Source organism: Streptomyces sp. NPDC001204 (genome assembly GCF_053598035.1).
This window is the reverse complement of the sequence record NZ_JBSFJL010000005.1, coordinates 172,498-228,679: the sequence shown is the minus strand read 5'-3', so window position 1 is coordinate 228,679 and position 56,182 is coordinate 172,498. Positions and strand designations below refer to the sequence as shown.

Below are 56,182 nucleotides of genomic sequence, written 5' to 3'. Positions count from 1 at the left end.
CCGGGTGGTCCGGCGGGCGGACGGCGTACTGGAGTACCGGGCGCGGGTGGACCGGCAGATCAAGCTGCGCGGGCACCGCATCGAGCCGGACGAGGTGGAGGCGCGGCTGCGGGCGGACGACGCGGTCGGCGAGGCCGTCGTCGAACTGGAGGGCGACAGTCTGATCGGATACGTGACACCGGCCCGGCCGGGCCGGGCGCTGCCGCTGGACCGCATCCGCGGCGGGCTCACGGCATGGCTGCCCGCGGCCGCGGTGCCCGCGCGGCTGGTGGAGATGGGGCGGTTCCCGGTGACCGCGGGGGGCAAGGTCGACCGCCGCCGGCTGCGCCTGCTGGCGGGCGCGGACGGGGCCATCGCCCCGGCGCCCGGCCACCGCCCCGGGCCGGGTCCGCAGCAGTCGGCGGCGCGGGTGTGGCAGGTGGTGCTGGGTGTGCACCCGGCGCCCGGGGACAGCTTCTTCGACATCGGCGGCGACTCCCTGCTGGCGGCCGAGGCCGTCACGCGCACCCTGGCCGCCTTCGGCCTCGACGCCCGGCACGGCCGCACCCTGATCCACAGTCTGCTGCGCTCCCCCACCCTGGAGGACTTCACGGCCGCCGTCACCGCCCTCACCTCCGTCGAGGGCCGGCGGGCCCGGGCGGCCCCCGACGCCGGCGCCGTGGACTTCCGCGCCGAGGCGCGGCTGGGCTTCACCCTGCCGCCGCCGCGCGGCCCGGAACCGGACTGGCGGCACCCCCGGGAGGTGCTGCTCACCGGCGCCTCCGGCTTCGTCGGCGCCTTCCTGCTGGACCGGCTGCTGCATCGTACCGACGCCCGGGTGCACTGCCCGGTGCGCGGCCGCGACGCCGCGCACGCCCGGCAGAAGGTGATGCGGAACCTGGCCCGGTTCGGCCTCGCCGCCACGGAGGCCGCCGACCGCGTCGAGTGCTTCCCGGCGGACCTCGCCGAGCCCGGTCTCGGTCTGGAACCGGGCCGCGCCGAGGAACTGGCCGGCGCCCTCGACCTGGTGATCCACGCCGCCGCACAGGTCAACTTCCTCTATCCGTACGAGGCGTTGCGCCGCGCCAACGTGGAGGGCACCCGGCAGCTCGTACGTCTGGCGGCCGAACGCGCCGTGCCCGTGCACTTCTTCTCCACCATCGCGGTGCTGGCCGGCTTCGGCACCGCCGGCGTGCGGCACGTGGACGAGGACCTGCCGCTCGACCACGCCGACCGGCTCACCATGGGCTACGCCGAGAGCAAGTGGGTGGCCGAGGAGGTGCTGCGCGACGCCGCGGGCCAGGGCCTTCCGGTGGCGGTCCACCGGCCGTACGAGATCACCGGTGACCGGCGCACCGGCGCGTGCAACACCGACACCGCGATCTGCTCGCTGTTCAAGACGATCACCGAGACCGGGCTGGCCCCCGACATCCCGCTGCCGCTGGACTTCGTCCCGGTGGACTTCCTCACCGAGGCGGTGGTGCACATCGCCACCGCACACCGCGCCGGCCACCGGACCTACCACTTGACCAACCCCCACCCGGCGAGCCTGCGCGACATGCTCGACCGGATGGACGCGGGGGGCCACCGGATCCGGCGGCTCCCCTACGAGGAATGGGTGGACGACCTCGTCCGCCATGTCGCGCGGCACCCCACGAGCCCCACCGCCCCGTTCGTCTCCCTGTGCGTGGACCGCTGCAGGCAGGCGGACATGTCCGTCAAGGAGATGTACTTCGAGGGCACCTTCCCGGCCGTGGGGCGGGCCAACGTCGAGCGTGACCTGGCCGGCACGGGGCTGCGCTGCCCGCCCGTCGACGCGGCACTGCTGGACCGCTACCTGGAGTACTTCTACGCCACCGGCTACATCGAGCGCCCGTAGCCGCACCCCTGCGGTCGAGCGCCCGTGGCCGACGCCACCCCAGCACAGGAGCGAGCATGACCCCTCCCCCACCCGGCGCGCAGGCACCCGGCCCCGAGACGGACGTCCTGGACTTCCCCCTCCCGCCGCCGGGCACCATGGGGCCGCCCGAGACGTGCGCGCGGCTGCGCGAGAGCCGCCCCGTGGCCAGGGTCGGGCTGCTGATGGACGCGACCGCCTGGTACGTCACCCGGTACGAGGACGTCCGGGCGCTGCTCGCCGACCCCCGGCTGATCAGGCCGACCATCAACGACTGGCCGCCCCGTCCCGGCCCGGCCGCCGACGAGGGACCCCGTCTGGTCACCATGGCGGAACTGGACGGCCCCCGGCACCTGGCGCTGCGCAGGTCCGTGGCCTCGGCGTTCAGCTCCGGAGCCGTCCGGGAGCGGCTGCCGCGCATCCGCGAACTCGCCGACCGGCTGCTGGAGGGGTTCGCGGAGGGCGGCCCTCCCGGCGACCTGGTGGCCGGGTTCACCGAGCCGTTCCCGCTGCTCGTGCTGTGCGACCTGGTGGGCATCCCCTCCGGGGACCGGGACTGGTTCCTGCCGGTCCTGGACTCGGCCCTCGACGGGATGGTGACCGCCGAGGAGGGGCGCAGGGTCACCGACCTGCTGCGCGCGTACGTGGCCGAGCTGATCGCGCGGAAGCGGAGCCGGCCCGGCGACGACGTCCTGACCCTGCTGGTCCGCCAGTGCGAGGACGGGACGCTGACCGACGAGGAGGTGACGGCCTTCGGGCTGTCCATGCTCACGGTCGGCTTCGGCATCAGCGGCTTCTTCCTGGCCGGCTCGGTGCACACGCTGCTGCACCGGCCGGACCAGTGGGCCCGCCTGCGCGACCACCGCGACCTCATGCCGGACGCGGTGGAGGAACTCCTGCGGTACATGCCGGTGATGAACGGCACCGTGCTGCTGCTGGCCACCGAGGACATCGAGGTGGGCGGGCAGACCATCCGCGGGGGCGACGCCGTCATCCCGGTGCTGGCCTCCGCCAACCGCGACGGGAGCGTGTTCGCCGACGCCGCCCGGCTCGACCTGTGCCGCGCGGACAACCCCCACCTCACCTTCGGCCGGGGAACCCACAACTGCGTCGGCGCGCACCTGGCTCGCGCCGAACTGACCGTCGGGCTGGAGGCGTTGCTCGACCGCTTCCCGCGACTGCGTCCCGCCGAGGGGCAGGAACCCCTCTGGGACGACCAGTCCGTCACCAAGTCACCGCTGACCCTCCCGGTCGGCTGGTGACCCGACCCGCACGCACCAGGGGAGGTCCACCCGTGAACACCACGCCGGAACCCGCCGTCGACGTGCCCGTCATCGATCTGCCCCTCCCCCCGCCGGGCACCATGGGCCCGCCCGAGGAGTACGGCCGGCTGCGCCGGGAGTGCCCCCTGGCCAGGGTCAGGCTGCCGATCGGCGCCACCGCCTGGTACGCCACCCGCTACGACGACGTCAAGGAACTGATCGCCGACGCCCGGCTGATCAGGCCGAGCATCACCGACTGGCCGCCCCGCCCCGGCCATGTCCCCGGTGACGAACCGGGCCTGGTCACGATGATGGAACTGGAGGGCCCCCGGCACGCCGCCCTGCGCCGGGCCCTGAGCGAGCCGTTCAGCGTCCGGTCCGTGCGGAGCCGGCTGCCGCGCATCCGGCGGTCGGCCGACCGGCTGCTGGATCCGTTCGTCGGCAGCGACCAGCCCGGGGACCTGGTCGTCCGGTTCCTCGAGCCCTTCCCCGTCATGGTGATGTGCGATCTCGTCGGCATCCCCTACGAGGACAGCGACTACTTCCTGCCCAGGGCGGACGCCGCGCTCGGGGCCATCCTCACGCTGGAGGAGGGCCGTGAGGCCACCTCCCAACTGCGCGAGTACATCAACTCGTTGCTCGACCGGAAGCGGCGCGGCCCCGGCGACGACATGCTCACCCGGCTGGTCGACGAGTGCGGGCGCGGCGCTCTGGACCACGAGAGCGCGGTGAACTTCGGGCTGTCCATGCTGGTCGCCGGGTACCGCACGAGCACCATGTTCCTGGCCGACGCCGTGCTGACCCTGCTGACCCTGCCCGGCGCGTACGCACGCCTGCGCGACCACCGCGACCTCATGCCGGGCGCGGTGGAGGAACTCCTGCGCTATGTCCCGGTGATGAACGGCGTGGTCGTCCTCCAGGCCGTCGAGGACATCGAGTTGCACGGCCGGACCATCCGGGCCGGCGACGCCGTGCTGCCCGTGCTCGCCGCGGCCAACCGCGACGAGCACGTGTTCACCGACGCCGACCGGCTCGACCTGTGCCGCGCGGACAACCCCCACCTCACCTTCGGCCGCGGGGCGCACAACTGCATCGGCTCCCACCTGGCACGCGCTCAGATGACCGTGTGCCTGGAAGCGCTGTTCGACCGCCTCCCGAACCTGCGCCTGGCCGAGGGCCACCAGCCCATCTGGGAGGACGAGTCACCGAGCAAGTCACCGCTCACCCTTCCGGTCCACTGGTGAGCGCCGCCAACCGGCGAGCGGTTCCTCGCCGAGGTCACCCGCGGCCGGTCCGGCTCAGGCCACCGGCTTGCCGTAGACGGCCATCTCGTAGATGGAGTACCCCCAGGTCGTACGGCGCTTGACGCCCTGCATCCGGATGTAGGACACCGGCTCGTCGCCCGTCAGCCGGATGACGTCGGTTCCGCACTCGGCCGGGGCCATGGTCGCGGCGGTGGTCCAGTCGACACCGTCCGCGGAGGTCTCCAGCCGGTACCGCTCGGCGCACGCGGATTCCCAGGCGACGGTCACGGCGGCGACCTTCGCGGGTGCGGCGAGCTTGATCTGCGCCCAGGCGTCGTCCTGGTAGCCGGAGGCCCAACGGGTGCCCATGTCACCGTCGTTGATGTACCGGGCGGCCAGCCGGTCGAGGTCCTGCTCCACGCTGGACGCGGTCGCGGTGCCCGCCGGTGCCAGGTTCTCCGTGCCGCCCGCCACGTCCCACAGGCCGAGGCGCACATCGGCCTGGACGAGGAAGGCGTCCAGGACGCCGTCACCGATCTTCGGCTGGACGCTGCCCCAGGTGTTGCGGGCCGGGTCCACCCGTACGGCCGCCGCCTTGCGCTGGAGGTCGCGGGAGGTGGTGAGCAGTTGCTGCGCACGGTCAGCGTCGCCCGCCTGCCGGGCCGCGAGCGCGTCGGCCATGGCGACGGCCGCCCGCCCCCACTGCTCCGTCGCCTTCAGCCAGGGCTCCGCGTCGGCCACGAAGCCCGCCTGCACCGTTCCCCCGCGGATGACGGCGGGCGCGTCGGCGATGGCGGCGGCGTACTCGCGCAACTCGGCCAGTGCCTCGGTGCGCCGGCCCGCGTCCCACTCCTGCCAGAACCGCTTGACGCGGGCGTCGAGCGCCGGGGCCTGCGGCTGCCACGGCTTCGCGCCGAACGTGGGGGCGAGGTGGTTCAGGTCGGCGAAGACAGCCAGTGCCCCGGTGGCCGCGCGGTCGCCCCCGGCGAGGTAGGACAGGGCGCGAGTCCAGTTCGACGCCGCGTCGTAGGCCCGGTCGTTCCAGGTGAAGTCGGCCGTTCCGAACACGGCGACCTTGCTGGCGTAGGGCTGGTTCATGGGGTTGGCGACGATGCCGCTGAGATGGTCGCCGAGCCCCGTCTCCCGCTTGTCGTAGGGCGCGAGCAGGAGCCGCCCCTGGGTGTTGCCGAAGTCGTTGACGGGATAGTTGTCCCAGACGAAGACCTTCCGGCCGAACAGCTTCGACACGGCGTCCGCCTGGCTGTTGGTGATGGAGGGCGGGACGACGTCGGTCCCGGTCCACATCACGACGACCTTCGGGTCCAGCGTGGCCCGCATGGTCTGCTTGTACGCGGTGTCGGTCAGGTCGCCGTACTCGGTGGGCACCATCTGGAGGGCCTGGGTGCCCTCGTGGGTGTCCACGAAGGTGCGCTGGACGTCGTTGAGGAGGTCCACCTGCGCCCTTGCGGCGGCCGCCTGGCCCGGCGCGCCGAACTTCTCCCGGTCGCCGTCGCAGTTCCAACGGGTGTAACTGATGTCGTCCAGCGGGATGGAGAAGGCCCGCCCGCCCAGGTCGTACACCGCCTGGAGCTTCGCCTTGAGCGCCGCGCGGTCCGCCGGGTCGGAGTAGCAGATGGACCCGCCCGGGGACACGGCGAAGGTGAACCGGACGTGGTTGGCGCTCGCGCGCCGCACCAGGGTCCCCAGCTCGGCGAGTTTGCCGGCCGGATACGCCTCGCGCCACTTGTCCCTGTGGTACGGGTCGTCCTTGGGTGCGTAGACGTAGGTGTTGGCCTTGACGTCGCCGTAGAAGTCCATCTGGTCCAGCCGTTCGGTGGCGGACCACGGCTGACCGTAGAAGCCTTCGATGGTGCCCCGCAGCGGCATCGACGGGTAGTCACTGACCTCCGCGCCCGCGACACGCCAGCCGTCCTCACCTCGGACGAACAGCTGCCGCAGGGTCTGCACGGCGTAGAACTGCCCGGCCGCGTCCGCGCCGCCGAGCGCGACCTGGCGCTGCGGCCCGCCCGTGCCGACCCGCAGCGCGTAGCCCTCGGCGTGCTGGGGCACGCGGGTGTCGCCGAGCGCCTTGGCGATGTCGGGTCTGGTGGCGGGACCGAGGCGTACGGTGAGCAGTCCCGCGGGGACGGCCCGGTCCGGGGTGACGACGTCGACGCGGTCGGCACCGTGGGCCCGCAGCTCGCGCACGAGACGGTCCCGGGCGGCGGTGTCCGTGCCGTCGTCGGCGACGACGACCACCCGCCCGGTGACGTTGGCGTCGGCCCCGGCGCGGGAGAGGGACTGCGGGACGGGTGAGACGGCGGGCAGCCCCTGCCCCGGCGCGGGAGCGGGTTCGGCGTGGGCCTGCGGGACCAGTACGAGGGCTCCGGCCGTCAGTCCGGCGGCCAGGAGACAAGAAGTGAGCAGCGAACGGCGTTTCTTCATGGATGCGTCCAATTCCTTGGAGCGGAGCCACCGTTGGCGACGGCCTTCGCCGACGCCGCCGGTCCTGCCGGCGGCGCCTGGGGACGGCCTTGCCGCACGGGTGGCCTGGACGGCGTTCCCGGTGGTGCTCAACAGCGCCGCGAGGCAGGCGGGTTGACCGCCCGGCCGCACCGGCGCACGGCAGATCGAGCCTCCTCACTCCTCTCCGGGGCAGCACTCACCGGGACCACAGTGGACGAAGACTTGCGGGCGTCACGCTCGCACAGGAACGACATGTTGTCTAGACCACTTGCCGCCCCGGGGGCCACTCCCGGCACCGCTGCGCCGCACGTCCGCTCACTCGGCGTGGACCGTCTCCCCCGCGACCAGCGTGAGTACGGCGCGGGTGCCGGACACGGCCGTGTCCGGGGCGAAGAGGTCCCGGTCGAGGACGGCGAGGTCGGCGGCCATGTCCTCGCGCAGCAGGCCGACTTCGTCGTCGTTGCCGTTCACCCAGGCCGAGCCGGCCGTGTAGGCGCGCAGGATGTCGGTCAGTTCCAGCCGTTCGTGCGGCACGAACGGGCGGTCGGCGCCCGGCCATCCGGTGTGCGCCGAGCCGGGCGGTTCGGTGCGGTGCACGGCCACGTGCATGGCCTGCCACGGGTCGGCCGTGGTGACCGGCCAGTCGCTGCCCCCGGCGAGCCGGGCGCCGCTGTCCAGGAGCCGGCGGAAGGGGTACTGCCGGCCCGCTCGCCCCTCGCCCAGCAACGGATTGGTCAGCTCGTCGGTCTGCTGGTGATGGGTCGCCCACAGCGACTGGACGTTGGCCGTCACCCCCAGAGCGGCGAAGCGGCCGATGTCCGCGTCGTCGACCAGCTGCACATGGGCGATGTGGTGGCGCCGCTCGCGCGCTCCGTTGGCCGCGGCCGCGGCCTCGACCGCGTCCAGGCACTCGCGCACCGCCCGGTCGCCGATCGCGTGGAAGTGCACCTGGAAGCCGGCGGCGTCCAGGCGGGTCACCGCCTCGGCGAGCAGCGCGGCGGGCACGTTGGAGTGGCCGAGGTTGCCGGTGGCGCACCCGCAGGAGTCCAGGTACGGCTCCAGCAGGGCGCCGGTGCCGTTCTCCAGCACGCCGTCCTGCATCACCTTCACGGCGCCGGCCCGGAAGCGGCGGCCGGGCTCGCCGCGCCGCGCCACCAGGTCGTCGAGCTGCTCCGGACCGCGGTCGCGGTCCCACCACAGGGCGCCGGTGACCCGGGCCTTCAGCAGTCCCTCCGCGTCGGCCCGCCGGTAGGCGGCGAGCGTGTCGCCGGCCCCGCCGTACGCGCCGACGATGGCGTCCTGCCAGCCGGTGACGCCGTACCGGAAGAGGTGGGCCTGCGCGTGGCTCAGCGCCGCGAGCTGGTCCTCGACGGTGTCCGGCGGGAGCAGCCGGGCCACCAGGTCCATGGCGCTCTCGTGCAGCACCCCGGTGGGCCGGCCGGCCGCGTCGCGCTCGATCCGCCCGGCCGGCGGGTCGGGGGTGGCCGCGTCGATCCCGGCGCGCTCCAGTGCCGCCGAGTTGACCCACGCCGAGTGGTGGTCGGCGTTGGGCAAGAACACCGGCCGGTCCGGCACGGCAGCGTCCAGCGGCTCCCGGGTGGGCCAGCCGCCGGGGAAGCAGTCCATGCTCCAGCCGCCGCCGAGGATCCACGGCCGGCCGGGGTGGGCGGCCGCGTACTCCCGGACGGCCGTGAGGCAGCCCTCGGCGTCGGTGGCGCCCGTGAGGTCGCAGCGCAGCGCCTCCAGGGCGCCCCAGACCGGGTGGATGTGCGCGTCCTGGAGGCCGGGCACCACGGTCCGGCCGGCCAGGTCGAACGTCTCGGACGGGCGGCCGGCGGCCCGGCGCACCTCGGCGTCGGTGCCGACGGCCGTGATCCGGCCGCCGGCCACGGCGACGGCCGTCGCGTGCGGGCGCCGCGGATCGCCGGTCCACACCCGGCCGCCGTGCAGGACGAGGGTCATGCGCCGGTCCCGTGGGTGCGCACCACGTACACCTTGCGGAGGGTCTCGTGGACCTGCCAGGTGCCGCGCCAGCCGGCCGGCATCGCCAGGGTGGCGCCGGGACGCAGCTCGACGTCCTCACCGCCCTCGGTACGGACGGTGGCGGATCCGGTCAGCACCTGGCAGACCTCGTCGTAGCCCTCGCGGGTGGCGGTGAAGTGGCCGGGGTCGCACTCCCAGACGCCGACCTCGACCAGCCCGTCGGGGGACTGCCACAGGGTGCGGGTGGTCTCCCGCTGGCCGGTGGTGCTGGTCGGCTTGGGCGTCGCCGGGGGCAGGTCGGCGCTCGCCGCGTCGGCGAGGAAGGCGACGGCGGGGACGAGGGCGGCATTGGCGGTGGCGCTGGCGGTTTCCATGGGGACTGCTCCTTTCAGCGTCCGCTGATGACGTTGGCGACGCGTGCGATGACGGAGGTGCGCTCCAGACCGGAGTTCTCGTGCCGGTCGGCGGCGCGGTAGGCGACGTAGAGGCTGCGCACGCCGAGCCAGCGCAGCGGCTCCGGCTCCCAGCCGCGCACCTTGCGGCCCACCCAGGGCAGCCGGGTCAGGTCGGTCTGCTCACCGAGGATCAGGTCGCGCAGGGTGCGTCCGGCCAGGTTGGTGGTGGTCACGCCGTGCCCGACGTAGCCGCCGGCCCAGCCGAGGCCGGTGTCCCGGTCCAGGTGGACGGTGGCGCACCAGTCGCGCGGCACGCCCAGCACTCCGGACCAGGTGTGGTCGATCGCGACGCCCTCGGTGGCCGGGAAGTGCTGCCTGAGGATGGCCTGGAGCTGCGCCTGGGTGGCGTCCCGGGTCTCGCCGCGCTGGTCGACGTGGGAGCCGAACATGTACGGGATGCCGCGCCCGCCGATGGCGATGCGGCCGTCGGTGGTGCGCTGGATGTAGCAGTACGAGTTGGCCTCGTCCCCGATCAGTTCGGCGCCGCGCCAGCCGATCTCCTCCCACACGGAGGCGGGCAGCGGCTCGGTGACGATCATGCTGCTGTTCATCGGCAGCCAGACCCGGCGGTGGCCGCGCAGTCCGGCGGTGAACCCCTCCAGCGCCCGGATGACGTACGACGCCCGGACGGTGCCGTGGGTGGTGACCGCCTCGCGCGGGCGGATCTCGGTGACCTCGGTGCCCTCGTAGACGGCGACGCCCATCCGCTCGACCACGTCGGCCAGGCCCCGGACCAGCTTGGCGGGCTGGATGCGGGCGCAGTGCGGGCTCCACTGGGCGTAACGGGCGCCGGCGATGCGGACCCGCTCGGCGAGCCGGTCCGCGTCGAGTTCGACCAGGTCGTCCTCGCCCCAGCCCTCGGCGCGCAGCGTGGGCAGCCCTTCGCGCAGCCTCCGCTCCTGCGCGGCGTTGGTGGCGACGTGCAGCAGTCCGTCCTTCTGGATGTCGGCGTCGATGCCCTCCTCCGCGGCGACCCGGATGACCTCGTCGACGGAGGAGAACATCTCCCGCTGCATGGCGACGGCCGGCTCCCGGCCGTGCGACTTCGCGTAGCGGCGCATCTGGCCGGGCGGCTCGGCGCTGAGCCAGCCGCCGTTGCGGCCGGAGGCGCCGAAGCCGGCGAACTCCTTCTCCAGGACGGCGATCCTGAGGTCGGGCTGGGACTTCTTGAGGTAGTAGGCGGTCCACAGGGAGGTGTAGCCGCCGCCGACGAGTGCGACGTCGACGTCCAGGTCGCCGGGCAGGGCGGGGCGGCGGGCGGGGACGCCGCTCTCCCGGAACCAGAAGGAGACGTCGCCGTTGACGAAGGTGGGGCTGGTGGCGGGGGTGGTGCTCATCGTCCGCTCTCTTCCGCGGCGGCGACCGGGATCCGGTCGCCGGAAGTGGGTGGGTGGGTGGTGCTGGAGGGGTCGTCGAGCAGGACGCCCCGTTCGACGTCCCAGACCACGGTGACCTCGTCGCCGTGGCGGACGCCGGACAGCCGGTCGGCCTGCTCGCGGGCGAGCAGCACGGTGCCGTCGGGCAGGGCGAGTTCGAGCTTGCGGCCGGAGCCCAGGTATATCTCCTGGGTGACACGGGCGGGCAGCGTATTGACCCCGGGCGCGACCGGCTCGGCGGCCGGCTGGACCCGCAGGTGCTCGGGGCGGACCACGACGGCGGCCGCGCCGCCCTCGGGCCGCCGTCCGGCGACGCGTACGGTGCGGTCGCCGACCCGCAGGCAGGAGTCGTCGCCGTCCGCCTCGACGCGTCCCCGGACGGTGGAGGACTCGCCGAGGAACTCGGCCACGAAGAGGCTGCGGGGCTTTTCGTAGAGTTCGCTCGCGGTGCCGACCTGCTGGATGCCCCCGTCGTCGAAGACGGCGATGCGGTCCGACAGGACCAGCGCCTCCTCCTGGTCGTGGGTGACGAAGACGAAGGTGGAGCCGACCTCCTGGTGCACCCGCTTGATCTCCAGCTGGAGGGATTCGCGCAGCTTCTTGTCGAGCGCGCCGAGCGGCTCGTCCATCAGCAGCACGCTCGGCTCGTACACCACGGCCCGGGCCAGGGCGACCCGCTGCTGCTGACCGCCGGAGAGTTCGCGCGGTCTGCGGTGGCCGTAGCCGCCGAGCCGTACGGTCTGAAGGGCCGCCTCGACCATCTCGGCGCGGCGGGCCTTCGGCACCTTGCGCTGCTTGAGCGGGAAGGCGACGTTCTCCGCGACGGTCATGTGCGGGAAGAGCGCGTAGTGCTGGAAGACCATGCCGATGTCTCGCCGGTGCGGCGGCAGGTCCTGCATCTGCCTGCCGCCGATGGTCAGCGTGCCCGAGGTGGCGGCGGTGAACCCGGCGATGATGTTGAGGGTGGTGGTCTTGCCGGAGCCGCTGGGGCCCAGCAGGGTCATGAACTCGCCCGGTTCGATGACCAGGGAGACGTCGTCGACGGCGACGGAGTCCGCGTACTCCTTGCGCACCTGCGCCAGTTCGATACGGGCTCCGCGCGCCTTGATGAGGCTGGTGTCAGCGGACACGGTTCCTCCTGGCGGTGGCGAAGGTGGCGGCCAGCACGAGCACCGTGGTGAAGACGATGATCAGGGTGGCGGCCGCGGCGATGGTGGGGTCGGTGTCCCGGGTCACGCTGGCGAACATCCTGACCGGCAGGGTCTGCAGGTAGGGGCTCTGGATGAACAGCGAGACCACGACCTCGTCGAAGCTGGTGACGAAGGCGAACAGGGCACCGGAGACGACGCCCGGGGCGATCAGCGGCAGGGTCACCTGCCGGATGGCGCCCCAGCGGGTGGCGCCGCAGATCAGTGCGGCGTCCTCGAGGCGCCGGTCGAAACCGCGCAGGCTCGCGGTCACCGGGATGATCACGAACGGCAGGGCGAGCACGGTGTGGGCGGTGACGAAGCCGAGCAGGGTACCCAGCAGGTTGTACTGGAGGAAGAGCGCGTACACGCCGATGGCGACCACCACGGTCGGCACGATCATGGGTGCCAGCAGCAGCCCGTACGACGCCTTCACCCAGCGTGAGCCGGACCGGGTGAGCGCGATCGCGGCGGCGGTGCCCAGCACGGTGGCCACCACCGCGACCAGGGCGCCGACCTGGAGCGAGGAGAACAGCGCCTCGGTCCACCGGGGGTCGGTGAAGAAGTTGGTGTACCAGCGGGTGGACCAGCCGCTCGGCGGGAACACCAGGGACGCCTTGTCGGTGAAGCTCAGCGGGATCACCACGAGCGTCGGCGCGATGAGCCAGAGGCCCACCAGCGCGCTGAACGCCCACAGCGCGATCCGCGCGGGTGCCGTCCTCATCGGGCACCTCCCCGGTTGCGGGTGAAGCGCAGGACGATGCCGACCAGTCCCAGCAGGACCAGCGTCACCGCCAGCAGCACCACGCCCATCGCTCCGCCGCGGCCCCAGGCGAGCAGCCCGTTGACCTGGGTGAAGATCTGCTGCGAGATCAGCGCCTGGTCGGGCGAGCCCAGGAGGGCCGGGGTGACGTAGAAGCCGAGCGAGGTGATGAACACGGTCAGCGCGCCGGCGCCCACGCCGGGCAGCGACAGCGGCACGAAGACCCGCAGGAAGGCGGTGGCCGGGCGCGCCCCCATGCCCTGCGCGGCGTCGAGGAGCCGGCGGTCGATGCCGCTCATCACCGCGTACAGCGGCAGCACCATGAACGGCATCAGCACCTGCGACATGCCGATCACCACCCCGGCGGGGGTGCGGATCAGCTGGAGCGGGCCCAGCCCCACGGTGCCGAGGATCTGGTTGACCACGCCGCTGTCCTGGAGGAGCACCACCCAGGCGAAGGTGCGCACCATCAGGCTGGTCCAGAACGGCAGCAGCACCAGCAGGGTGAGCCAGATCCGCGCCCGGGCGCCGACCACGGTCATCAGGTAGGCGTACGGATAGGAGAGCACCAGGGTCACCAGGGTGACGACGGCGCCGACGGCCAGCGTGCGCACCAGCGTGGCGACGGCGACGTCGCTGGTGAAGAACCAGGAGTAGTTGCCCGCGCCGGGGGTGGGCTCGCTGACGCTGCGCCAGGCCATCAGGCCCAGCGGCACCAGGAAGAGCACGGCCAGCAGGACCAGCGCGGGCAGCAGCAGCCATCCCCACCGGCCGCCGGCGCCCTTGCGGGGCCGGCCGCCGGTGGCCGGGGAGGCGATCTCGATCAGGGCCGTCATGGGTTACCGCGCCAGCCAGTCGGACCACTTCGGGATGACCTGCTCCTGGTTCTCGGCCCACCATGCGTTGTCGAGCTTGAGGGCCTGCGCCTGGCGCTCGGGGGTGGAGGTGAGGTACTCCGCCGCGGTCGCGTCGACCTTGGGCTTGGCGTCGGAGTTGACCGGCGAGTACGAGGTCAGCTCGGTGAGCTTGGCCTGCTGGTCGGCGCCCAGGTAGTAGTTGATCAGCGCCATGGCGGCCTTGGGGTTCCTCGCGCCCTTGGGCACGGCGAGCGAGTCCGCGACCGGCATGAACTGGTTCCACTGCGGAGCGAACTTGGCACCGTTCTTCACGGCCGAGTAGGCGCGGCCGGTCCACACCATCGCCATGGAGACCTCACCCGACTCCAGCAGCTGCTGGGAGCGGGCGCCGGTGTCCCAGAAGACCAGCGAGGAACGCACGCTGGTGAGCTTCTTCAGGGCCCGGTCCACATCGAGCGGGAAGAGCTTGTCGGGGGCGACCCCGTCGGCGATCAGCGCCGCCTCCAGCGGGCCGGGGGCCGCGTCCGAGGGCACGCCGGGGATGGCGCGCTTGCCGGGGAACCTGGTGGTGTCGAAGAAGTCCGCCCAGTCCTTCGGCGGATTGTCGCCGAACTTGGACTTGTCGTACATCAGGACCATGCCGTACGTCATGGCCGGCACCGAGCACTTGCCCACCATCTCCTTGGGCAGCTTCGAGGTGTCGACGACGGCGGTGTCGAGCGGCATCAGCAGTTTGCCGCACTGGCGATCGGCCCAGATGGAGTCGGTGTCCACCACGTCCCAGGTGACGTTCTTGGCGTCGACCTGCGCCTTGAGCTTGGTGTAGTCGGTGGGTCCGTCGGAGAGCATCCGCGCGCCGGAGTCCGTGGCGAACGGCTTGACCGCGGCCGACTCCTGACCGTCCTGGTAGATGCCGCCGTAGGAGGCGAAGGTGAGGGTGACGCCGTCGAGCGCGCCCTTCTTCACCTGGCCGGCCGTGGCCGGTCCGGGGCCGAGGTCGACGTCGGCGGCGGCCGGGCCGGTGCCGGCGCAGCCGGTGAGGGTCAGCAGCAGGGCGCCGGCGGCAGCGGCACACCCCATGATTTTACGTGATATTCCGGGCATGACTGTCTCCAAGAAGGACGGTGAAGACACAAGGGGACCGAGAGGGCACGGCGCGGAGGCGCACGGCGGCGAAGTCCGCGCGGACATGGCGCGGTGGCGCGCCGCGCGGCGGAGGCGCGGTGAGGAGGTGCGGCGGCGCCGCGGGCAGGAGCGGAGAGGGGATCGCGGGCGGGAGGGGTACGGGCGGTGAGGGTACGGGCGGGGGCGGGGTCAGTCCGGGGTCGGCGGGCTGATGATCCAGAGGATTTCGGCAGGCGCCTCGTGGCGGTTGACCACGCGGTGCGGCGCCGAGGAGCGGTATTCGATACTGTCGCCGGCCTCCAGGTCGTGGGCCTGGCCGTCGAGTTCGACCCGCACGGCGCCGCTGATCACCAGGAGGATCTCCTGGGAGTCGCCATGGGTGTAGGCGTCGTCACCCGTGGAGGCGCCCGGGTCGAACTCGCCCGCGTACACCTCCAGATGGCTGAGCGGACGCTGCGAGATGAGGAACTTGCGGCTTCCCGGGGCGGTTTGCAGCATGGGCCGGTCGGCCCGCCGCACCACCCTCGGACCCGGCGCGCTGTCCTGGTCGAACAGATCGGCCACGGTGAGGCCGAGCGCCGCGGCGATCCGCCGCAACATCCCGATGGAGGCGTTCGCCTGCCCGCGTTCCAGCTGGCTGAGGAACCCGGGGCTGGCCTGGGCGGCCTCCCCCAGGGCCCGCAGGGACATCCGCCGCATCGTCCGGTACTCCCGGACACGGACCCCCAACGCCGCGTCGGCGGCGGCGTCGGAGGGGTCCGGAGTTGAGCGATCAGTCATGAGTGAACACCTGATGCGTCTTCAGCGAACACTTTGTTCGCTGACGTGATACGGACCGTACGCTCAGGTGACCTGCCGCACAAGACCCTCCTTCCGCCGTCACCGGAACGTGATCCCGGCACGGGCCAGTGCTGCGACCGGAAAGGTTTGCCGGGAAGCTCGCGGCGTCCGGTGGTGGGGGTACCTCCCACGCCGTTCAGGCTGTGGGGGGAGCATCGCAAGGCGGAGCATCGCCCGCGTACCGGATGTACTCGGGTGATGCGACAACGCGGCGAGGTGCCGTGCCGGGCGCCGCGAGCCGGTGAACCTCTCCGGTCGCAGCATTAGACGGCGTCCCGCTCGACCGGGCAGCTCATGCAGCGCGGGCCGCCCCGGCCCCGGCCCAGTTCGCTGCCGGGGATCTCGATGACCTCGATGCCCTGCTTGCGCAGATGCGTGTTGGTGGTGGCGTTGCGCTCGTAGGCGACGACGACGCCGGGTTCGACGGCGAGGACGTTGCAGCCGTCGTCCCACTGCTCGCGCTCGGCCGCGTGCACGTCCTGGGTGGCGGTCAGGACCCGGATCTCACTCAGCCCCAGCGCGGCCGCGATCGCGCGGTGCATATGTTCCGCGGGATGGTCGGTGACCTTCAACTCCTTGTCCTCGGCGCCCGGTTCGATGGTGTACGAGCGGAGCATGCCGAGCCCGGCGTACTGGGTGAAGGTGTCGCCGTCGATCATGGTCATCACGGTGTCGAGGTGCATCACGGCCCGCCGCTTGGGCATGTCGAGCGCGACGATCGTCCGGGCCGATCCGGCGGCGAACAGCTTGTGCGCGAGCATCTCGACGGCCTGGGGCGTGGTCCGCTCGCTCATGCCGATGAGCACGGCGCCGTTGCCGATCACGAGCACGTCCCCGCCCTCGATGGTGGACGGGTAGTCGGCCTGCCCCTCGGACCACAGGTGGAACGTCTCCCCCCGGAACAGGGGGTGGTAGCGGTAGATCGCCTCGAAGTGGACGGTCTCGCGCTGCCGGGCGGGCCAGCGCATGGCGTTGATGGACACGCCGTCGTAGATCCAGGCGGAGGTGTCGCGGGTGAAGAGGTGGTTGGGCAGCGGACCGAGCAGGAAGTCGTCCAGTTCCATGGCGTGGAAGCGCACGGACGTCGGCTCCTCGTGAGCGGCCAGGAACTCCCGCTTGGTCATGCCGCCGACGAGGACCTCGACCAGTTCGGCGGCGGGCAGGGTCTCGAAGGCGGCCCGCAGGTGATCGGTGGCGAGCGGCCCGTACTCCTTCTCGTCGAAGACGCGGTCCAGGACGAGCGAGCGGGCCGACGGGATCTCCATCGCCTCGGTCAGCAGGTCGCCGAAGAGGTGCACGGCGACCCCGCGGTCGCGCAGCACGTCGGCGAACCCGTCGTGCTCGGCACGCGCCCGGCGCACCCACAGCACATCGTCGAAGAGGAGGGCGTCCTTGTTGCTGGGGGTGAGCCTTTTGAGCTCGAGATCGGGCCGGTGCAGGATGACGCGGCGCAGCCGCCCGGCCTCGGAGTCGACATGGAATCCCATGCCTCCATCCTGGCCAACGGCGGCCGGTTTCACCCACCGCGCGCCTGTTTCCACGACCTCTTTTCTCGTCACCTCGACGAGAAAAGGAACTCCTACGGCACTCGGGGCAGGGACCACCGGGGCCCGGGAGCGATCCCCCGGGCCCCGGCCCCGGCCGAAGGCCCCCTCACAGGCGGGGGTCCACCGGCTCCGACTCCAGCGCCAGCACGCCGAACACCGCCTCGTGCACCCGCCACAGCGCCTCGCCGTCGGCCAGGCGGTCCAGAGCCTCCAGACCGAGGGCGTACTCGCGGATCGCGAGGGAGCGCTTGTGGTTGAGGAAGCGGCCGCGCAGGCGGGCGAGGTTGTCCGGGCGGGTGTACTCGGGACCGTAGATGATCCGCAGGTACTCCCGGCCGCGGCACTTGATGCCGGGCTGCACCAGGCGGCCCTCCTTGCCGCGCACCAGAGCGTCCAGCGGCTTGACGACCATGCCCTCGCCGCCGCGGCCCGTCATCTCCAGCCACCAGTCGACGCCCGCCCGCACGGACTCCGGGTCGGCCACGTCGACGTACAGGCGGCGGGTGGTCTGCAGCAGACCGGTGGCGTCGTGCTTCACGAGCCGGTCGAGCAGCGCCAGTTGCCCGTCGTGCGGCAGCCCGGCCAGGCTGCGGCCCCGCACGGCGAGGATCTGGAACGGCGCCAGGCGGACGCCGTCCAGGCCGTCGGTCGGCCAGCAGTAGCGACGGTAGGCGGCCGTGAACGCGGCCGCGTCGGCGGCCCGTTCGCGCTGGCGGCCCAGCAGGTCCGTCACGTCGACACCGCGCGCCGCGGCGCCCTCCAGGGCGGCCAGCGCGTCCGGGAACACCGCGCCGGAGGCCGCGCCGACCGCCGCGTACTGCGAGCGCAGCAGCCCGGAGGCCTTCAGCGACCACGGCATCAGCTCGCAGTCGAGCAGCAGCCAGTCGGTGTCGAGGTCCGCCCACAGGCCCGCCTCGGTGACCGCCGTGCGCAGTCGGCCGAGTGTCTCCTCGGTGACGGACGGGTCGTCGAAGAAGGGGCGGCCGGTGCGGGTGTAGAGGGAACCGGTCGGGCCGTCCACTCCGAACCGCCTGCGTGCCGCCTCCGCGTCCCGGCAGACCAGGGCCACCGCCCGCGAGCCCATGTGCTTCTCCTCGCACACGACCCGGTCCACCCCGTCCTCCCGGTACTGGGCGAACGCCTCTTCCGGGTGCTCCAAGTAGCCGTCAGCCCTCGAAGTCGCCGTCGGCGCCATGGTGGGCGGCAGGTACGGAAGCAGCCGCGGGTCGACGGCGAAGCGGCTCATGACCTCCAGGGCCGCCGCCGCGTTCTCCTCACGCACCGCGACCCGGCCGGCGTGCCGCGTCTCGACGGCCCGGCGGCCGTGCACGTCACCGAGGTCCAGCGGACGCCCGTCGTGCCCTCCGGGTGCCTCGGTGCGCAGCGGCCTGGCCGGCTCGTACCAGACCCGCTCGGCCGGTACGTCGACCAGCTCCCGCTCCGGCCAGCGCAGCGCGGTCAGCTTGCCGCCGAACACCGCGCCGGTGTCCAGGCAGAGGGTGTTGTTCAGCCAGGTCGCCTCCGGGACCGGGGTGTGACCGTAGACCACGGCCGCCCGGCCGCGGTAGTCCTCCGCCCACGGGTAGCGCACCGGCAGGCCGAACTCGTCCGTCTCCCCGGTGGTGTCGCCGTAGAGCGCGTGCGAGCGCACCCGGCCCGAGGTGCGGCCGTGGTACTTCTCCGGCAGACCGGCGTGGCTGACCACCAGCCGCCCGCCGTCGAGGACGTAGTGGCTGACCAGGCCGTCGATGAACTCCCTCACCCGCGCCTTGAACTCCTCGCTCTCCCCCTCCATCTGCGCGATGGTCTCGGCGAGTCCGTGGGTGGGCTGGACCTTGCGGCCTTTGAGGTGGCGCCCGTACTTGTTCTCGTGGTTGCCCGGCACGCACAGCGCGTCGCCCGCCTCGACCATGGACATCACCCGGCGCAGCACACCCGGGCTGTCCGGGCCGCGGTCGACCAGGTCCCCGACGAAGACCGCGGTACGGCCCTCGGGGTGCGCCCCGTCGGCGTAGCCCAACTTGGCCAGCAGCGCATCCAGTTCGGCGGAGCAGCCGTGGATGTCGCCGATGATGTCGAACGGGCCGGTGAGGTGGGTGAGGTCGTTGAAGCGCTTCTCGGTGACGACCGACGCGTTCTCGACCTCGTCGACTCCGCGCAGCACGTGCACCTTGCGGAAGCCCTCGCGCTCCAGGTGCCGCAGCGAGCGCCTCAGTTCGCGGGTGTGCCGCCGGATCACCCGGCGCGGCATGTCGGCCCGGTCGGTGCGGGCCGCGTTGCGCTCGGCGCACACCTCCTCCGGTACGTCGAGGACGATGGCGATGGGCAGCACGTCGTGGCTCTTCGCCAGGTCGATCAGCCGGCGCCGGGCGTCCTGCTGCACGCTGGTGGCGTCGACGACGGTGCGGCGGCCGGCCGCCAGGCGCTTGCCGGCGATGTAGTGCAGCACGTCGAAGGCGTCGCGGGTGGCGCCCTGGTCGTTCTCGTCGTCGGAGACCAGGCCGCGGCAGAAGTCCGAGGAGAGGACCTCGGTGGGCTTGAAGTTGCGCCGGGCGAAGGTGGACTTGCCCGAACCGGAGGCGCCGACGAGGACGACGAGGGAGAGGTCGGTCACGGGCAGGACGCGTCCTCGTCCTGCGGGGCTCTGTGTCTCGGTCATGCCGCCTTCGCCTCCTTCACGCTGGTGTCCTTGGTGTCCTTGGTGACCTCGGTGGTCCCGAGGGTGAAGACGGCCATCTGGGTAGGTGGTCCGACCTCGGGGTCGTCGGGGCCGATGGAACGGAACTCGACGTCGTAGCCGTGGCGTTCGGCCACGGCGTGCGCCCACCGGCCGAACTCTTCGCGGGTCCACTCGAAGCGGTGGTCGCGGTGCCGTGCGTGCCCGGCGGGGAGGGTCTCCCAGCGGACGTTGTACTCGACGTTCGGAGTGGTCACGAGCACGGTGCGGGGGCGGGCAGCGCCGAACACCGCGTACTCCAGGGCGGGCAGCCGGGGCAGGTCGAGGTGCTCGATCACCTCGCTGAGCACGGCGGCGTCGTAGCCCTTGAGCTGCTTGTCGGTGTAGACGAGCGAGCCCTGCCGGAGCGTGACGCGGGCGGACTGCCGCTCCCCCATCCGGTCCAGCTTCAGCCGCCGAGCGGCGATGGTGAGGGCCCGTACCGACACGTCGACGCCGACGATCTCGGTGAACCGCGCGTCCCGCAGCAGCGCCTGCACCAGCTGGCCTTGCCCGCAGCCGAGGTCGAGGACCCGGGCGGCACCGCGCTCGTGCAGCGCCGCGACGATCGCGTCCCGCCGCAGCACGGCCAGGGGCGTCGGCTTCTCCTCGGTCTCGGTCTCCTCCGCCACGGCGTTGTCGAGTTCGTCGACCCCGCTGTCGTCGGCCTCGGCCAGCCGCACCAGCTCCAGTCGCTCCATCGCCTCCCGGGTCAGCGACCAGCGGCGCGAGAGGTAGCGGCTGGTGATCAGCTTCTGCTCCGGGTGGTCGGGCAGCCAGCCCTCGCCCGCCCGGAGCAGCTTGTCGACCTCGTCGGGTGCGACCCAGTAGTGCTTGGCGTCGTCGAGGACGGGGAGCAGGACGTAGAGGTGGCGCAGGGCCCGGGCAAGGGTCACCGTCTCCGACTCCAGCACGAGCCGGACGTAGCGCGAGTCGCCCCACTCGGGGAACTCCGTGTCCAGCGCGACCGGTTCGGCACTGACCGTCCAGCCGAGCGGTTCGAACAGGCGCTGTACGAGGGCGGGGCCGCCGCGGGCCGGAAGCGCCGGTACCTCGATGCGCAACGGGCGTGGCCGGTCCGGGAGTTCGGGCCGCGCGTGGCACACCCCGCGCAGGGCGCTGGAGAACACGGCGCTCAACGCCACGGCGAGCAGCGAAGAAGCCGCGTAGGGGCGGTCGTTGACGTACTGCGCGAGCGCCGCGTCGGGGGCGCCGCCGCGTCCCTTGTCCTTGCCCCGCCGGACCAGGGCCACCGTGTCGACCTCCAGCAGCAGCGCCGCCGTGCAGCGCTGATCGTCCGCCTCGGGGTAGAGGACGTGCGCGGTGCCGTAGGAGGTCGAGAACGCCTGGGACTTGCCCGGGTGCTTGTGCAGCAGGAAACCGAGGTCGGTCGCGGGGTGTCCGGACGTGCCGGTGGTGGTGATGGTCAGGAACATGCGGAGGGCCTCTCCGGCTGGATGGACGGCTGCGGAGCCGTGTACGCCAAAGCCCCCGAGGACGGTGATCCCGGGGGCTCGGCAGGACGACGCCCTCACCTTCGCACAGGCGTCCGGACCTGTGCCTTCCAATATTCACCGGCCACCACCCCACGGCCGGGGCATCGTTGTCGGGGAACGGGAAAAGAGGCGAGAGGGCCGGCATCGGGCCCAGCCGGGCCGAGCCATGGCACAGGGCGCCGGTGCGAGCCCGTCCGGGAGGCGATCAGTGGTGGAGTGGATGCCCCGCGAGGAGTGGGTGAGGACGCAGCCGCAGGCGCTCCTCGCCGCGTGTGTGGTGGTGCTGGACGGCGCCGGCCGCGTCCTGCTCCTGCGCTACGGCCCCGGTCAGCCGATGGCCGGCGGTTGGTGGCTGCCCGGCGGGATGCTGGACCACGGCGAGGACCCCTGGACGGCGGCCCGGCGGGAGATGCGCGAGGAGACGGGCATCGAACTCGGGCCCGTGCCCCGGCTGATCGGCATGGACCACCGCGTGGACGTGCTGGGCACCGGCCCGGTCCTGGACTGCTTCTTCTACGGCGGCAGGCTCCCCGGCGGCTCGCACACGACCGTTCGGCTCAGCGCCGAGCACGACCGGCACGGCTGGTTCGCCCCTGCCGATCTGCCCGGCACACAGCTCGCCGCCGGGGCCCGGACCCTCACCGCGCTGCAGGAGGCCGCGCTGAGCGCCTCGGTGGTGTGCCTGCGGGAGGGCGAGCCGTGGGTGTGACGCCCGGCCCGCCCAGGCCGCTAGGTCCTGTGGTCACATTCCCGTCGCCCGCCCGACGGGCGGGCCGCGCGGCGTCTGGTCCGTGCGAGCGCAAGGCGCCGGAGCGCCCTCGTGGCGGAGCCACGTGGGCGGTTCGGCAACGCGGCTGGGGGTCCCCCTGCTCGAAGAGCTTGGGGGAAGACGTGCCAGACGCCGCGCGGCAGGCGGGAATGTGACGACAGGGCCTAGGAGAGCTGCGACTGCACCTGGGTGGAGATCAGTTCCAGGTGGTCCAGGTCGGACAGGTCGAGGATCTGGAGGTAGATCCGGCCGGCGCCGATCGCGGCGTAGCGGCCGATCTTGTCGACGACCTCGGCCGGTGAGCCGGCCAGTCCGTTGGCCTTCAGTTCGTCGACCTCACGTCCGATCGCGGCGGCACGGCGGGCGACCTCCTGGTCGTCCCGGCCGACGCAGACGACGAGGGCGTTGGAGTACGTCAGGTCGTCGGGGCGCCGGCCGGCCGCCTCCACGGCGGCCCGGACCCGGCCGAACTGCCGCTCGCTGTCCTCGATGGAGGCGAACGGGACGTTGAACTCCTCGGCGTACTGGGCGGCGAGGCGCGGCGTGCGGGTCGCTCCGAGCCCGCCGACGAGCACCGGGATCTTCGCCTGCGCGGGCTTCGGCAGCGCGGGCGAACCAGTGAGCTCGTAGTACGTCCCGCGGAAGTCGAAGGTCTTGCCGGCCTCGGTCGCCCACATCCCCGTCACGATGGCCAGCTGCTCCTCCAGGCGGCCGAACTTCTCCTTCGGGAAGGGGATGCCGTACGCCTTGTGCTCCTCCGCGAACCAGCCAGCCCCCAGGCCCAGTTCGACCCGGCCGCCGGACATCCGGTCCACCTGGGCGACCTGGACGGCGAGCACGCCGGGCAGCCGGAAGGTGGCGGCCGTCATCAGCGTGCCGAGCCGGATGCGCTTGGTCTCGCGGGCGAGTCCGGCGAGGGTGATCCAGGCGTCGGTGGGTCCGGGCAGGCCGTCCACGTCGCCCATGTGGAGGAAGTGGTCGGAGCGGAAGAAGGCGTCGAACCCCAGGTCCTCGGTGGCCTTCGCCACGGTGAGCAAAGTGTCGTAGGTCGCCCCCTGCTGGGGCTCGGTGAAGATGCGAAGATCCATGCTTCCCATCCTGCACGCCGGCGGGCCCACCGGCGCACGGGCCTCACCGGGTCCCGCCGCCTTCCCGCCCTTGGTCGGGTCAAATCGCCTCCCGCTCCGGCGGCGCCTCCTCCCGCGCGGCCAGTTTCCGCACCATCTCGCGGACCCTGTCCCGGGCCTCGTCCGCCGCGTCGATCGCCTCCATGCACTGCCAGTACGTGGCCTCGTCGGCGGCCGAGCTCGCGACGCCGACGAGCGCGATGCCGGCCTCGCCGAGCAGGGCGTCCAGGCACAGCAACGCCTGCCGGGCGTCGTCCAGTTCGGTGAGCAGGGCCGCCCGTAAGTCCTCCGGATCGAGGTCCGGCGCGTCGAGGACCCCGCAGCCCCGGCCCGCCAGTTCGGTCAAGCCCAGCGCCTCGCCCCGTAGTTCGGGTGGCCCGGAGACGGCGAGGCGGCTGCCGATCGCCTGCGCCAGGGCCTGCGCCTGCCAGACCTCGGTCAGGATGGCGGGGGCCTCGTCGCTCCCCGCCAGGGCACGCCTGCTCGCCAGGATGAGCCGCACCGCGTCCATGCGCTGCCCCTGTCTGTCCCGACGTGCTGTTCGCACGTCCGCCCGAACACCCTTGTTCACTACCCAGAGTGAAGGCGCCTGGGATGAAAAGCCAGAGGAAGCCGGAAATCTGCGGACAACAAATCGGTTTCGGTCGGATGAACGATTCCGGAGAGTGACAACGGACGATGGGCTTCCCCCTTCACGCCCCCGGCGCGCCCGGCTCGTCCGGCTCGTCCGGCTCCGTCCCTTCCCCTGGCTCCGCCGCCGGTTCCTCCGGCTCCCCCGGCACCGGAAACCGCCGCTCGTTCCGGTCGATCTTCGCCGCCAGCGCCGCCAGCGGATCGACGCCGAGCACCTCGCACAGTTGCAGCAGATACGCGAGGACGTCCGCGACCTCGTCGCGCACACGGTGCGCGGTCCCGGGGTCCGCCATGACGCCGGCCGACTCCTCCGGGGTCAGCCGCTGGAAGATCTCGACCAGTTCGGACGCCTCCACGCTGAGCGCGGCGACCAGGTTCTTCGGCGTGTGGTACGGCTGCCAGTCGCGCGCCGCGGCGAACTCCGCCAACCGCCGCTGCAACCCGGCCAGATCCGGATGCTCGGATTCCTCAGTCACACCACCAGGTCTACCACCCGCCGCTCCCCCACCGGCGCGGCCCCGGATCACGGCGCGACCCCCGGGCTCACGGGTACGGCCCCCGGGCTCACCCGCCCGGAACGGCCGCGCCCGGCATGAGTCCGCTCACCTCGGTGCCGGGCGGCGTGAGCAGGAACACGTTGCGGTCGACGCGGTGCATCCCGCTGCCCAGCCCGAAGACGACACCGGTACTGAAGTCCAGGACCCGTTTGGCGACCTCGCCCTCGGCACCGGTCAGGTCGAGGAGCACCGGGACGCCCGCCATCAGGGTCTCGGCGACGTCCCGGGCGTCCGCGAACACGTTGACCCGCAGGACGACGAAGCGGCGGCGTGCCTCCGTCGTCGCCTCCGGTGGCACGCGGTGGTTCACCGCGGACGGCCAGGCGTCGCGGCCGCGCAGCGGAACGACCTGGGCGAGCCCCTCCCACTGCTCATCGGTGACGTCGCGACTGCTCACCGGCTCCCCCTGCCCTGACTCGCTTGCCTCACCTGCACCAGCCAATTCTTACGCGACGTCACCCTTTCGGCCCAACAGCGACACGGTGCGCGACAGGAGGTCACGAGAGTGTCCGAAAGGGACATCATCTCAACGCACATCGATCGGCCGTCACGCGCGGGTTGACCGGTTCCCACCCGAAAGTGGCTTCTTACCGCGCTCACACCGGACTCTTCACCGCCCCGCCGCGCTCCGCTCACCGGATCCGATTAGGTTCGGGTGTCGTGCACTTGGCAGAACAACAGCTGGTGGCACCCGGTCGGCGGACACTGTCGGCGGTGTCCGCCCCGGAACCGCCGGCCCAGTGGCATCGCGTCCTGACGCTGCTGGCCGTCGTGAGTCTCTTCATCGGTACCCGGGCGGTGTGGACGCAGGCCGCGTCCCGTCTGCTCCCCGTCGCCGGCGCCATCTGCCTGTGCTACGCCTCGATCCTGGTCTGCGCGGTGCTGACCCTGGTGGTCCGCCGCACGAGGTCCCTGGCCCGCGTGGACCTGTGCGTGCTGCTGACCGCCGTGACGCTCACCGTGTGCACGTGGCTCATGAACCACGCGGGCCGCGACGAAGCGGTCCTCACCGCGCAGGCGGCGAGGGAACTGGTCGCCGGACACACGGTGTACGGGCAGCCGTGGCCCTGGCTCTTCCACGGCCCCGTGTCGCTCACGCCCACCGTGGACGGCGGCTACGACTACACCTACGGCTACCCCCCGCTGGCGGTGCTGCTGACCGCGCCCCTGCTGTGGCTCGGGCACGGCGGCGCCCCCGCGACGGCGGTGAGCACGGGCGCGCTGATCGCCGGCACGGTGGTGCTGTGGCGGATGCTGCCGCCGCGGTGGCGCCCGGCGGCCACCATGGTGTGCCTGGGCTTCGGCCTCCTGCCGGGTTACGGGCGCCTCGGCTATCCGGCCGTCCTCGCCCTGGCGCTGCTGATCCCGGTGGTGGTGCGCTGGCCGCGGATCGGGCAGGGCGGACGCCTCGGCGCGGCCGGACTGGCCCGGGCCGCGTGCCTGGGCGCGGCGTGCGCGGCGCAGCAACTCCCCTGGTTCGTGACGCCGTTCCTGCTCGCCGGGATCTACGCGGTGCGCCGCGGCGAACTGGGCCGCCGGCAGGCCCTGTCGGTGGTGCTCCGGCTGCTCGGGGCCGCCGTCACCACATGGCTGCTGATCAACACGTACTTCATCGCGAGCGAGCCGGGCGAGTGGCTGCGCGGCATCGCGCTGCCGCTGACCCAGGGCGCGGTGCTGCACGGGCAGGGCCTGGTGGACGTGTCCCTGTACTTCACCGACGGCAGCGACCGCCTGGACTGGTACTCGCGTGCCAGTGTGCTTCTCGCCGTGGCCCTGCTGGCCGTGTTCGTGCTCTTCGTACGGCGGCTGGGCCCGGCGGCGACCGTCCTGCCCTGGTGCGCCTTCTTCCTGGCGACACGCTCCCAGGACGGCTACTACCTGATGATGACGCCGCTGTGGCTCACCGCCGCCGTCACCGCACCGGCCTCCGAGTTCGCGCGGGCCTGGCAGCCCCGGCCGCGCCCGCTGTCGGGGCCGCACCGGCGCCCGGCCCGGATCGCGGCGGCCGGGCTCCTGGTCCTCCCCGCGCTGGTCAGCGCGGCCGTGGCGGTGACGGGCAGGCCACCGCTGGCCATGCGCGTCACGGCGGTGCAGCGGTCCTCCGCCACGCACGTCTCCCGGCTGGCCCTCCAGCTCACCAACACCGGCGGTGATCCCCTCACGCCCCACTTCATCCTCACCACGGGCAAGGGCATGGGCAGGTTCTGGTCGCTGGCGAAAGGTCCGGCCACGATCCCGGCGCACTCCACCGCCCGCGTCGAACTACGGGCGCCCCGTGGCGGGTTCACCGTCCCCGGCCCCCATGCCCGCGTCCGTCTGCGCGCGTTCACGGCCACCCCGCAGACGCTGTCGAGCCAGGACGTCTCGCTGACGGCGCCCAAGAAGGGGTGAGCGCGCGGAGGCCCGCTTCCGGTGGCCCCCGCGCGCGCTCGCGCCGGCCGCGAACCGCCGGTGGCACGGCGGCCGTGGTCCGCCGCGCCACCGGACGACTAACTCGTACTGCAGGAGACGGTCGGCCAGGTCCAGGTGCCGTTGGTCTGTACGGTCACGCCCCAGTTGTTGCCGTTGCCGTTGGGCTTGGCCACCAGCACCTGCGAACTCGGATAAGTCGCGCTGATGTTCCAGGTCGCGATGATCTTCTCCGGCGACGGAACGTTCATCGTCACCGTCCAGTTGCTGGAACCGCTCACCGACACATTCAGGTTGTACCGGTCACTCCACTGCTGACCCGCCGACAGCGTCGCGGTACACCCACCGGTGCCACCACCGCCACCGCCGGAACCGCCTCCGTCGGGGGCCACGGCGCGGCCGGTCTGCGGGGAGATCATGCCGGAGCACAGGCCCTTGGAGGCCAGCGTCTGCGCGATGCGCGGAATCGCAGCGAGCGTGTTGGCGGGCCACTCGTGCATGAGGATGATCTGGCCGTTGCCGAGCCGGGAGACGGCCTGCACGATCGCGTCGGTGCTCGCGCCGTTCCAGTCCTGCGAGTCGACGTCCCAGATGATCTCGGTCAGGCCGTACTTGGCCTCGACCGACTTCAGCGTCGAGTTGGTCTCGCCGTAGGGCGGCCGGAACAGCTTCGGCGTGCCACCGCCCGCGGCGGCGATGGCCTGCTGGGTCCGGGAGAGTTCCGAGTCGATCTGCGACTGGCTCTGCTGGATCAGGTGCGGGTGGGTGTAGCTGTGGTTGCCGACCCACATGCCGGCGTCGACCTGGGCCCGTACCTGGGCCGGGTAGGAGGCGGCGAACTGGCCCTCGTTGAACATCGTGGCCCGCAGCCCGTTCTGCTTCAGCGCGTTGAGCAGGGCCGGGGTGCCGTTGGACGGGCCGTCGTCGAAGGTGAGTCCGACGTACCCGTTGCAGGTGGCCGCGTACGACGGAGTGGCGTCGACGGTCAGGGAGCCCGCCACGGCCAGCGCCGTGACGGCCAGTCCCGCGAACAGGGACCGCAGTGACGCAAGTGGTCTGTTTCTCATGCGGCTTGGGACCTTTCTGAAGGAGGTCTTCGGGGGCGGCGGGGTCAGCTCGCGCTGCAGGAGACCGTCGGCCAGGTCCAGGTGCCGTTGGTCTGTACGGTCACGCCCCAGTTGTTGCCGTTGCCGTTGGGCTTGGCCACCAGCACCTGCGAACTCGGATAACTCGCGCTGATGTTCCAGGTCGCGATGATCTTCTCCGGCGACGGAACGTTCATCGTCACCGTCCAGTTGCTGGAACCGCTCACCGACACATTCAGGTTGTACCGGTCACTCCACTGCTGACCCGCCGACAGCGTCGCGGTACACCCACCGGTGCCACCGCCGCCACCGCCACCGCCACCGCCGGAACCGGCGTCGCCCACGGTGATGTTGGAGTTGCCGCTGCTCTGGTAACCCTCGGTCGCCATGATCATGTAGTTGAAGGTGCCCAGCTTCATTCCCTTGCCGGCCCAGGCGTCGAAGTGGTTGCCGGTGGTGATGGTTCCACCGGTCTTCTTCGACTGGCGGACGCTCCAGTACTGGTCGAAGGTCCGGGTGCCCTCGATGGAGGGGGCGTTGACCCGCGTCGTCTTGTAGATGTCGTACGTGCCGCCGTCGCTGGTGACGGTGCCCATGTACGTTCCGGTGGGCCGGTAGGTGCCCCAGTTGTCGACGACGTAGTACTCGACGAGCGGGTTGGTCGTCCACCCGTAGAGGGCGAGGTAGGCGTTGCCGGACGGGTTGAAGCTGCCCGAGTAGTTCACGCTCCTGCGTCCGCCGGTGCTCCAGCCCTTGCCGGCGACGAAGTTGCCGGTGTTGCTCCATGAGGTGCTGTAGTTGCCGCCGGACCCCATGTTCATGGAGACGGTGCCCTGGCTGTCGGTCCAGAACGAGTAGTAGTAGCCGTTGTTGGTGCCGGTCTGGTTCGAGGTGACGACCGTGTCGGCGCTGGCGGTGCCCGGCAGTGTCATCGCGGCCATGACAACCAGGGCGGCGGTGCAGAGACTCCTGATGAACCACGTGAAGCGACCGCGTCCGCGGCCGCTCTCCTGGAAGAGCGTGTTCATGTCCGTGCTTCCTCCTCGTGAGGGTGGTGGGGGGCGGGCAGCACGACAGGACCTCACGGAACGGCCGGCTGCCAGGAGGTGACGCAGCGGTGAGAAGTGTTGAGCCGGGCCCGTCGGGTGTCAACAGTTTCGGTCGGAATTTCGAAACGTTCGCTCGGACCCGAAACCGCGCGGAGGGATGTTTTACCTGCTCAGGGCAGCAGTCGCCGGAACCGTCCAAGCGCGCCCGACGAGACGCCGATGCTCTAGATCAACTTGAGGGCCGACGTCTTCGAAAGTTTCGAGGACACCGACCCGCTTGCTACGGCCCGCCCGGGTCCTCGGGCGCACGCACCGGAAGGTGACAGCCCGTCAGGTGGCGGGCCGCACCGGCCGCGCCGACTCCGCGGACCAGGATCGCGCCCCCGTGCTCCGGGCCGTCCGAGGCGGCCTCAAGGACCCTGGCCCGTACGGCGCCGGACCCGATCTCCACCAGCACGGTGCGCGCCCCGGCAGGGTCCGGGAGGGTGATCTCCAGCGAGGCGTCCGGTTCGGTCCGGGCCACGGCGGCGCACCACACCGCGACCGTGGCCGGGTCCCAGCCGCCCGGCACCTCGACGGGCACGGTGGCGGCCGGGCCCCGCAACGACAGCCGGCCCGCCGGCCGCGCACCGCGCTCGGCGGCCGCCCGCCACAGCGTGTCCAGGTCCGCCGCGTGCACGGTCCGGCCGACCCGGTCGCCGAGCAGGTATCCCGCGGACAGCCAGGCCCGGACCCGCAGTCCCGGTCCGGGCCCCAGGAGCCGTTCGGTCCGCGCCGCGCGGGCGGCCAGGACGGCACGGCCGGGCGGGGCCAGGACGTCCTCCCAGCGCGGTACGGAACGGCCCGCTCCGCAGGCTCCGCACATCGTGGCTCCCTCCTGTCAGGGCATCAGGGCATCAGGGCACGGGCATGGGCATGGGCATCAGGGCATGATGTCGCCGCTGTTGGGTCCGAGAGTCTGCCCCACGTAGAGGTTCCCGCCCGGATCACTGGCCAGCAGCACGGCGGTGGGGGCGACCTCCGCCGGGACCCCGAACCGGCCGAGGGGCAGCTCGGCCTGCTTGGCCTGCTTCCAGTCCTCGCTGATCCCCTCCACCAGCGGGGTGAACACCGGGCCCGGTGCGATCGCGTTGACCAGCACCCCGTGCGGGGCGACCTCACGGGCGAGGGCCTTGGTCAGTCCGATGACGCCGGCCTTGGCCGCCGAGTAGTGCACCAGGCCCTCGCCCCCCTTGATGCCCAGCTGGCTGGCGATGTTGACGACCCGTCCGCTGCCGCGGGCGACCATGTGCGGGACCGTCCACCGGCAGCACAGGAACACGCTGCGCAGATCGATCGCGATCATCTCGTCCCAGGTCTCGACGTCCATCTCGACCAGCGGGACCTCGGTGAGGATCCCCGCGGAGTTGACCAGGACGTCGGGCACGCCCAGGGCGGCCACACAGCTCTCCACCATCTGCCGGGTCTGCTCCGCGTCGGCCACGTCGACGACCGCGGTGGCCGTCCTCGTGCCCTGCCGCGCGTAGCGCTCGGCCAGGGCGGCGAGCCGGTCGGCGTCGCGGTCGGCCAGGAAGAGCCGCGCGCCCTCGGCCGCGTAGGCGTCGGCGATGGCCGTGCCGATGCCGCTCGCCGCGCCGGTCACCAGGGCGACCTGATCCTGGAGGACTCCCATGCCGTTCGCCTTTCCGCGTTGTTCCGTGTGCTGCCGCCGCGCCGTCACTCCGGCCACCGGACCGTCAGACCGCCGTCCACGACGAGCTCCTGCCCGGTGATGTACGCGGCGTCGTCGCTGGTGAGGAAGCGGATCGCGCGGGCGACCTCGTCGGCGTGGCCCACCCGGCCCGCCGGGATGCTCCGGCCCGCCCGCTCCAGCCCGGCGCGGCCCAGCGAGTTGGCCTCGTCGAGCGACTGCGGGGTCTCGATCAGCCCGGGGATGACGGTGTTGACGCGGATGCCGCGCGGGGCGAGTTCGGTCGCCAGCGACCGGCACAGCCCCAGCACCCCGCTCTTGGCGGCGGCGTAGTGGGCGTGGTCGTCCCAGCCGTACACCCCGCCGGCGATGGAGGAGACCGCCACCATGGCACCGGGGCCGGTCATCACCGCGGCGGCGGAGCGGAAGGTGCGCAGCACGCCGGTCAGGTCGACCGAGAGCATGTCGTTCCAGGCGTCGTCGTCGAGTTCCGCCAGGGCGGCCCGGCGCAGCACACCGGCTCCGGCGACGGCGATGTCCAGCCGCCCGTACGTCTCCACGGCGGACCGGGCCAGGGCGTCGACCTGCCCGCTGTCCCGGACGTCGACCGCGACCGCGGTGCACCGCCCGCCGGCGGCCTCGACCAGCCGTATGGTCTCCTCCGCGCTGTGCGGGTCCTTGGGGTAGTAACCGACGACGCTGTCGGCCCCGGCGCGCGCGTACGCGACGGCCAGGGCGCGGCCGATGCCGCTCGCGCCGCCGGTGATGACGGCCACCTTTCCGGCCAGTCCGTCGTCGCGGGCGGGTGCGGTGTGCTCGTGGGAGGACATGTCCTGCCTTTCGTGGGGTTCCCGGTGCGTGGCGGGTGCGGGCCGCCACGCACCGGGATGCGAGGGGGACGGGGGAAGAGGGGCTGCTCAGGCCGCGGGCGCCGCGGCCGCGGAGGCGGACTCCTCGTCGGGTTCCTGGCTGACGTTGCGCGCACCGAGCATCAGGACGCCGGAGATGAACATCCCCAGGGCGCCCGCGAGGAACGCGGCCATGGTGGCGCTCGCGCCGATCCCGATAATGGCGCTGAGCAGCGCCGAGCCGACGATCGCGCCCACGGGGCCCATCACATGGGCGGTGTTGGAGCCGATCCCCCGCACCCGGGCCGGGAAGGACTCGCCCATGTAGAACACCATGGCGGAGTACGGGCCGAGGAGGAAGAAGAGCCCCAGGGCGTACATCGGGATGACGTACGCGCTGCTGTCGGGCCCGAAGAGCATCGCCGTCATCACGACGCCGCCGATGCTCCAGCCGACGATGATGGTCGTGCGCCGGCCGATCCGGTCGCCGAGGTATCCGTGGAAGAGGTAGCCGAGGAATCCGGCGAGGTTGGCCAGGATCAGCACGACCAGCGCGCTGGAGAACGAGACGCCCTTGCCGTCGGTGAGCACGGTGGTGCCCAGTACCGAGAAGACCTGGATGCCCATCCAGTTGAACAACCACGCTCCGGAGAGGCACAGGGTGTGCCGGCGCAGGTCCGGGGCGAGGAGCTGGCGCAGGCCCGACTCGTTGTCGCGGCTGATGTCCAGGCTGTAGAGCTCCGCCAGCCGGGCCGCGTCGGCCTCGCGGCCCTCCTTGCGCAGCTCCCGCGTCCGCTTCAGGGCGACGAAGGAGGGCGACTCACGGAGCCTGGACCCGGCGACAAGGATGACCACCACCGGGAAGGTGGCGAGGAGGAAGATCCAGCGCCAGCTCATCACCGGCAGCAGCACGGCGGCGAACGCCGACGCCAGCAGGGCGCCGACCGGCCAACCGCTCTGCACCAGGCTGAACATGAAGCCGCGGCGCCGGCTCTTGCCGTACATCTCGTTGAGATAGACGCTGTTGACGACCTCCTCGGAGTAGCCGAGGCCGGAGATGGCCCGGACACCAATGAGGGAGGCGGCGCCGCCGACCAGGGCGGTGAAGCCGGAGGAGAGCGCCGCGCCCGCCGTGGTGACGATCAGGCTGGGCTTGCGGCCCCACCGGTCCAGCATCGGCCCGACCAGCAGCGAGACGACGAAGGTGCCGACTGTCACCCCGGTCGCGATGGCCGTGGCCTGCCCGGTGGACCAGCCGAAGGTGTCGGATATCTTCGGCAGGAGGGTGCCGAAGAGCACGAAGTCGTAGACCGAGAAGACCCAGGCCAGGAAGCACACCACGGTGGTGGTCGTGATGGTGCGCCGGCTGAGCGTCGGAGGCCCCTTGAAGAGGACCTCGTCCGAGGGCGCGCCGCCGCGCGGCCAGTCTCTTTCGTGGACGGTCTGCTGCTCCTGCGCGGTGGTCATCTGCTGTCGCCCTTCTGACGCGGGTTGCGGGCGGCGAAGTCGTCCGCGATCTGGTCGAAGGTCACCCAGCGGACGCCTTCGTGGGAGTTGATGTGGTCGATCAGCCGCTCCAGCATCAGCAGCACCTGCGGGCGGCCGGCCACGTCGGGGTGGATGGTCATGGTGAAGGCGGCGTGGTCCATCTCCCGGTGCACCCAGTCGAACTGGTCGCGCCACATCTGCTCGATGTCACGGGGGTTGACGAAGCCGTGGCTGTTCGGGCTGGCCTTGATGAACATCATCGGAGGCAGGTCGTCGAGGTACCAGTTCGCCGGGATCTCGATGAGGTCCGTCTCCCGCCCGCGCACCAGCGGCTTCATCCAGGTCTCGGCCGGGGCGCTGTAGTCGATCTTCGTCCAGGAGTCGCCGACCCGCACGTAGTACGGCTCGAAGTCCCGGTGCATCAGGGAGTGGTCGTACTTGATCCCCCGCTCGAGGAGCAGTTCGTTGGTGACCGGGCTGAACTCCCACCAGGGGGCCACATATCCGGTCGGACGGCGGCCGGAGCGGGTCTCGATCAGCTCGATGCAGCGGTCCAGGACCGCTGACTCCTGCTCGCGGCTCATGGCGATCGGGTTCTCGTGGCTGTAACCGTGCACGCCGATCTCGTGGCCGGCGGCGACACAGGCGTCGAACTCCTCCGGGAAGGTCTCGACGGAGTGGCCGGGCCAGAAGAACGTCTGGGTCAGGCCGCGGCGCCGGAACAGCTCCAGCAGGCGCGGCACGCCGACCTCGCCCGCGAACAGCCCGCGGGAGATGTCGTCGGGCGAGTCCTCGCCCCCGTAGGAGCCGAGCCAGCCGCCTACGGCGTCTACGTCCACACCGAAGCCGACGAGGATTTCCTTGGTCATCGACATCTCCTTGTTCTTGATGGGGTTGCTGTGGGTGGGCTCTTGATGGGGTTGGTTGCTGTGGGGGGGTGGGACGACCGGGATCGGTCAGGAAGCCGGGACGGATCGGGAGTCGGGGAGTCAGGCCGTCGGGACGGGTCGGGGAGCCGGGAAGTCAGGCGGTCGGAAGGCGGTCAGGAGCCGGTGTCGGACGACGGGTCCCGGCCGGCGAGCCAGGCGCGGACGAGGGCGTCCGGCGACCGGCCGGGTACGGCGCTCGCGGCGGCCAGCAGCAGCCGGGCCTGCCAGGGGCTGAGGTCGCCGGCGAAGATCGCGCCGACCCTTTGCAGTTCGGCGCCGCCGCCCGCGTAGAGGGGTTCGACCGGGCCGGAGTGCACCCGTGAGCAGATGAGTACCGGGTGGCCCGCCGCCACGGCCTCGGCGACCGCCTCCACCAGCTCCGGCCCGGCGTTGCCCGCGCCGACCGCCGCCACCACGACCCCGGCGGCGCCCGCGGCCAGGCTCGCCCGGACGAACAGCCCGTCCGCACCGGGGTAGGCCGGCACCACGTCCACCCGGGGCAGCCGGGGCAGGTCGAGGTCGAAGGGCAGCCGCGGGCTGGGTCTCGGCTGCCACAGCGGGACCACGCGCCGGCCCACCACGCGGAGCGCCGGTCCGCGCCCGGGCGCGGTGAAGGCGTGCGCCGACATGGTGTCGCTCTTGCGGACCCCGCGGGCGGGGAAGGCGAAGCCGTCGAAGACCAGCAGCGGGCCGTGCCCGCGGGCGGCGTCGTCGGCGGCCACGGCGAGGGCGTCGCCCAGGTTGCCCGGGCCGTCGGCGGCGCGGTCGTCGAACGGGCGCTGCGCGCCGGTCAGCACGATCGGCCGCGGGTCGTCGAACGCCAGGTCGAGCAGGAAGGCGGTCTCCTCCATGGTGTCGGTGCCGTGCGTCATCACCACCCCGTCGGCGCCGTCGCGCAGTGTGCCGCGCACCTCGCGGGCCAGCGACAACAGGTCGGCGGTGTCGAAGGCGTAGCTGCCCCGGGTGACCACGTCCCGCACGCTCACCTCCGCGCCGTCCGGCAGCGGACCGACCGACGCGACCAGTTCTTCCGCGAGCACGGTCGCCCGGCGGCCCTCCGCCCCGGACCGGCTCGCGATGGTGCCGCCGGTTGCCACGACCTGGATACGACGCATGGACCCTCTCTCCGCAATCGATTGCGGAGAGGCTATGCAAACGATTGCGTCCGGTCAATGGGTGGCCGCACACTTGTCTGGCCGGAGGGTTCGGGGATGTGCGAAGCTCAAGGGCGCGGCGCGGGGGCGCCTACGGGTTCCGACAGGAGTCCGGCGGAGCCCGAAGCCCGTCAGAAGCACTGAGAAGCACCGAGACGAACCGAGAAGAACCGAAAAGAGGGGCAGCGAGCGTGGATCGCCAGGGAGCGCGGACGGGGGCCGGCACACACACCGGTCGTGCCCCGGTCACACTCGCCCAGATAGCCCGGCAGGCGGGGGTCCACGTCTCCACGGTGTCCCGGGCGCTGAGCCCGGACGAGAGCGTACGGGGCGGGGTGGCCACCGACACCGCCACACTGATCCGGGCGCTCGCCGAGGAACTCGGCTACCAGCGGGACCCGGCCGGGGCGGCCCTGCGCACCGGCCGCTCCCGGATGCTGGGCGTGCTCGTCCCGAGGCTGACCGACATCGTGCTCGCCACGATCTACGAGGGCATCGACGCGGCCGCGGCGGCCGCCGGTTACCACACGGTGGTCGCCAACACGGGCGACGACCCGGAGCTGCAACGGCGCCGGGCCGACGCGCTGCTGGCCCGGCGCGTCGACGGCCTGGTGCTCGGCGACGCCCGTTCCGACTCCGACCTCGTCGCCGAACTGGCCCGCCAGCACATCCCGTTGGTGCTGGTCTCGCGCCGGCTGCCGGGCCGGATCTCGGTGACCACCGACGACGTCCTCGGCGGCCGGCTGGCCGCGGAGCACCTGCTGGAACTGGGCCACCGGCGGGTCGCGGTGGTGGCCGGAGAGCCCTACGCCAGCACCGGCGCGGAGCGCACCCAGGGCTTCCTCGACGCGTGCGCCGAGGCGGGCCTGCCGGTGCCCGAGAGCCACGTCGTGCGGTCCCGCTTCGACGTGCCCGGCGGCCGGGCGGCGGCCGAGCGGCTGCTGGCCCTGCTGCCGCGGCCCACCGCCGTCTTCGCGGTCAACGACTTCGCGGCGATCGGCGTGATGGCGGCGGTCCGGGACGCGGGCCTCACGGTGGGCCGGGACGTGGCGATCGTGGGCTACAACGACGTCCCGCTGGCGGCGGCCCTCCCGGTGTCCCTGACCTCCGTGAGCTCCCCGATGTACCGGATGGGGGAAGTGGCGGCGACGACGCTGGTCAACATGCTGAACGGCAAGCCGGGCCGCTCCCGCCGGCTGCGCCCCTCCCTAGTGGCCCGCGCCTCGACCCTCGGCGGCACCACGCTCACCCCGGAGGGGTGACGCGGCCGCAGGCCCCGCCTCGGGGACGGGCCCCCGGCCCGCGACCGTGCTCCCCCGCTGCCGCAGCACTCCCGCCGTCGCGGCCGCGACCACGCAGCAGGCCACGGGGAGGAAGAAGGTCAGGTTCAGCGGGACCAGGCGGGTGAGCCAGCCGATGACGGCCGGTCCCGCGAGCATGCCGAGGTAACCGAGTCCGGCGACCTTGGAGACGTTGGCGCCGGCGGCATCGGCGTCGGCGTGACCGGCGGCGCTGAAGAGCTGGGGGACGCAGCCGGAGAGCCCGGCGCCGAAGAGCGCCCAGCCGGCCAGGGCGAGCGGAATCCAGGGCGACAGGGCGGCCGCCGCCATGCCGACGGCAGCGACCGAGGCGCCGTAACGCAGGATCGCGGCAGGGCCGAAGCGGGCCGAGACACGGTCGGCGAGCAGGCGGCCAATGGTCATCGTCGCGGCGAACGCGCCGTAGGCGAAGGCCGCCGTGCTGTCGGAGGCGCCGAGGACAGTACGCAGGTGCAGCACGCTCCAGTCGTTGGCGACCCCCTCGCACAGCATGACCATCAGCGCGAGGACGGCCAGGATCCAGATACGGGTACGAGCCGGGGCCGTCTGCCCGGCCGGTCCGCCGGACTCGGTCCCGGCATCCGCGACCGGTCCCGCGGCGGTGGGCAGCAGGCCCGGGGCGGCGCACACGGAGACCACCGCTCCCAGTACGGCCGCCGTGCCGAGCGTCGCCGCCGGGGTCCAGCCCGCGCTCGCGACGGCGGCACCGGCGAGGGCGGCCACCACGCCGCCGACGGAGAACGTGGCGTGGAACGCGGACATCACCGGGCGTCCGTACGCCTTCTCGACCTGGACGGCGTGGGCGTTCATACTCACGTCCAGGCAGCCGTTGCCGAATCCGAGCACGATCAGGGCTCCGGCGAGCATCCACGGCTCGGAGGCCAGTCCGGGCAGCGCGAGGGCGGCACTGCACAGGACGCCGGAGGCGGGCACGACCATCCGGGTGCCGAGGCGGTCGGCGACCGGGCCGGCCAGCTGCATCCCCACGAAGGCGCCCGCCCCGAGCAGGAGCAGGAAGCCGCCCAGGACGGCGTGGCTGACGCCGACGCGGTGCTCGATGGGCGGGATCTGCACGATCCACATCCCCAGCAGGGTCCCGTTGAGGATGAAGTACGTGAACGTCGCCAGACGCGCCGCGCGAAGTGTTCGCTCCATGGAGCGAACGTATCGAACATGAACCTTGTTTGAAAAGCGCCAGTTCTCACAGTGTTCCTGTTTGCGGGTGCATGGTGTTCAATCGGCGCATGGGGAACACGGGCCGCCTGAGGCAGATCACGGACGCGGTGCGCGAGGCGGGCAGCCTCGGCGTCGGCCAGTTGGCCGAACTCACCGGGGCCTCGGAGATGACCATCCGTCGCGACCTGGAGACCCTGGCGGCCCAAGGTGTGCTGGAACGCTTCCGGGGCGGCGCCCGGAGCCTGCTGCTGCGCGGCGAGGAGCCCCCCTTCCCCCTGCGCGCGCAGGAGGGCACGCGGATCAAGCAGCGCATCGCCGCGGACACGGCCGCGCTGATCGCCGACGGGGAGACGGTCGTCCTCGACAGCGGCACCACCTGCCTGGAAGTGGCCAGGGCATTGCGCGGCCGGCGGGTGACCGTGATGCCGCTGTCGCTCCAGGCCGTCGACGCGCTCGCCGACAGCCCCGGGCAGACCACCCTCCTCGTGCCCGGCGGCCGGCCGCGTCCGGGCGAAGGGGCCCTCACCGGCCCCCTGACGCTGGCCTCGCTGGCGGCTCTGCGCTTCGACACCGCCGTCATCGGCTGCTGCGGGCTGACCGCACAACAGGGCCTGACCGCCTACGACTTGGACGACGCGGCGGTGAAGCGGGCCGCGATCGACTCCGCCCGGCGCGTGCTCGCCGTGGCCGACGGCACCAAACTGTCCCGTACGGCGCACGCCTTCGTCGCACCGGTCTCACGGCTGCACACCCTCATCACCGACGATTCCGCGCCGCCCGACGAGGTCGAGGCGATCCGCGCCGCGGGCACCGCCGTCAACACCACGCGGTAGGAGTGAAGTTGACCAGCCGAGTCACTCTCGTCTCGCCCGCGACGAGCCCGTCGCTGCGGCAGGCCCGGTTCGACGACGGCGACTCGATCGACGACGGCGGGACGACCAGGGCCCGTTCGGCCGCCGGGTCGCTGCCCGCGGCCGCCCGCGTGCTCCTGTCCCCGAGCGCGCGCTGCCGGGAGACGGCGTCGGCGCTCGGCCTCGACGGCGTGGCGGTAAGGGAGTTGGCCGGTCTGGACGCGGGCCGGTGGCGGGGCCGGACCCTGGAGGAGGTGATGGCCGCCGAGCCGGAGGCGGTGGGCCGCTGGCTCGCCGACCCCGACTGCGCGCCGCACGGCGGGGAGTCGGTGCGGGACGTGTGCGAGCGGGTCGGGCACTGGCTCGACAGCGCACGGGACACCGACGGCCGCACGCTCGCGGTGGTCGAGCCGGAGGTCGTACGGGCCGCGGTCGTCCATGTACTGGGCCTGCCCGCGGCCGGCTTCTGGCGGCTGGACGTACCTCCGTTGACGGCAACGGAGTTCAGCGGACGGGCCGGCCGCTGGAATCTGCGGCTCGGACAGCCGCTGGCGGCGCCCTGAGGAACGCGACAGGGCCCTCGGACGGCTCCGAAGGGCCCTGTCGTGTGCCGAAGGGGTCAGTGCGCGGCCGGGACCGCGCGCCCGGTCGTGGCCGTCGCCGGCCGGGGATTCAGCAGTCGCCCGGCCAACTCGCCGAAGAACAGACCGAATCCGCCCCACAGGACGGTCTGCGTGGCCAGGGCGGAGAGCCGGAACCGCCACAGCAGGGTGGCCGGGAAGTCCGCCGGCACCTCGTTGACGGTGGGCAGGAAGGCGTACGCCAGACCGATCACCACGGCGAAGGCGGCCACCGCGGCCACCGTCGCGTACCACGTGCCCAGCGCGGGCGCGAGGCGCTTGCCCAGGATGGTGGCGGCGATCGCGAGGAGGACGCTGAGCAGCATCATCAGGAAGTACAGGGTCGTGCGCTTGCCGATGGTGTCCTCCTGGCCGACCGCGGGCGGGTTGGCCGGGTACTTCAGGAACGGCACGACATACACGGCCAGCAGCGCGCAGCCGGACAGCAGCAGCGCGGTCGCCCGCGGGGAGAAGCGGCCCACGCGGCCCAGCGCGAAGCAGAAGGCGAGCGCGGCGATGCCGCCGAAGGCGACCCCGTAGACCAGGACGCCGGTGGCGAGACCGGCCGTGGACTGGAGGGAACGGGAGACGACTTCCACCTCGTCATGGGAGTGCGAGTGGGAATGGGCGTGTGCCTCCTCGAGGCCGATCGCCTTGTCGACGAACGGCTCCCCGAGGAAGTAGGCGACGACCAGGGCGAGCACGCCGGCGGCAAGGCCGGCGAGCATGCCCCGTACCAGGAGGTTTCTTACCGTTGCGGAGTTCATGAGCGGGCGGTGTCCCTCGCCTCAGTGGCAGGGGAAGCCGAGCAGGTGGCGGGCGTCGTGCACCCACTCGTGGACGTCCGTGCCGCTGAACACGGAGGTGGCGCCCTGCTCGGCGCCGACGAAGTAGAGCAGGACCAGCATGAGAACGCCGAAGAAGACCGCCCAGGGAGCTATCGCCTTCAGCGGCAGCGTGGCGGGAACGGCGGGGGTGGCGGTCGGCTGAGCGACGGTCTGCGCCATGGCAGAACCTCCTCTGGGAGTTCGCGTCCCATCTCGGTGGTGCACAGGACGACAGCCACGGGTCTGACTCACGAACACCCCGGGGGTGTTCGCATACAGTGGCGCGACCGTGCCGGATTCCCACCGGCTTCCGTCGTGCCGTCGTCGATATCGCACAGACGGTATCGCGTGCCGCGCGCCCGGCCAAGACCGCGACCACGGACGTGATCTTCTCCACCGGGCCGTCTCCACCTGCTCACGGATCACCTCACCACCAGGGCGGCGGGGCCCCGGCAGCCGTGAATCAGACGCTCCGGCGCTGTGACAGGATGCGCGGGCGAGGTCTGCTCCACCGCCCGCCGCGCCACTCGATCCGCACGCACCACCCCGGAGGGACGAGCCCCGTGCTCACGTCGTACGCCGCCCACTTCGACACACCCGCCGGGTACCTGGACTTCGCGCGCTTCGGGCCGCCCTCCCGCGACGCCGTCACCGCCACCGCGCGCGCCCTGGAGGCGTCCGCCCGCGCCGACCACACCACCGTGGACGCCCTGATGCGCGCGGAGGGGACGGCACGGGACACGGCCGCCCGCCTCGCCGGCACCGACGCCCGGCACACGGTGCTCCTCCCGAACGCGTCCACCGGCTTGTTCCACGCCGCGCTCGGCATCAGAGAGGGCGTGGTCCTCGCGCCCCGCACCGACTTCCCCGCCAACCACTACCCGTGGCGCCGCTCCGCGGACCTGGGCCGGGCCACGCCGCGCTGGATCGACCCCGCACCCGGCTCCGGAGTCACCCCCGATCTGGTCCGCGCCACGCTGACCGACGACGTCGTGGCCGTGTCGGTCAGCGCCGTGGACTTCCGCACCGGGTTCCGTGCCGACCTGGCGGCGCTGCGCGAGGCGATCGGGCCCGACCGGCTGCTGATCGTGGACGCCATCCAGGCGTTCGGGGTCGCCGCCCTGCCCTGGGACGCCGCCGACGTGGTGGTCGCGGGCGGCCAGAAATGGCTGCGCGCCGGATGGTCGACCGGCTTCGCCACACTGTCCGACCGCGCCCTGGAATCCCTGGAGCCGGTCCTCACCGGCTGGACGGGCGTCGAGGACGTCGGCCTCTTCGACGGAGCCGAGCACCCGCCCGCCCCGGACGCCGGACGGTGGTCGATCACCAATCTGAGCCCGGTGACGGCCGCCGCGTTCGCGGCCGCCCTGGACCTCGTCGAGCGGCACACCGTCGCCGCGATCGAATCCGCGGTCGCCACACGGATCGCCGAACTCACCGAGGCCGTCGAGGCGTGCGGCGGCCGCGTCCTCTCCCCCGCCGACCCGGCGCGGCGCGCGGGCGTCCTCTCCTTCACGCTGCCGGACCACGATCCGTCCCTCGTCGCCAAGGCGCTGCACGCCGAAGGCGTCACCGCGACCGTGCGCACCGACTCGCTCAGGCTCTCCCCGCACGCCTCGACCCCGCCGGAGGCAGCCGAACGGGTCGCCACCGCACTGTCGTCACTGGGGAGTCGACCCCGCGGGTCGGCGACACCGTGAACCCGCGGGTCGGCGACCTCCTTTCCGTCAGGCGGCGGCGGGCTCGGGCTCTGCCTGGGTGGTGAGCCGGCCGGCCCGGGCGAGCGCCGCGACCGAGGCGGCGCAGACGACTCCGGTGGCGGTCAGGGCCGTCCAGGTCACCCAGAGGGCATGGTGCCGCTGGGCGAAGTCCCACAGCGCGCCGGTGACGAGGTTGCCCAGGGTGATGCCCAGGCCGGAGACGGTGTTGTAGAGCCCGTAGTAGGTGGCGACCAGGCGGTTGCCCGACAGGGCGACGACGGTGTCCATCTCGAACGGGTAGACCACGGCGGAACCCACCGCGAGCAGGACCACCGCGGTCACCAGCGCGACCAGCGCGGCCCCCGAGGAGCCGCGCGGGGCGAGCGCGAGCGGCAGGAAGGCCAGTCCCATCACGGCCAGTCCCCGCACCAGCGCCTGACTGGGTCGCCACCGCTGCTTGGCCCAGCCGGTCAGGCGCAGCTGGCCGACGACGGCCACCGCGGCGGAGACGATGAAGAGCCCGCTGGTGACCGCCGTGCCGTTCGCCCCCAGGGCGTCGGCCGCCGCCAGCGGGAGGGCCAGGTACACCTGGAAGGTGAGCACGTAGGAGCCGATCATGGCGGTGGCGAAGAGCAGGAAGGGGCGGTTGGACACGACCGTCCGCCACTGCGCGAGCACGCTCTCCTTCCGCTCCGTGTCCGCCGTGTGGCCGCGCCGGACGGGCAGGGCGCGCCATTGCAGCACGGTGAGTACGGCGAAGATGCCGGCGGCGGTCGTGCACACGAGGCGGAAGTCGGCGGCGAGCAGGGCAAGCCCGACGAGTGGGCCGAGCAGCATGCCGGCCTGGTAGTGAACGTTGAAGGCGGCGAAGGCGTCCACCCGCCGTTCGCCCGCCTCGACGGCGAGGTAGGCGCGGACGGCGGGGTTGAACAGGGCGCCGGCGAAGCCGGTTGCGGCGGAGGCGGCGATCAGGGCGGGGAGGTTGTCGACCCAGCCGAGCAGGCCGAAGCCCGCGGTACGCAGCAGGCAGCCGGCCATGATGGGGGTCTTGTAGCCGAGGCGGTCTGCGAGCGTGCCGCCGATGAGGAACATGCCCTGCTGGGAGAAGTTGCGCACGCCCAGCACGAGCCCGACGGCCCAGGCGGCGAGGCCGAGTCCGTCGGACAGGTGGGCGGCGAGGTAGGGCATGAGCATGTAGAAGGCGAGGTTGATGGCGAACTGGTTGGCCATCAACAGCCGTACGGCGGGCGGGAAGGAGCGGGTCTGCCGCCACAGGTCCTTCATCGCCCGGCCCTCGCGAGTTCCGGCGCACCGCCGCCGACGGCGAGCGGGTCGACGACACGGGTGCAGCGGGTCCAGCGGGACACGGTCCGTTCGCCCGGATCACCGATCTCTTCCGGGTCGTCCGCGGGCGGGTGTCCGAGGAGGCCGTGCTCCCGGCAGTACGTGTCGTCGAAGACGGTGCCGACATAGCGTTGCGGGCCGTCGGGGAAGACCGCGACGATCCGTTCCTCGGCGGGCAGGGTGCGGGCCAGCCAGCGGGCGACGAGGGCGACGGCGCCGACGCTCCAGCCGCCGGTGGCGTAGTGGTCGCGGGCCAGGAGACGCGCCGCCCACACCGCCTCGGGGGCGGAGACCCAGTGGACCTCGTCGAACAGGTCGTAGGCGACGTTGCGGGGGTGGATGCTGGAGCCGAGGCCGCGCATCAGGCGGGGCGCGGCGGGCTGCCCGAAGATCGTCGAGCCGGTGGTGTCCACCCCGGCCACGCGCAGCGCCGGGAAGAAGCCGCGCAGTACGGAGCCGATGCCGGCGGAGTGGCCGCCGGTGCCGACGGAGACGACGAGGCTGTCGATACGGCCGAGCTGGGCGACGAGTTCGTGGGCGAGCGGGGCGTAGGCGGCGACGTTGTCGGGGTTGTCGTACTGGTCGGGGCACCACGCGTCCGGGTGGGCGGCGAGCAGTTCCTCGACCCGGTGGCGGCGGGCCTCCTGCCAGCCGCCGACCGGGTGCGGGGTGGTGACGAGGTCGACTTCGGAGCCGTACGCCGTGAGCAGGCCGGTCATCAGTGGTTCGATCGCCGGGTCGGTGACGACGGTGACGGGGTGGCCGAAGGTGGCGCCCGCGAGGGCCAGCCCGAGACCGAGGGTGCCGGAGGTCGACTCCACGATCCGGGCGCCGGGCAGCAGCCGGCCGCGTTCGCGGGCGGCTCGGACCATGTGCAGGGCGGTGCGGTCCTTGATGCCGCCGGGGTTGTGCCCTTCGAGTTTGGCCCAGAACCCGCGCCCGGCGGCCGTGAAGGGCTCGCCGATCCACAGCACGGGGGTGTCGCCGACCAGTCCGGCGGGCGTGCGCATGGGGCGTTTGGCGTCGGCCAGGAGCTGGGCCGGGCAGGCGGGGACGGAGGTGCGGACGGGATGGTTCATGGCGTGCTTCTCCTGCGGCCGGGACCGTGAACGGCCGCCGGTCGTGTGGGGGCGGGAAGAGGGCGGGACCGATCGGCTGCCGTTCCCCGCGTCGGGGGCAGGGCTCGGCAGCGGGGCTGATCAGGTCCGCCACACGCCGAAGAGGGCTCGCGCGTGCCCGGGCGAGGTGTTGCCGGGTTCGGGAGCGGCTGTGGGGGTTCGCGCCGGGAGCGGCGCTGCCGGGGTGTGGTCGGTGGTCAGGACGTCGTGGACCGCGGGGTGGGCCGGGGAGGCGTCTCGCGGGAGTTGCGCCGTCGGCTCGTCCCCGTCCCAGCAGTGCACGTCGCTGTCGTGTGCGGGGGCCGAGGTCCGGACGTCCGCCCGGCGCTGGTCCTGAGGTGTCTGTCCGTAGGCGACGGAGGCCACGAGCGGGGTGTCGGCCCGTGCCACGCCAGTGGGTGTCGGGCCGTGGGCGCAGGCCAGTACGTGCATGAGCGCGGCCAGCAACAGCACGAGCACCGCTCCGGTCCGTGACCCGGAGCGGCGGCGTCTGAAGATCGACCCGGCCAGCATGAACACGAACAGTAGTCGGTCGAGTACGTAAAGTTCTTGTCAGAGGTCAGGAGCCGACCGGGTTTCCGTCGCCCACACGCGGCTGGATATCAGAACCCTGGCCGTGCGCTCGGGCACAGGGCGCACTCGGCCCACACCGTCTTGCCGGGGCCGAGGCGGTCCCGTACGCCCCAGTCGACGGCGAGCGCGTCGACGAGGACCAGGCCACGGCCCCCGTGCTCGTCCGGGCCGGGAGCCATGCGCGCCGGCCGGGCGGGGTGGGTGTCGGTCACCTCGATCCGGACGACGTCCCGCGCCTCCTCGAAGGACAGGGCGAGAGCGAAGTCACGTCCCGGGACACGGCCGTGGAGAACGGCGTTCGCGGCGAGTTCGGCGACGACGAGGACGACGGTGTCGTGCGCTTCGGTCCCCCGGGGGTGTCCCCACTCGGTGAGCTGGTGCGCGGCGAGCAGCCGGGCGAGGCGGGCGCCGCGCCGGGTGGCGGAGAAGCGCTGCGTGAACGTGCTTACGGGGGTGGCGGATTGGCGGTTCGGGGCTGGCATGCGGGCCAGCTTGCCGACAGGTGACAGGCCGTCGGCAGGTCCGCCGCTGATACAGATCACGCTGTACTGGTTCACGCGCTGGACCGGGTCGGTCGCCGTGCGTGAGCATTGACCGGTCTGGCGTGGCGCAGCCCGGACGACGAACGGTACGGCACGGGCACGGCCCGGTGGCACAGGGGAAGGCGGCTGCGATGACGACGGACAACGGTGGCGGAGCGGGCGGGGGTTGCGAGCCGGAACTCTCCGACAGCCTGAAGACCTTCGGCGCGGTCCTCAAGGCCCTGCGGGAGGAAGCCGGCCTGACACAGGAGCAGTTCGCTCCGCTGGTGCGCTACTCGCCCGCGTACATCGCCAAGATCGAGCAGGGGAAGCGTTTCCCGCCGAAGGAACTGCTGAAGCGGTCGGACGAGGTCCTGGGCGCGGTCGCGGCGCGAGTGCTGGGGGCTGCGGCGAAGAGCCTGACACGGAAGGCGGGGCTGGCGTCCTGGTTCCGGCAGTGGGCGGGGATCGAGGAGGAGGCGATCTCGCTGTACGCGTACGAGTGTCGGGCCGTTCCGGGGTTGTTGCAGCCCGAGCCGTACATCAGGGCCGTCTTCGACCGCAGGCTTCCCCCTGTCACGGAGGAACAGCTCGACCGCGAAGTCGCCGCACGTCTCGATCGCCAGCAGATCATCATCCAGCGACCCAACACCGCGTTCAGCTTCGTCATCGAACAGGCTGTCCTGGAACGAAGCCTTGGAGGAAGCGAGGTGACGAAGGCCGTTGTCAGTCACCTGCTGACCATGGGCCGACTGCGCAACGTCGAGATCCAGCTCATGCCGCTCCGTCAGGAAGATCACTGCGGAGTCGATGGCCATATGTACTTGGCCGAGACACCTGACCATCGGTGGCTCGGCTACACCGAAGGGCAGCGGTCGAGCAACCTGATCAGCGCGCCCAAGGACGTAAGTGCTCTGCTCCAACGCTATGGCAAGCTGCGTTCGCAGGCCCATGATTGCAGGGCCACGGTGAGCCTGCTGGCACAAATGCGAGGAGCGCTATGAGCACCACTCAACAGAACTGGTTCAAGAGCAGCTACAGCGGAAGCGAAGGCGACAACTGCATCGAGGTCGCCTTGCGCCCTGAGGCCGTTCTCGTCCGGGACTCGAAGGACACGGACAGGCAGGCGCTGGCCGTATCCCCCGACGCCTGGGCGGCGTTCACGGCACTGGCTGCCGACTCGCACCTCTGAGCGCCCCGGGAGGCGAGCCGCCGGGGGTACGGCGGTCCCCCGGTCGGCTTCGGTCTCGTCAGGAGCCGCTGCGCCGGTCTCCGTCCTGATCGCGCGCAGAGCCCGCCGTGACCGTCGTGAACGGCAGCAGCAGCCGGGAGGGGTGCGCGGCGTCGCGGTAGATCTTGTGGGTGACGGGGCGGCCCACCGGCAGGTGGAAGGCGTCCGGCGGCAGCAGCGCGTTGTGCGCGTCGGCCAGCGGCTCGTCGTTGGAGAGCTCCACGACCAGCTTGTGGCCCGGCAGGAACGTCGCCGCGAACGGGTAGACGCGCAGCACGTACTCCTCGATCCTCCCCGGCTCGACCGGCACCGCGCGGGTGTGCGGGTGGTAGGGGTCGCCCTCGGTGGTGCGCTCCTCGTCGAGCTCGCGGTGCGAGGCCTTGAGGTAGGCGGTGGTGATGAGCTGGCGCCTGCCGCCCGGGGCCTCGTCCCACATCCGCAGGATGAAGTTGGTGTCGGGCTGGTCGATCTCCGCGAACAGGTGCGCCGCGCCCTGGCCGATCATCTCGGTGGGCTCGGTGAACGGCTCGGTGCTCCAGCTGAGCGTCTCCACCTTGTCGGTGACCGTGAGCGGCGCCTGGTAGAAGCCGTCGGGGACGGCGTGCTCGGCGCCCATGAGCTCGGGCTCGAAGGAGAGCTTGTGGCGCGGGCGGAGGTAGAGCGGCTTGTGCTCCGCGGCCTTCGGCGGCCACTGGGCCCCGGTGACGTACTGGCGTGAGCCCTCGACGTGCACGGTGACGGCGGGCTCGTCCATGACCCCGTTGTCGATGCCCTTGATCCAGTAGTCGTACCAGCGGAACATCTTGTCGTGCTCTTCGACGAAGGGGCGCGACTGCATGGGCGGGTACGGACCGATGTCCAGCTTCTTGGGGCCCCTGAGGCGGTTGAAGACCTCGATGGTGCCGTCCATCGTCCAGCCGCGGCCCTGGTCGATCTGGAGCCAGACCGGGATGTCGATGTTCGGCGCCAGGGTGACGGGGTTGCGCTCCTCGTACCACTCGCCGTCGACCTCGTTCATCACGATGTCGAACCAGGCCTCGTGGTTCTTCGGGTAGTTCAGCACGTGCACCAGGTTGGGCCAGGCGGCCACGTCCGGGTCCCGCAGGCGCTCGGCGACCCGCTTCTTGATCTCTTCGGGCGAGCAGGTCTCGAGCATGCGGGACTTGACGCCGTCGGTGAAGGCCCAGCCGGAGTCGCCGCCGCGGCCCTCACGGGCGGCACGCGGCATGAACCACATGATGCCACCGTGGTAGGTGGTCTCGTAGAAGTCGTAGTGGCCGCCGCTGACGAAGATCGCCTTGAGGCTCGGCGGACGCTCGGCCGCCGCCAGCACCTGCATCGAGCCGAAGTAGGAGATGCCGATCATGCCGACGTTGCCGTCGCACCACGGCTGCGCGGCGACCCACTCGATGAAGTCGTACGCGTCCTGGCCGAGCGAGACGCCACCGGCGTTGTAGTTGCCGATGTGCTCGCCCTCGGAGGCGCCGGAGCCGCGCAGGTCGCCGATGACGTGGACGTAGCCCTCCCGGACGACGCGCGCGATGTCTCCGGCCTCGATGCAGCCGTCCCACATGGGGCTCGGCCGGCGCTGCGGCGGGGTCGTCAGGGCCAGGGCCTGGAGCTCCTTGCCGTACGGGCTCAGGGCCACCAGCGCGGGCCGCGGTGTGTCGTCCACACCGCTGTACGTGTCGGCCACCAGCGTGACGCCGTCGCGCATCGGCACCTGGAGATCCTTGCGGACGGCGATCGACTGCTCGCCCGCGCGGATCGTGTGAAGGTCAGTCATGGTCGTGAAGCTCCTGTGTTACGCGTTCTGTTCGAGGTGCGTGCGGTAGCCGGCCATGGAGGTGAAGAACGGCGACGGCTCGAGCGCGGGGTCCCCGGTGTAGCCGAGCTCCTCGGCGGCACGGGCGAACGGGGAGTACGGCGAATCCGTCTCCCGCAGGCCCGCCTCCAGGCATCCGCAGGCGGCCGCGGCAACACGGGCCTCGATGCCCAGGCTCTGGGTGATCGCCTCCTGGGCCTGCGCCTCGTCGAGCTCGACGCCGTACGGTGTGCCGTCGACGCGACGGTAGGGGTGCCCCAGGTAGAGGTGCCGCGGGCGGATCTCGTTCCGCAGGTACTCCAGGCCGGCGCGGTAGGCGACCGGGTCCGTGTAGCCCGGGAAGCCGTTCGCCGCCCCGTGGACCTGGACGGCGTCTCCGGTGAACACCGAGCGCTGTCCGTCGACGACGTAGGCGACCGATCCGGGTGTGTGGCCCGGCACGGAGTGCACCGACACGGTGACGTCGCCGCCGAGGGAGAGGGTCTCGCCGCCCTTGACCAGCAGGGAGGGCTCCATCTCGCCGGAGATGACGGCCTCCGTGGCGGCCGTCACCTTCGCCTCGCCCTCGGGGTCGTCCAGGTACCGCCCCCGTCCCGCGAGGTACTCCTCGACGTGGGCCCGGCGCGAGCGGAGCATCGGCGCGTCGGCCTCGTGGATGACCACCTGGGCGCGCCGCCCGGTGAGCTCCCACAGGGCGTGCGCTCCACCGACGTGGTCGATGTGACCGTGGGTCAGCAGGATCCAGCGCACGTCCTCGATGCGGCGTCCGATGGCCTCGAGCGCGGGAGCCATCCCTTCGGCGGGCGACGAGGCGATGCCGGTGTCGACGATCGCCGGCTCGGGTGCGTCGATGAAGAAGCTGTAGAGACCGAACCGGCCCCAGGGCGAGACCAGGGGGTGGACGGTGACTGGGTGCGTCATGCTTTTCTGCTCCGCTCGTGCACGGGCCGGCCGGTCAGCTGCGGCCGAGGAAGTCGCGTGTCTGCGTGAAGACCGCGTGGTACTCCGGGATCCGGGAGAAGTGCTGGACGAACCCGTGGCCCGCTCCCTCGTACCGGCTCACCGTCGCCTCCACACCGGCTTCGCCCAGCCGCTCGCCGTACAGCTCGCCCTCGTCGCGCATCGGGTCGTGCTCGGCGGTGACGACCAGCGCGGGCGGCAGACCGGTGAGGTCGGTCCGCTTGATCGGCGACACCAGCGGGTCCGCGGGGTCGGCGCCGCTGTCGAGGTAGAAGGCGTTGAAGGGCTTCAGGCCCGCCGTCTCCAGGCCGTAGCCCACCGCGTTCTCCCGCAGCGACGGGTAGCGGTCGACGTCGAAGTCCAGGTCGAGCGAGGGGTAGTAGAGGATCTGATGCGTGATCCGGTCGAAGCCGTCGTCGTACGCCCTGGCGGCGACCGCGGCGGCGAAGGTGCCGCCGGAGCTGTCACCGGCGACGGCGAGGGTCGTACCGTCCCAGGCCAGGTCCGTACCCTCCTCGGCGACCCAGCGCACGACCGCGTAGCAGTCGTCGAGACCGGCCGGGAAGGCCGCCTCGGGTGCCAGGCGGTAGCCGACGGAGACGACCTTGAGTCCGGTCTCCTTGGCCAGTGAGCGCGCGACGTGGTCGTGGGTCTCCAGGCTGCCGAGGAAGAACGCGCCGCCGTGGAAGTGGACCAGCACGCCGTGGCTGTCGGCCTCGACGGGGGTGTAGATCCGTACCGGTACCTCGCCGGCGGCCGTCTTCGCCGTCACGTCGTCGACCGCGTGGAGCGGCAGGCGCTCCGCCAGGGGGGCGACGTGCGCCTCGTCCGCGGCACGCATGGCGACCGGGTCGAGCGGGCCCTCGGGCGGGGCGGGCAGGCTCGCGATGAATTCGGCGATCTCGGGATGCAGCGTCATGGTGTCACTCCTGTCCGGCAGCGGCGGGCTTCTGGCCGGGGAAGACGTCGTCGATCTCGTCCTCGGTCCAGCCCTGGCGCGAGATGGCCTGCAGTTCGTCGGTCACGGGCTTGCGGGTGGCCTGGTACAGGGCCAGCGCCTCCTTCACGGAGTCCGCCTGCCGCAGGGCGTCGGCGAGCGCGCCGCCGTCCTCGATGGCCGAGTTGGCGCCCTGGCCCTGGTGGTGCAGCATCGAGTGGGCGGCGTCGCCGACGAGGACGACGGAGTCCGAGTGCCAGGTGTCGACCGGGTCGATGTCGTAGACGGCGCGGATGTTCACGGTGTCGATGTCGAGGTCGCGCGTGATGCTCACGAGGCGCTCGTCGAAGCCCTCCACCGTCTTCAGCATGTCGTCCTTCGTGACCTGCGGGTTCCAAGTGCCGTCCGGGCACAGGGCGGTGATGTCGAACGACACCTGGCCCCGGTGGCGCAGCGGCAGCAGGTAGATCTTCGTGCCCTTGCCGATGTACATCCGGAGGTTGTCGTCGACGACCATGCCGTGGGCGTCGTCCAGGGGGATGACGGCACGGTAGGCGTGCTCGCCGGAGAACACCGGGCTCCTGTCGCTGAACAGCTGCCGGCGCACGACCGACTTGATGCCGTCGGCGCCGACGACGAGGTCCGCCTCGACGGTCCTGCCGTCCGCGAAGGTGAGGACGGAGCTGTCGCCCTTGTCCTCGACGGTCTGCAGTCTGTGACCGAGGTGCACCATGCCCTCGGGCAGCACGCCCAGCAGGGCGTCGATGAAGTCGCCGCGGTGGATCAGTTGGGTGTGGGTCTGGTCCCCGGCGGCCGGCCACGCCTCCTTCATGATCGGTTCACCGGTGGCGGTGAGGATCTCGAAGTACTCGCTGGGCGAGCTGACCTTCGCGATCGCCTCGAAGATGCCCCACTGGCGGAACCGGTTGATGGTGGCGGGGCGCAGACCGATGCCGGCGCCGACCTCGCGGATCTGGTTCGCCTGCTCGTAGACGTTCACGTCCGCGCCGAGCAGGCTCAGGGCCTTGGCTGCCGCCGCGCCGCCGTATCCCGCTCCGACGACCGCGATCTTCAGGTTCTTCAGGTCCGAGGACTGCATGGTGGTTCTCTCTTACTTCTGGATGGTCAGGAAGTCGGCGGGGTTGTCGACGAAGATCGTCTTGATGGTGGCCTCGTCCAGGCCGGCGGCGCGGAGGTCCGGGATGAGGTCGTCGAAGATGTAGTTGACGGTGTGCCCCTTGACGCCCGGCCAGCCCAGGGGGCTGCAGTTGGCGTCGGCGGAGGCGAGGACCTGCCGCAGCCGGCCGTCGCCGATGAACCGCAGGAAGTGGTCCAGCCGTTCCTTGCGCGGGCGGGCCCAGAACGGCGGGTCCGGCAGCTCGGTCTCGTAGCCGAACGTGTCGAAGCCGATGCGGCCGCCCTGCTCCGCGATCCAGACGTCGCGTGTCTTGTCGGCGTTCACCCCGTCGTCGACATGCCCGAACAGCACGCGGTCGAGCGCAAGGCCCTCCTCGTTGAAGATCGCGATCGCGTTCTCGGCGTCGATCGCGAGGTGGGTGAGGATCGGCACGCCGGTGGTGAGCGAGGCGCGGGCCGCGGCGCGGTAGATGCGCTTGTCCAGGTCCGTCATACGGCCGCCGCGGCTCACACCGACCTTGATGACGCCGGCGAGGCTGCCGGTGGAGCCGATACCGACGGTGATCTCGTGGACGAACTGCCGGGTGAGGTAGTCGACGTCGGCGCGGGCGAAGTGCGGCAGAGCGGTGTCGCCGCCGACGAAGCCGGTGCAGGCGACGATGTGGACGCCGGTCTTCGCGGACAGGGACTTGTAGTAGTCGACGTCACGGCCGTTGCAGATGCCGGTCGCGTCGACGAAGGTGCCGCCGCCGAGCTCGTGGAACCTGCGCAGCTTCGGGACGGTCTCCTCGTAGCGCTGCTCGGGCGTCTTCCACCACTTCGTGTCCAGCTCGGAGCCGGGCATGCCGTACCCGATGTGCTCGTGGATCGCCACGAGACCCAGCTCCTCGGCGGGGACCGGCCCCAGAACTGTGTTCACTCTCGACACAACACTCACCTTTTGAGAAGAGGACTTGACGGTCGTTCGGGCCGGCGCGCTCAGCGCACCGCGAGCAGGTCGCGCGGGTTGGCCACGAGAATCCGCCGCACGTCGTCGCCGCCGAGGCCCCGTGCCTTCAGCAGCGGCACGAAGGCGGTCAGGACGTGGCTGTACGGCAGATCGTTGGCAGGGTGTCCCACGGCCACCCCGGTCGCGCTGCCGGAGAGCAGGATCCGGTCGCCGAGACCGGCCCGCACGAGGACGGCGACCAGGGCGGCGCGCTCGGCGTCGGTGAGGTGCTCGGCGTCCTCGGTGCCGACGTGGTCGAGCGCGACGTAGGCGCCGCGGCCGGCGACCTTCGCGGGCGCGCCGGCGGCCACGGCGTCCTTGCGGTCCAGCCCGCCGACGACGACCCGGTCGGCCGGCAGCTTCTCGTCGAGCACGATGTCGAGGTCGTGGACGGCGTCGGCGCCGTACCGGACGGAGACCGCGACGCCGGTGGCGAGGGCGGTGCGGGCGGCGCCGCGCAGGAGGCTCTCGTCGGTCGCGGTCGTGCCCGTCCGCGTCACGGCGGTGGCCACCAGGCCGGCGTGGCCTCGGCGCTCCACGCGCGGGACCACCATTCCCTCGGTGATCTCCCGGGTGAACAGGTCGGCGAACTTCTCGGCCGGCCACGGCGTCGGCGGGTTGGTCTGCGGCGTGAGGAAGTAGCCGCCGAGCAGTTCCTCGGGGCCCTGGCCGGTCGAGGCGACGATGTGCACACCGGTCGTGCGGGACAGGGTTTCGTACAGCCGGACGTCCCGCCCGTGGAACATGCCGGCGCTGTCGACGATCGTGCCGCCGCCGTGAGCGCGGAAGTCCCTCAGCTTCGCGGCCAGCGTCTCGAAGATCTCGGCGCGGTCGAGGGTGACGTCGAAGGCGTGCTCCGCGCCCGGGAGCACCGACAGCAGCGCCTCGTGGACCGAGACGACGCCCAACTGCTCGGCCGGCACCGGGCCCAGGACGGTGTTCACGGTGTTGCTGTTCACGCTCATGACTGCCTCACGTGTCCGGTGTGGGGTGCGGCGGTGCACCCTGTGGCTGCTGTCACAGTAGCCATTCGGTTTACATAGCGTCAATGAAACGAACACCACGAAAAAACACCGCACAGAGGGTTGCGTGGAGGTGAAAAATCAGAGCACGGGCGACACGGCGTGGATGACGCATGAATGCCGTGCATGTAACGCCATGTGAATCATTCATTTGATCGATGTGGTGTCGGCCACTTCACTGAGGGCCATGAGCACTCCGCCCACCTCCGACGTCGACCTCTTCGCCGACGAGGTCGTCCTGGACCCCTGCCCCGTCCACGCCGAGCTGCGGGAACAGGGCCCCGTCGTCCACCTGCCGAAGAACGGCGTCTACGCGCTGACGCGATACGACGTCATCCGCGGCGCGCTCGCGGACTGGGAGTCGTTCTCCTCGACCTCGATCGCTTTCAACCCGATGGCCAACCAGGCGCTGACGGGCACCTCGCTCGCGTCCGACCCCCCGGTGCACACCCGGCTGCGCGCCACGCTCACCGAGAACCTCTCACCGCGCGCCCTGCGCGGTCTGAAGGGCCGGATCGAGGCGAAGGCGGACGCCCTGGTCGCCGAACTCGTCGAACGGGGCTCCTTCGAGGCCGTCGACGCACTCGCCCGTGCCTTCCCGCTGGAGGTCGTCGCGGATCTGATCGGCTTCACCGGCCACGTACGCGACAACATGCTGCGCTGGGGTCAGGCCGCCATGCAGGTCCTCGGCCCGATGAACCAGCGCACGGCCGAGAACTTCCCCATCGCCGGGGAACTGTACGCCTGGTGCTCCGAGGTCACGGCCGACGACCTGGCCGAGGGCTCCGTGGGCCGCGGCATCTTCGACGCCGAGGCGCGCGGCGCCGTCCCCGAGGGCACGGCCGGCCACATCATCCACCAGTACCTGGGCGCCGGCGTCGACACGACCGTCGCGGCGATCGGCAACGTCGTCGCCCTCTTCGCCGCCCATCCCGACCAGCTCGACCTGGTCCGCGCCGAACCGTCCCTGATACCGGGGGCGTTCAACGAGGTGCTGCGCTTCTGGTCCCCCGTCAACGTCTGGGGCCGGCTCGCCACCCGGGACGTCGACGTCGAGGGCACCGTCATCCCGGCGGGCGCGCAGATCGCGGTACTGCTCGGCGCCGGCAACCGCGACCCACGGCACTACGACGACCCGGACGCCTTCCTGGTCGAACGCAACCCGGTCGACCACCTGTCGTTCGGTTACGGCCCGCACGGCTGCGCGGGCCAGGGGCTCGCCCGGCTGGAGGCCCACGCCGTGATCGAGGCGCTCTCCCGGCGTGTCAAGCGCCTCGTCGTCGGCCCCGAGGTCCGTGTCCCCAGCAACGTCACCCGGAGCATCGAGGAGCTCCCCGTCCTGGAGGTGATCCCCGCATGAAGATCGTTCTCGACCGCCCCCGGTGTGAGGGCCACGGCCTGTGCGAAGAGGCCGCCCCGCAGCTCATGCACGTCGACGGCGACGGCGAGCTGGTGCTCGACCGCGAGGAGATCGACGAGGCCGACGCCGCCCTGGCGAACGCCGCCGCCCGGGTGTGCCCGGTCGCCGCGCTGAGGGTCGAATGAGCGCCGGCACCCTGGAGCGCGTCGTCGTCGTCGGCAACGGGATCGCCGGGCTCACCGCCGCCGACACGCTCCGCGAGGCCGGGTTCGACGGCGAGCTGACCGTCGTCGGCGACGAGACGCACCCGGCGTACAGCCGCCCCGCCCTGTCGAAGGCGCTGCTGCTCGACGGCGACGACACGTCCTCGCACGCGCTCCCGCCGGCCGGCCACGGGGCGACCGAGCTGCTGGGCGTGCGCGCGACCGGACTCGACCTCGACCGGCGGCTCGTCACGCTCGACGACGGCACCGCCCTGCCGTACGACCGCGTCGTCCTCGCCACGGGCTCCCGGGCGCGGCGGCTGTCCGGGCTGCCCGACGAGGTCACCCTGCGCGGACTGGACGACGCGCTGGCACTGCGCCGCCGCCTGGCGGGCCGTCCCTCGGTCCTCGTCGTCGGCGGCGGCCCGCTCGGCATGGAGATCGCCTCGGGCTGTCTGGCCGCCGGCTGCCGGGTCACCCTCGTCTCCCAGGGGGCGCCGCTGTCCGCCCAGCTCGGTCCGCACCTCGCCGGTGTCTTCGCCGCCGCGGCGCGCGACCGGGGACTCACCGTCGTCGAGACCCGCGGAGCCCGGGTCGAGGGGCGTGCGGGCGACGCCCGGGTCGTGCTGGACGACGGCGCGGTCCTCGATGCGGAGGTCCTGCTCACGGCCGTCGGCGACGTGCCCAACACGGAGTGGCTCGCCGGCACCGGTCTCGTCGTGAACGGCGCCGTCCCGGTCGACTCGCGGGGTCTCGCCCGCCCGGAGGTCGCGGCCGTCGGCGACCTCGCCGCCTTCCCCACCCCGCAGGGCTTGCGCCGCATCCCCCTGTGGAGCAGTGCCATCGAGCAGGCGAAGGCCGCCGCCCGGGCACTCGTCCACGGCGAGGACGCGCCGCCGCTCACGTTCCAGCCGTACTTCTGGACCGAGCAGTTCGGACTGACCCTCAAGGCGGTGGGACACCTGCCGGCGGCCGGGGAACCCGCGTACGCCGACGGAGAGCCCGGCGGCGGACCGGCGTTGATGACCTGGTCGCGGGAGGACGGCACCACCACGGCCGTGGCCCTCGACTACCGCATCCCCATCCCCCGGCTGCGTCGCATGACCCGGGCGGCCGCGTAGGGTCTCGGTCCATGAGCGGCGACGTGGAGGGCACCCCGGCTTCGGGGCTGGACCGGCTGGCGTCGGTCAATCTCAACCTGCTGGTGCCCCTCCTCGCGCTGCTGGAGGAGCGCTCGGTGACCAGGGCGGCGGAACGGGTCGGGCTGTCGCAGCCCGCCATGAGCCACGCCCTGACCAGGATGCGGCGTCTGCTGGGCGACGAACTCGTCGTGCGGCAGGGCAGCGGCGTCACCCTCACCCCACGGGCGCTGGAGCTGATCGCGCCGCTGCGCAGTGCGCTGCAGCAGACGGCGCAGATCGTCGACTTCCCCTGCTTCGACCCCACCACGGACGAGCGGGTCGTCACGGTCGCCATGACGAACAGCACGGCGTTCGTCATCGGCCCCCGGCTTACGCGGCTCGTCGCGTCGCGCGCGCC

General features: G+C 72.2%; 52 protein-coding genes (2 of these 52 running past the window's edge). 15 read left to right on the top strand and 37 right to left on the bottom strand.

Annotated elements, in window-relative coordinates:
- The 3 genes in view from ACWC91_RS09815 to ACWC91_RS09805 are tightly spaced (at most 56 nt apart) and all read left to right on the top strand, a layout consistent with a single transcriptional unit that may run on beyond the window.
- Positions 1–1,858, top strand: the 3' portion of a protein-coding gene (locus tag ACWC91_RS09815; RefSeq protein WP_450642674.1) for an amino acid adenylation domain-containing protein. 1,190 nt of this gene lie to the left of the window's left edge; 1,858 of the gene's 3,048 nt are visible here — the last part of the coding sequence; its start codon lies beyond the left edge, outside the window; the stop codon is at positions 1,856–1,858.
- A gap of 56 nt (positions 1,859–1,914) precedes the next feature.
- Entirely contained in the window at positions 1,915–3,138 is a 1,224-nt protein-coding gene (locus tag ACWC91_RS09810; protein ID WP_450642676.1) for a cytochrome P450, read from the top strand.
- Positions 3,139–3,170: 32 nt separating this feature from the next.
- The gene (locus ACWC91_RS09805; protein ID WP_225075804.1) at positions 3,171–4,382 is read left to right on the top strand and encodes a cytochrome P450; all 1,212 of its coding nucleotides are present in this window, start codon (positions 3,171–3,173) and stop codon (positions 4,380–4,382) included.
- A 54-nt stretch (positions 4,383–4,436) separates the two neighbouring features.
- On the opposite strand, the gene ACWC91_RS09800 is transcribed toward ACWC91_RS09805, so the two are convergent.
- The 12 genes from ACWC91_RS09800 to ACWC91_RS09745 all read right to left on the bottom strand — a co-directional run bounded on the left by ACWC91_RS09800 (position 4,437) and on the right by ACWC91_RS09745 (position 21,133).
- Positions 4,437–6,827 carry a beta-N-acetylglucosaminidase domain-containing protein gene (locus ACWC91_RS09800; RefSeq protein WP_376499331.1) on the bottom strand — a complete coding sequence of 797 codons (2,391 nt, stop codon included), beginning with the start codon at positions 6,825–6,827 and terminating at the stop codon, positions 4,437–4,439.
- A 336-nt stretch (positions 6,828–7,163) separates the two neighbouring features.
- Entirely contained in the window at positions 7,164–8,810 is a 1,647-nt protein-coding gene (locus ACWC91_RS09795) for an amidohydrolase (protein WP_376499329.1), read from the bottom strand.
- Positions 8,807–9,205 (bottom strand): cupin domain-containing protein, encoded by a 399-nt coding sequence (locus ACWC91_RS09790; protein WP_225075807.1) that lies wholly within the window; start codon positions 9,203–9,205, stop codon positions 8,807–8,809. The genes ACWC91_RS09795 and ACWC91_RS09790 overlap by 4 nt, the downstream gene beginning before the upstream one ends.
- A 14-nt stretch (positions 9,206–9,219) precedes the next feature.
- The gene (locus ACWC91_RS09785; protein ID WP_225075808.1) at positions 9,220–10,623 is read right to left on the bottom strand and encodes an NAD(P)/FAD-dependent oxidoreductase; all 1,404 of its coding nucleotides are present in this window, start codon (positions 10,621–10,623) and stop codon (positions 9,220–9,222) included.
- Positions 10,620–11,792, bottom strand: a complete 1,173-nt coding sequence (locus tag ACWC91_RS09780) for an ABC transporter ATP-binding protein (RefSeq protein ID WP_450642678.1) — start codon at positions 11,790–11,792, stop codon at positions 10,620–10,622. Before ACWC91_RS09780 ends, ACWC91_RS09785 begins: the two co-directional genes overlap by 4 nt.
- Complete coding sequence (locus tag ACWC91_RS09775; RefSeq protein ID WP_141357408.1) at positions 11,782–12,573, bottom strand: ABC transporter permease; 792 nt, start codon at positions 12,571–12,573, stop codon at positions 11,782–11,784. Before ACWC91_RS09775 ends, ACWC91_RS09780 begins: the two co-directional genes overlap by 11 nt.
- Positions 12,570–13,448 carry an ABC transporter permease gene (locus tag ACWC91_RS09770; protein ID WP_450642680.1) on the bottom strand — a complete coding sequence of 293 codons (879 nt, stop codon included), beginning with the start codon at positions 13,446–13,448 and terminating at the stop codon, positions 12,570–12,572. Before ACWC91_RS09770 ends, ACWC91_RS09775 begins: the two co-directional genes overlap by 4 nt.
- Before the next feature lie 3 nt (positions 13,449–13,451).
- A complete protein-coding gene (locus ACWC91_RS09765; protein ID WP_450642682.1) occupies positions 13,452–14,549 on the bottom strand; it encodes an ABC transporter substrate-binding protein in 1,098 nt (365 codons plus the stop codon).
- 234 nt (positions 14,550–14,783) lie between these two features.
- Positions 14,784–15,374, bottom strand: a complete 591-nt coding sequence (locus ACWC91_RS09760) for a helix-turn-helix domain-containing protein (protein ID WP_376499325.1) — start codon at positions 15,372–15,374, stop codon at positions 14,784–14,786.
- A 323-nt stretch (positions 15,375–15,697) separates the two neighbouring features.
- Positions 15,698–16,921, bottom strand: a complete 1,224-nt coding sequence (locus tag ACWC91_RS09755; protein WP_376499323.1) for an arginine deiminase — start codon at positions 16,919–16,921, stop codon at positions 15,698–15,700.
- Positions 16,922–17,087: 166 nt separating this feature from the next.
- Positions 17,088–19,640 carry a polynucleotide kinase-phosphatase gene (locus ACWC91_RS09750; protein ID WP_450642684.1) on the bottom strand — a complete coding sequence of 851 codons (2,553 nt, stop codon included), beginning with the start codon at positions 19,638–19,640 and terminating at the stop codon, positions 17,088–17,090.
- A complete protein-coding gene (locus tag ACWC91_RS09745) occupies positions 19,637–21,133 on the bottom strand; it encodes a 3' terminal RNA ribose 2'-O-methyltransferase Hen1 (protein ID WP_450642685.1) in 1,497 nt (498 codons plus the stop codon). Before ACWC91_RS09745 ends, ACWC91_RS09750 begins: the two co-directional genes overlap by 4 nt.
- A gap of 298 nt (positions 21,134–21,431) precedes the next feature.
- Here ACWC91_RS09745 and ACWC91_RS09740 point away from each other — a divergent pair, with 298 nt between their 5' ends.
- Positions 21,432–21,902: an NUDIX hydrolase gene (locus tag ACWC91_RS09740; RefSeq protein WP_450642687.1), complete on the top strand. Its 471-nt coding sequence runs from the start codon at positions 21,432–21,434 to the stop codon at positions 21,900–21,902.
- A 224-nt stretch (positions 21,903–22,126) separates the two neighbouring features.
- Here the strand turns inward: ACWC91_RS09740 and ACWC91_RS09735 are convergent, their stop codons facing one another.
- The 4 genes from ACWC91_RS09735 to ACWC91_RS09720 form a co-directional block, all read right to left on the bottom strand.
- The gene (locus ACWC91_RS09735) at positions 22,127–23,050 is read right to left on the bottom strand and encodes an LLM class F420-dependent oxidoreductase (RefSeq protein WP_450644866.1); all 924 of its coding nucleotides are present in this window, start codon (positions 23,048–23,050) and stop codon (positions 22,127–22,129) included.
- A 79-nt stretch (positions 23,051–23,129) separates the two neighbouring features.
- On the bottom strand, positions 23,130–23,600 hold the full coding sequence (locus tag ACWC91_RS09730) for a DUF6099 family protein (protein WP_225075819.1): 471 nt from the start codon (positions 23,598–23,600) through the stop codon (positions 23,130–23,132).
- 181 nt (positions 23,601–23,781) lie between these two features.
- Complete coding sequence (locus tag ACWC91_RS09725) at positions 23,782–24,198, bottom strand: nucleotide pyrophosphohydrolase (RefSeq protein WP_450644868.1); 417 nt, start codon at positions 24,196–24,198, stop codon at positions 23,782–23,784.
- A gap of 88 nt (positions 24,199–24,286) precedes the next feature.
- Positions 24,287–24,676 carry a cell division protein SepF gene (locus ACWC91_RS09720; RefSeq protein WP_225075821.1) on the bottom strand — a complete coding sequence of 130 codons (390 nt, stop codon included), beginning with the start codon at positions 24,674–24,676 and terminating at the stop codon, positions 24,287–24,289.
- Positions 24,677–24,993: 317 nt separating this feature from the next.
- Between ACWC91_RS09720 and ACWC91_RS09715 the strand changes: the two genes are divergently transcribed.
- The gene (locus tag ACWC91_RS09715) at positions 24,994–26,670 is read left to right on the top strand and encodes a hypothetical protein (RefSeq protein WP_450644869.1); all 1,677 of its coding nucleotides are present in this window, start codon (positions 24,994–24,996) and stop codon (positions 26,668–26,670) included.
- A 98-nt stretch (positions 26,671–26,768) separates the two neighbouring features.
- On the opposite strand, the gene ACWC91_RS09710 is transcribed toward ACWC91_RS09715, so the two are convergent.
- From ACWC91_RS09710 to ACWC91_RS09675, 8 genes are all read right to left on the bottom strand, one after another.
- Positions 26,769–27,755, bottom strand: a complete 987-nt coding sequence (locus tag ACWC91_RS09710) for a polysaccharide deacetylase family protein (RefSeq protein ID WP_450725864.1) — start codon at positions 27,753–27,755, stop codon at positions 26,769–26,771.
- Between the two features lie 44 nt (positions 27,756–27,799).
- Complete coding sequence (locus ACWC91_RS09705; RefSeq protein ID WP_450642321.1) at positions 27,800–28,801, bottom strand: glycoside hydrolase family 11 protein; 1,002 nt, start codon at positions 28,799–28,801, stop codon at positions 27,800–27,802.
- A 301-nt stretch (positions 28,802–29,102) separates the two neighbouring features.
- On the bottom strand, positions 29,103–29,687 hold the full coding sequence (locus ACWC91_RS09700) for a hypothetical protein (protein ID WP_225075823.1): 585 nt from the start codon (positions 29,685–29,687) through the stop codon (positions 29,103–29,105).
- A 57-nt stretch (positions 29,688–29,744) separates the two neighbouring features.
- Positions 29,745–30,494 carry an SDR family NAD(P)-dependent oxidoreductase gene (locus ACWC91_RS09695; protein ID WP_225075824.1) on the bottom strand — a complete coding sequence of 250 codons (750 nt, stop codon included), beginning with the start codon at positions 30,492–30,494 and terminating at the stop codon, positions 29,745–29,747.
- A 44-nt stretch (positions 30,495–30,538) separates the two neighbouring features.
- Positions 30,539–31,342 carry an SDR family NAD(P)-dependent oxidoreductase gene (locus ACWC91_RS09690; RefSeq protein WP_450642323.1) on the bottom strand — a complete coding sequence of 268 codons (804 nt, stop codon included), beginning with the start codon at positions 31,340–31,342 and terminating at the stop codon, positions 30,539–30,541.
- Positions 31,343–31,429: 87 nt separating this feature from the next.
- Complete coding sequence (locus tag ACWC91_RS09685; protein WP_225075826.1) at positions 31,430–32,827, bottom strand: MFS transporter; 1,398 nt, start codon at positions 32,825–32,827, stop codon at positions 31,430–31,432.
- Entirely contained in the window at positions 32,824–33,717 is an 894-nt protein-coding gene (locus tag ACWC91_RS09680) for a polysaccharide deacetylase family protein (RefSeq protein WP_225075827.1), read from the bottom strand. The genes ACWC91_RS09685 and ACWC91_RS09680 overlap by 4 nt, the downstream gene beginning before the upstream one ends.
- A 173-nt stretch (positions 33,718–33,890) precedes the next feature.
- On the bottom strand, positions 33,891–34,892 hold the full coding sequence (locus tag ACWC91_RS09675) for an asparaginase (protein ID WP_225075828.1): 1,002 nt from the start codon (positions 34,890–34,892) through the stop codon (positions 33,891–33,893).
- Between the two features lie 230 nt (positions 34,893–35,122).
- On the opposite strand from ACWC91_RS09675, the gene ACWC91_RS09670 reads away from it, so the two are divergent.
- Entirely contained in the window at positions 35,123–36,193 is a 1,071-nt protein-coding gene (locus ACWC91_RS09670; RefSeq protein ID WP_376502289.1) for a LacI family DNA-binding transcriptional regulator, read from the top strand.
- Here the strand turns inward: ACWC91_RS09670 and ACWC91_RS09665 are convergent.
- Positions 36,140–37,405 (bottom strand): MFS transporter, encoded by a 1,266-nt coding sequence (locus ACWC91_RS09665; RefSeq protein WP_450642324.1) that lies wholly within the window; start codon positions 37,403–37,405, stop codon positions 36,140–36,142. The two genes, ACWC91_RS09670 and ACWC91_RS09665, sit on opposite strands and share 54 nt — an antisense overlap.
- Before the next feature lie 89 nt (positions 37,406–37,494).
- On the opposite strand from ACWC91_RS09665, the gene ACWC91_RS09660 reads away from it, so the two are divergent.
- Entirely contained in the window at positions 37,495–38,259 is a 765-nt protein-coding gene (locus tag ACWC91_RS09660; protein WP_225075831.1) for a DeoR/GlpR family DNA-binding transcription regulator, read from the top strand.
- An 8-nt stretch (positions 38,260–38,267) separates the two neighbouring features.
- Positions 38,268–38,840 carry a histidine phosphatase family protein gene (locus ACWC91_RS09655; protein WP_376502292.1) on the top strand — a complete coding sequence of 191 codons (573 nt, stop codon included), beginning with the start codon at positions 38,268–38,270 and terminating at the stop codon, positions 38,838–38,840.
- A gap of 56 nt (positions 38,841–38,896) precedes the next feature.
- Here ACWC91_RS09655 and ACWC91_RS09650 read toward each other — a convergent pair whose 3' ends face one another.
- Positions 38,897–39,664 carry a CbtA family protein gene (locus tag ACWC91_RS09650; RefSeq protein WP_376502294.1) on the bottom strand — a complete coding sequence of 256 codons (768 nt, stop codon included), beginning with the start codon at positions 39,662–39,664 and terminating at the stop codon, positions 38,897–38,899.
- A gap of 21 nt (positions 39,665–39,685) precedes the next feature.
- On the bottom strand, positions 39,686–39,904 hold the full coding sequence (locus tag ACWC91_RS09645; protein WP_141357464.1) for a CbtB domain-containing protein: 219 nt from the start codon (positions 39,902–39,904) through the stop codon (positions 39,686–39,688).
- A 383-nt stretch (positions 39,905–40,287) separates the two neighbouring features.
- On the opposite strand from ACWC91_RS09645, the gene ACWC91_RS09640 reads away from it, so the two are divergent.
- Positions 40,288–41,424 (top strand): aminotransferase class V-fold PLP-dependent enzyme, encoded by a 1,137-nt coding sequence (locus ACWC91_RS09640; protein ID WP_450642325.1) that lies wholly within the window; start codon positions 40,288–40,290, stop codon positions 41,422–41,424.
- 27 nt (positions 41,425–41,451) lie between these two features.
- On the opposite strand, the gene ACWC91_RS09635 is transcribed toward ACWC91_RS09640, so the two are convergent.
- From ACWC91_RS09635 to ACWC91_RS09620, 4 genes are all read right to left on the bottom strand, one after another.
- Positions 41,452–42,708: an MDR family MFS transporter gene (locus tag ACWC91_RS09635; RefSeq protein ID WP_376502296.1), complete on the bottom strand. Its 1,257-nt coding sequence runs from the start codon at positions 42,706–42,708 to the stop codon at positions 41,452–41,454.
- A complete protein-coding gene (locus ACWC91_RS09630) occupies positions 42,705–43,847 on the bottom strand; it encodes a PLP-dependent cysteine synthase family protein (protein WP_281154255.1) in 1,143 nt (380 codons plus the stop codon). Before ACWC91_RS09630 ends, ACWC91_RS09635 begins: the two co-directional genes overlap by 4 nt.
- A gap of 120 nt (positions 43,848–43,967) precedes the next feature.
- Complete coding sequence (locus ACWC91_RS09625) at positions 43,968–44,345, bottom strand: hypothetical protein (RefSeq protein WP_281154256.1); 378 nt, start codon at positions 44,343–44,345, stop codon at positions 43,968–43,970.
- Positions 44,346–44,488: 143 nt separating this feature from the next.
- Positions 44,489–44,941, bottom strand: a complete 453-nt coding sequence (locus ACWC91_RS09620; RefSeq protein WP_225075837.1) for an ATP-binding protein — start codon at positions 44,939–44,941, stop codon at positions 44,489–44,491.
- 191 nt (positions 44,942–45,132) lie between these two features.
- On the opposite strand from ACWC91_RS09620, the gene ACWC91_RS09615 reads away from it, so the two are divergent.
- Together ACWC91_RS09615 and ACWC91_RS09610 are read left to right on the top strand one after the other, a co-directional pair.
- Positions 45,133–45,984 carry a helix-turn-helix domain-containing protein gene (locus ACWC91_RS09615; protein WP_450642327.1) on the top strand — a complete coding sequence of 284 codons (852 nt, stop codon included), beginning with the start codon at positions 45,133–45,135 and terminating at the stop codon, positions 45,982–45,984.
- Positions 45,981–46,172 carry a DUF397 domain-containing protein gene (locus tag ACWC91_RS09610; RefSeq protein WP_450642328.1) on the top strand — a complete coding sequence of 64 codons (192 nt, stop codon included), beginning with the start codon at positions 45,981–45,983 and terminating at the stop codon, positions 46,170–46,172. The genes ACWC91_RS09615 and ACWC91_RS09610 overlap by 4 nt, the downstream gene beginning before the upstream one ends.
- Positions 46,173–46,230: 58 nt before the next feature.
- Here the strand turns inward: ACWC91_RS09610 and ACWC91_RS09605 are convergent, their stop codons facing one another.
- The 6 genes from ACWC91_RS09605 to ACWC91_RS09580 are packed head-to-tail and all read right to left on the bottom strand — an operon-like array spanning position 46,231 to position 53,023.
- The gene (locus ACWC91_RS09605; RefSeq protein WP_450642329.1) at positions 46,231–47,997 is read right to left on the bottom strand and encodes a CocE/NonD family hydrolase; all 1,767 of its coding nucleotides are present in this window, start codon (positions 47,995–47,997) and stop codon (positions 46,231–46,233) included.
- A gap of 18 nt (positions 47,998–48,015) precedes the next feature.
- The gene (locus ACWC91_RS09600; protein WP_225075841.1) at positions 48,016–48,957 is read right to left on the bottom strand and encodes an MBL fold metallo-hydrolase; all 942 of its coding nucleotides are present in this window, start codon (positions 48,955–48,957) and stop codon (positions 48,016–48,018) included.
- A 34-nt stretch (positions 48,958–48,991) separates the two neighbouring features.
- Positions 48,992–49,915, bottom strand: a complete 924-nt coding sequence (locus ACWC91_RS09595) for an alpha/beta hydrolase (RefSeq protein WP_376502305.1) — start codon at positions 49,913–49,915, stop codon at positions 48,992–48,994.
- Positions 49,916–49,919: 4 nt separating this feature from the next.
- On the bottom strand, positions 49,920–51,032 hold the full coding sequence (locus tag ACWC91_RS09590; RefSeq protein WP_225075843.1) for an FAD-dependent oxidoreductase: 1,113 nt from the start codon (positions 51,030–51,032) through the stop codon (positions 49,920–49,922).
- 12 nt (positions 51,033–51,044) lie between these two features.
- The gene (locus ACWC91_RS09585; RefSeq protein ID WP_225075844.1) at positions 51,045–51,989 is read right to left on the bottom strand and encodes a phosphotriesterase family protein; all 945 of its coding nucleotides are present in this window, start codon (positions 51,987–51,989) and stop codon (positions 51,045–51,047) included.
- Between the two features lie 59 nt (positions 51,990–52,048).
- The gene (locus tag ACWC91_RS09580) at positions 52,049–53,023 is read right to left on the bottom strand and encodes a phosphotriesterase family protein (RefSeq protein WP_450642331.1); all 975 of its coding nucleotides are present in this window, start codon (positions 53,021–53,023) and stop codon (positions 52,049–52,051) included.
- A gap of 244 nt (positions 53,024–53,267) precedes the next feature.
- Here ACWC91_RS09580 and ACWC91_RS09575 point away from each other — a divergent pair, with 244 nt between their 5' ends.
- The 4 genes in view from ACWC91_RS09575 to ACWC91_RS09560 are tightly spaced (at most 11 nt apart) and all read left to right on the top strand, a layout consistent with a single transcriptional unit that may run on beyond the window.
- Entirely contained in the window at positions 53,268–54,440 is a 1,173-nt protein-coding gene (locus ACWC91_RS09575) for a cytochrome P450 (RefSeq protein WP_450642333.1), read from the top strand.
- A complete protein-coding gene (locus ACWC91_RS09570; RefSeq protein WP_450642334.1) occupies positions 54,437–54,625 on the top strand; it encodes a ferredoxin in 189 nt (62 codons plus the stop codon). The genes ACWC91_RS09575 and ACWC91_RS09570 overlap by 4 nt, the downstream gene beginning before the upstream one ends.
- Positions 54,622–55,764, top strand: a complete 1,143-nt coding sequence (locus ACWC91_RS09565) for an NAD(P)/FAD-dependent oxidoreductase (RefSeq protein WP_450642336.1) — start codon at positions 54,622–54,624, stop codon at positions 55,762–55,764. Before ACWC91_RS09570 ends, ACWC91_RS09565 begins: the two co-directional genes overlap by 4 nt.
- An 11-nt stretch (positions 55,765–55,775) precedes the next feature.
- Positions 55,776–56,182, top strand: the start of a protein-coding gene (locus ACWC91_RS09560) for a LysR family transcriptional regulator (RefSeq protein ID WP_450642337.1). It continues 517 nt past the right edge of the window; 407 of the gene's 924 nt are visible here — the first part of the coding sequence; it begins with the start codon at positions 55,776–55,778; the stop codon falls past the right edge of the window.

Coding starts and splice junctions, on each gene's coding strand:
- ACWC91_RS09660 (WP_225075831.1), top strand. CDS start 37,495: ATGGGGAACACGGGCCGCCTGAGGCAGATCACGGACGCGGTGCGCGAG.
- ACWC91_RS09755 (WP_376499323.1), bottom strand. CDS start 16,921: ATGGGATTCCATGTCGACTCCGAGGCCGGGCGGCTGCGCCGCGTCATC.
- ACWC91_RS09705 (WP_450642321.1), bottom strand. CDS start 28,801: ATGAACACGCTCTTCCAGGAGAGCGGCCGCGGACGCGGTCGCTTCACG.
- ACWC91_RS09750 (WP_450642684.1), bottom strand. CDS start 19,640: ATGACCGAGACACAGAGCCCCGCAGGACGAGGACGCGTCCTGCCCGTG.
- ACWC91_RS09735 (WP_450644866.1), bottom strand. CDS start 23,050: ATGGATCTTCGCATCTTCACCGAGCCCCAGCAGGGGGCGACCTACGAC.
- ACWC91_RS09800 (WP_376499331.1), bottom strand. CDS start 6,827: ATGAAGAAACGCCGTTCGCTGCTCACTTCTTGTCTCCTGGCCGCCGGA.
- ACWC91_RS09760 (WP_376499325.1), bottom strand. CDS start 15,374: ATGACTGATCGCTCAACTCCGGACCCCTCCGACGCCGCCGCCGACGCG.
- ACWC91_RS09575 (WP_450642333.1), top strand. CDS start 53,268: ATGAGCACTCCGCCCACCTCCGACGTCGACCTCTTCGCCGACGAGGTC.
- ACWC91_RS09635 (WP_376502296.1), bottom strand. CDS start 42,708: ATGAAGGACCTGTGGCGGCAGACCCGCTCCTTCCCGCCCGCCGTACGG.
- ACWC91_RS09795 (WP_376499329.1), bottom strand. CDS start 8,810: ATGACCCTCGTCCTGCACGGCGGCCGGGTGTGGACCGGCGATCCGCGG.
- ACWC91_RS09685 (WP_225075826.1), bottom strand. CDS start 32,827: ATGACCACCGCGCAGGAGCAGCAGACCGTCCACGAAAGAGACTGGCCG.
- ACWC91_RS09620 (WP_225075837.1), bottom strand. CDS start 44,941: ATGCCAGCCCCGAACCGCCAATCCGCCACCCCCGTAAGCACGTTCACG.
- ACWC91_RS09730 (WP_225075819.1), bottom strand. CDS start 23,600: ATGGACGCGGTGCGGCTCATCCTGGCGAGCAGGCGTGCCCTGGCGGGG.
- ACWC91_RS09680 (WP_225075827.1), bottom strand. CDS start 33,717: ATGACCAAGGAAATCCTCGTCGGCTTCGGTGTGGACGTAGACGCCGTA.
- ACWC91_RS09605 (WP_450642329.1), bottom strand. CDS start 47,997: ATGACTGACCTTCACACGATCCGCGCGGGCGAGCAGTCGATCGCCGTC.
- ACWC91_RS09595 (WP_376502305.1), bottom strand. CDS start 49,915: ATGACGCTGCATCCCGAGATCGCCGAATTCATCGCGAGCCTGCCCGCC.
- ACWC91_RS09630 (WP_281154255.1), bottom strand. CDS start 43,847: ATGAACCATCCCGTCCGCACCTCCGTCCCCGCCTGCCCGGCCCAGCTC.
- ACWC91_RS09770 (WP_450642680.1), bottom strand. CDS start 13,448: ATGACGGCCCTGATCGAGATCGCCTCCCCGGCCACCGGCGGCCGGCCC.
- ACWC91_RS09765 (WP_450642682.1), bottom strand. CDS start 14,549: ATGGGGTGTGCCGCTGCCGCCGGCGCCCTGCTGCTGACCCTCACCGGC.
- ACWC91_RS09675 (WP_225075828.1), bottom strand. CDS start 34,892: ATGCGTCGTATCCAGGTCGTGGCAACCGGCGGCACCATCGCGAGCCGG.
- ACWC91_RS09580 (WP_450642331.1), bottom strand. CDS start 53,023: ATGAGCGTGAACAGCAACACCGTGAACACCGTCCTGGGCCCGGTGCCG.
- ACWC91_RS09745 (WP_450642685.1), bottom strand. CDS start 21,133: ATGTTCCTGACCATCACCACCACCGGCACGTCCGGACACCCCGCGACC.
- ACWC91_RS09570 (WP_450642334.1), top strand. CDS start 54,437: ATGAAGATCGTTCTCGACCGCCCCCGGTGTGAGGGCCACGGCCTGTGC.
- ACWC91_RS09590 (WP_225075843.1), bottom strand. CDS start 51,032: ATGCAGTCCTCGGACCTGAAGAACCTGAAGATCGCGGTCGTCGGAGCG.
- ACWC91_RS09790 (WP_225075807.1), bottom strand. CDS start 9,205: ATGGAAACCGCCAGCGCCACCGCCAATGCCGCCCTCGTCCCCGCCGTC.
- ACWC91_RS09700 (WP_225075823.1), bottom strand. CDS start 29,687: ATGTGCGGAGCCTGCGGAGCGGGCCGTTCCGTACCGCGCTGGGAGGAC.
- ACWC91_RS09810 (WP_450642676.1), top strand. CDS start 1,915: ATGACCCCTCCCCCACCCGGCGCGCAGGCACCCGGCCCCGAGACGGAC.
- ACWC91_RS09665 (WP_450642324.1), bottom strand. CDS start 37,405: ATGGAGCGAACACTTCGCGCGGCGCGTCTGGCGACGTTCACGTACTTC.
- ACWC91_RS09610 (WP_450642328.1), top strand. CDS start 45,981: ATGAGCACCACTCAACAGAACTGGTTCAAGAGCAGCTACAGCGGAAGC.
- ACWC91_RS09785 (WP_225075808.1), bottom strand. CDS start 10,623: ATGAGCACCACCCCCGCCACCAGCCCCACCTTCGTCAACGGCGACGTC.
- ACWC91_RS09695 (WP_225075824.1), bottom strand. CDS start 30,494: ATGGGAGTCCTCCAGGATCAGGTCGCCCTGGTGACCGGCGCGGCGAGC.
- ACWC91_RS09565 (WP_450642336.1), top strand. CDS start 54,622: ATGAGCGCCGGCACCCTGGAGCGCGTCGTCGTCGTCGGCAACGGGATC.
- ACWC91_RS09615 (WP_450642327.1), top strand. CDS start 45,133: ATGACGACGGACAACGGTGGCGGAGCGGGCGGGGGTTGCGAGCCGGAA.
- ACWC91_RS09650 (WP_376502294.1), bottom strand. CDS start 39,664: ATGAACTCCGCAACGGTAAGAAACCTCCTGGTACGGGGCATGCTCGCC.
- ACWC91_RS09645 (WP_141357464.1), bottom strand. CDS start 39,904: ATGGCGCAGACCGTCGCTCAGCCGACCGCCACCCCCGCCGTTCCCGCC.
- ACWC91_RS09600 (WP_225075841.1), bottom strand. CDS start 48,957: ATGACGCACCCAGTCACCGTCCACCCCCTGGTCTCGCCCTGGGGCCGG.
- ACWC91_RS09775 (WP_141357408.1), bottom strand. CDS start 12,573: ATGAGGACGGCACCCGCGCGGATCGCGCTGTGGGCGTTCAGCGCGCTG.
- ACWC91_RS09690 (WP_450642323.1), bottom strand. CDS start 31,342: ATGTCCTCCCACGAGCACACCGCACCCGCCCGCGACGACGGACTGGCC.
- ACWC91_RS09710 (WP_450725864.1), bottom strand. CDS start 27,755: ATGAGAAACAGACCACTTGCGTCACTGCGGTCCCTGTTCGCGGGACTG.